Below are 54,057 nucleotides of genomic sequence, written 5' to 3'. Positions count from 1 at the left end.
GCATATACCTATGTACTGCATGTTCATCCTACTCTTGTAAACGGTCTGACCTGCGGCAATGGCGCAAAGGCACTTTCCGAGCAGCTTCTTGGAAAAGAGGTTCTCTGGATCGACATCTGTAAACCAGGATACACTCTTGCACGTATCTGTTATGAGAAAATGAACGCTTATAAAGAAGAATTTGGAAAAGATGTTCAGGTTCTTCTGCTTCAGAATCACGGTATTTTCGTAGCTGCAAATACCGTAGAAGAGATTGGTGTTTTATTTGATGGCGTGATCTCCACCCTTGAAAAACAGGTAAAACGAACAGCTGACGTCAGCGATGCTGTTACCCCGGAAAAAGAGGCTGCTGCACAGAAGCTTTCCCAGCTGCTCGGACATGCTGTAGAGGTTGTACCGGCTGCTGAAGTAGATAATTTTGTAAAAAATAAAGAAGCTGCCGCACCGCTTCTGAAGCCTTTCACTCCTGATCACATTGTATATTGCGGTCCATATCCGTTATTTATTGAAAACATTGATCAGGCAAAAGAAGCACTGGATGCGTTTATGACTGAAAATGATAAAAAGCCAAGACTGATCCTGGTTCAGGGCGTTGGTGCATTTATTATGGAAGATGACAAGGGGAAAGCTGCCAAGGCCCAGCTTCTGGCTAAGGATGCCATCAAGCTTGCAGTCTATGCAGAAAGCTTCGGCGGTCCGCTTCAGATGACAGATGAGATCACTTATTTCATTACCCATTGGGAAGCAGAAGCTTACCGCAGTAAGAAATAAAGAAAAGAAAAAGATTCTGGTAAAAACAGGATGTTACAATCTTGTTTTTACACAGAATCTTTTTTGCAAATTATATGCCACAATTTGTGTGATTTTCTATAGTGTTCTCAGCCTCTTACTGTGGCATAACCCCATCTGCTGCTTCGATATACGGATTATCGATCTCATCAAAGGCGCCCTCGTCAACCTTGGCTGCATAGGCCGGGTCGATTGGCATTTTGCCAAGAACCGGAACATTCAGGGATGCGGCGATCTCGTCAATGTGACTTTCGCCGAATACTTTCAGCTCTTTGCCGCAGTTTGGACATTTCACATAGCTGTAGTTCTCTACAAGACCCAGAACCGGCATCTTCATCATTCCAGCCATATTGTATGCCTTCTTCACGATCATGCTTACAAGATCCTGTGGAGAGGTTACGATCACGATTCCCTGGATCGGAAGGGACTGGAATACAGTCAGCGGAACGTCGCCTGTTCCTGGTGGCATATCTACGAACAGGTAATCTACATCACCCCAGATAACATCTGTCCAGAACTGTTTTACCATGTTGCCAAGAATCGGTCCCCGCCAGATTACCGGAGTGTCCTCAGTTGGAAGAAGCAGGTTAATGGACATAACCTTGATTCCGTTTTTGGTCTCCATAGGGAAAATACCGCTGTCGTTTGCCTGGGCAGCACCTTTCAGGCCGTACATTTTCGGAATGGATGGTCCGGTAATGTCTGCGTCAAGGATTCCTACTTTATAGCCTTTCTTTGCCATTCTGTTTGCAAGAGATGCTGTCACGAAGGATTTTCCAACGCCGCCTTTACCACTTACAATACCGATTACATGCTTTACATTTGACATTGCATTCATTGCTGCCTGCATGCTCTGCGGATTTTTCTTGCTGGCACAGCCTTCACAGCTTGATTTGTCGCAAGTCTTGCTGTCACATTCTTTTGCCATTTTTATCTATCTCCTTTTTCCTTATTTATTTCATAAACCTGTCAATTGCACGTTCCAGTTCCTTGATGGCGTCCTTGTCTCCATGCTCTACCGCATCCACAATACAGTGTTCAATGTGATCCTGTAAAATAATCTTGCCTGTATTATTAATAGCAGATTTCACTGCGGAAAGCTGGATCAGCACTTCGCTGCAGTCCCGGCCGTCTTCCACCATACGTTTGATGGATTCCAGGTGCCCGATTGCACGGGAAAGCCGGTTCAGTACAGCCTTGGTCTGTGCATGACTGTGGTGATGTCCGTGTTCTCCATGGGAATGCATGACAGTGGTGCCATCTTCCAGAACATGGGTATGCATATGCTCTTCCTCGCCTTCATGCAGGTGGTTCTCTAACTGTTCTTCTATCATGTCATCCTCCTGTTTTTCCAACCATTTCGCATATCCAACAGTGTTCTGTGGATGGTTTCTGACTGGTGTAATTCTTTTGAAGCACGTCCGTTTATTATAACATACTTCCCTTAAATATGCACTATTTCTGATGATTGTATTAAAAAATATGCCTTAGAGCCTGTTTGAAAAATCATTCCCGCAATCTGCACGCCCCACTTTGCGGTATATTTTGTCTGAATTCGGTTGCCGTAGCCCGCTACGGCACCCTCATCCGGACAAAATCTCCCACAAATTGTGACGCACATCTTGCGGAAAGCCTTTTTCAAACATGCTCTAAGGTCGTTGTTGTAAGCAGTAGCTTAAAATCCGCTTCGTGACCTGCAGCTTATATTTCCGTAAAGGAACATCTCTGTTTGATCTGGGAGGTCTGGATGTCAAATATGATGGTGCCATCTTCCAGAACCGTCTTCTCATAGGTTACTTCTTTTCCCTTAAATTTATTCTTCACATATTCCTCAGGATCTTCAATTTCCACCTCGTCCACAAATACATCCCTCATCTGGTTCCTTGGACATTTATTGAAAATTTCCCAGATTACTTCATACTCTTTCATATTCTCACCTGCTCTTTTTTGTAAAACTATCTGCTCCTTTGTCATCTCCCGCATTTGCGTTACTGTTTCCCCGGCTGACTGCAGATGTTTTTCACAATAAAGCTAATCCTTTTTCCATAAATTAATTTCATTATAGATATTTTGTACTTTTTTGTCAAAAATAATTGAACTTCTTCAGAGAATGTCGTATCATAGAAATACTAAAATCGAAACGACATGAAGCGAAAAGGAGATATAGCCATGCAGCTTTTAAAAGAACGTATTCTGAAAGATGGCGTTGTGAAACCAGGCAATATATTAAAGGTAGACAGTTTCCTGAACCACCAGATGGACATTGACCTGATCAATGAGATTGGTAAGGAGTTTAAGGCGCGTTTCTCAGACTGCCCCATCACCAAGATCCTCACTATTGAAGCTTCCGGTATTGGCATTGCCTGTATTGCAGCACAGTATTTTCATGTTCCTGTAGTATTTGCCAAGAAATCCCAGAGTGTAAACCTGGACGGCGAGATGTACTGCACCAAGATTGAATCATTTACCCATAAGAAAGTTTATGATGTTATTATTTCCAAGAAGTTCCTTAGTCCAGAGGATCACGTACTTCTTATTGATGATTTCCTTGCAAATGGCTGTGCTCTTCTCGGACTGATCGATATTGTAAAGAAATCCGGAGCTACTCTTGAAGGTGCCGGAATCGTAATTGAGAAGGGCTTCCAGCACGGCGGACAGCAGATCCGCGATATGGGTGTCCGTCTGGAATCTCTGGCTATCATTGATTCCATGACAGATGATTCCCTGACCTTCCGCGATTAATTTTTAAGAGCAAAAATACCAGTAATCACCAAACGATTACTGGTATTTTCATTTTACTTACGTATTTTCATTTTACTTCCGTTTTATGCTTTTCCACTACTCTGCAGCTTGCTATTGCTCTCCTGGTTTTCTCCATCCTTTACAGCCGGAACTTCTTCTGTGCTCACTTCAGGCTCATCCTTTGGAATTACCTGGCTCTTTTTCTCAGGCTCACCACCTTCCGGTGTAAGACTCGCCTCCGGCGTCACTGTCACTTCCGGTGTCGGACTTACTTCCTCGGGAACAGGCATAGGAGAGGCTTCCGGCGCGATCATTTCTGCCAGATAGAATCCATTATCCACAAGAATCTGATAATTATCCTTATCGATCAGCTTTCCATCACAGGTAACCGTTCCAATGATCTTCACACCATTATCATACTGGGAATAATTATTGATATCAACGTCATCCCCATTCAGGTAGGTTTCCACCAGCTTCGTCAGGGCTTCTGCCAGATCCCGGCGATCCAACATGACTGTAAAACCGATTTTTTCTTCTGCCACACTTTTAACAGCATCTGCATCTGCATTTACACCTGTGATCAGAGGCCAGTTCTCATCACCAGGCTGGAGCTGCTCTTTTTCCAGAAGCTCCAGAGCTGCCAGAGCAAAATCATCAGAAGCAGTGCAGATAATATCCGGAGTTTTCTCCAGAGAATAAAATTCGTCTATCTCGGATTTCAGCTGCTTCTTCGCAGTATCTGTATTCTGATCCATAATGCTGGTTTCATCAAAAGTCACACGGCCGGAACGACAGATCAGGGTACCATCGTCAATATACTCCTGCAGCACCTCCATTATCCCGTTAAACAGGAATAACGAAGCGTCATCATCCGGAGAGCCCATAAGAAACTCTATGGTACGGGCACCTCTGTCTTCCCGGACTTTATCCAGTTCTTCTTTCTCTACAATATTTTTGGCAATCTCTTTTCCAATCGCCCGCATATTAAAAGTGACAAAGTATTTCACGTTTGGCGTATCCATGATCAGATTGTCATAGTCAATCACCGGAATTGAGAGCTCAGAAGCCTCTTCCAGTACATCTGTAAGACCATATGGATCAACAGGTGAAATTACCAGTGCTTTCAGTTTCTCATCCTGAAGAAGCTCCCTGATCTGTTCTGCCTGGGTGTCAGAATCGTCCCCGGCAAAATACATAGCAGCTTCATAACCTGCCTCTTCCAGACGTGATTTCAGTTCTGTACGCTCCAGACTGCTGTTGATATCCTCTCCCTCTTCCGGAAGCAGAACCCCCACCTTATCAAGATTTTCCTCCGGGGCTTCAGTTGTCTCACTTTCTTCTGAATTTTCATCACTTTTATCACTGTCCTGTTTATCGGACTTTCTATTCGTATCCTTTTTGCTGTCAGCGTCCTTCGTGTCTCCAGTGCCCTCATTTTCGTCCTCAGTGCTCTCTTTTACAGCCTCGGTGGCTTCATTTTTACTGCAGCCTGTGAGAAAAGCACTGCACACCAAAAGTCCGGTAAGAAGTCCTGCAATTTGCTTTTTCATAAAAATCCCTTTCTATGTAACTTCATATCATTCTCTATTTCCAAGCTTTTTCAAAAAGCATTCTTACTTATATTCTTTCAGGATTCCCTTCAGGTAATCACGGTAAGCCTGAACTGACTTCTTAGGCTTCATAAGGATTACATCTTTCCCCATGCCTGTAAGCCATCCGTAAAACTCAGAGGTCTCATCCACCTGCACTGCAGCAACGAAAGTATCCTCTTCTTTCTCCTTGTACTGGGCATAATTTCCAAGTGCTGCCATGACTTCTTTCTTTTTCTTATTTCTGCAAAGAAGCTTCACCGGTTTATCCTCCTCAGAATCTGACGGTGGAAGCAGCCAGGAATTTTTCGCTTTTTTTTGAGCCTCATTGGAAAATGCACTGCCTTCATTCTCTGTTCCAGCACTGTTTTTTGCAGAGTCTTCCGGATTTCCACTCTCCTTTTCTGTAGTGGATGTATTTACGCTCTCTGAGTCAGCTTCTCCGGCAACATAATATCCGGTATACTTTCCTCTTTTAAACTTAATGTCCATGCCAAAGCTTCTCAGCACTTCCATATCGTCATAAATACTTTTTCGCTCAGCACTGACTCCGTTTTCCTGAAGTTTTCCAATAATTTCCTGCATAGTGCACGGATGTGTTTCACTGGTCTCTCTCAGTATTTTTTCAAGATAAAGGATTTTCCCTTTTTGATTGATTCCTTTTGCCATATCGTTCCCCTTATTTTTATCTGTACATATCCAGAGCGTGTTTGAAAAAGGCTTTCTGCAAGGCAGGAATAATTTTTCAAACAGGCTATGGAGCTTGTTTGTATCAGTTCTCTTTTACAAAACGATGATATACGTAATCATTTGCTGCCTTCTCTTCTGTATCATCCAGTGGCGCAAGCCGGACTTCTTTTCCATATTTCTGCTCAAGAGCATGTGCGATCAGCCAGTCTGCCAGCTGCGGGTTCTTGGGAAGAAGCGGACCGTGAAGGTAAGTTCCGATCACATTCTTGTAAACCACACCCTCATAGCCTGTTTTTCCATCATTTCCAGATCCATAGAGTACTTTTCCCAGAGGCTTGCAGTTATTAATGCAGGTTCTTCCTCCATGGTTCTCAAATCCAACCACAGGCATATCAAAAAGGTCGCTTTTCAGCACAATATTGCTGATCAGACGTCCCTCTCCCTGTTCGGTGTAAAGATCTACCAGGTCAAGCCCTGTAATGGTTCCCTGATCTGTCTTATAATATTTTCCAAGAAGCTGATAGCCACCGCAGATAGCGATAACTACGCCGCCATCTTCCACATATTTCTTAAAATCCGGCTGAATTTCCTTCAGCTTTTCACAAACCAGCATCTGCTCCCTGTCGGAACCACCACCCAGTAGCACAATATCCAGTCTGGAAAAATCAATCTTGTCCCCCAGTTCAAAGGCAATGGTCTCTGCCTCAATTCCACGCCACTGGCAGCGTCTCATAAGGCACTGGATATTTCCTCTGTCTCCATACAGGTTCAGGAGATCAGGATATAAATGTCCGATTGTCAGTTTCATTCCTTTTCTCCCTCCATTTTCTTAAGAATATTATGAGTGCTGAATAATGCAGTGTAGTTTACCAGAACGTAGAGATTGCCTACGCCGTCTTCAATCCTTTTTCGGATCGCTGTTTCCACATTTTCCTCAAGCATAACCGGAATGTCCACATATTTCATCCGAAGGCGCATATCCTGGCAGCGGATACCGCTGACTGTAATGGAATGAATGCTCGCATCGCCCAGAAGGTCAAAATCCACATCCCAGAGCCAGGAAATATCTGTTCCATCCTGTGCATTGTCGTTGATGGTGATAATAATATCTTTCTGTGTTTTATCCTGCATAACTGCGGAAATATTCTGGTTAAAACCGGCAGGATTCTTTGCAAGGTTCAGCATAACACCAGTGCCTTTAATACGGAACTGTTCCATACGTCCATTTTCCGGATTGAATTTCTGAAGCATATTCTGGAAATGCTCACCGGAAAATCCAGCTGTACGGAGTCCGGCATAGGCAGCCAGAATATTATATACATTATAGAATCCTTTGTAATTGGCTGTAAGGTGCTTATCCTCCACCTGAAAAGACAGCTGGTCACCAACCTTTACATCATGGGCATCATATTTGATTTCCGGTCTTGCAAAGCCACAGGATGGACACTTGTAATCACCCAGCTGACTATAGTGGTAAAAACTGTATTCCAGCCTGGCACCACACTTTTTACAAAAACGACCTTCCCGTATCTCGTTTGCCGCGCTCTTCTGGACAGGTTTACTGATTCCATATGTGATATACGGATTTCCGCTGTCCATAGCAAGATACGCAGAAAGCGCATCGTCGGCATTTACGATTACCTGCATTTTCGGTACTGTGCGGATCATTTCTTCCAGAATGTTCATGGTAATATCAATTTCACCGTAGCGGTCCAACTGGTCACGGAACAAATTAGTCAGAAGCATGTAGTCTGGCTTCAAACCTGGAAATACATGGCGGGTAGAAGCCTCGTCTACTTCAATGCAGGCGTAATCTGCATCCAGCCTGCCTGTAGGTCCTGCAGCCAGCACAAAGGCTGCTACAACACCGTTTAACATGTTAGAACCGGTGTGATTGCAGACTACTTTCTGCCCTTCATTTTCAAGGGCTGCGCAGAGCATATTGTTGGTGGTGGTCTTACCGTTGGTTCCACAGGTTACAAATATTTTCTTCCGCACCTGAGAAGAAAGATCTTCCAGGATGTCAGGATTGATCTTTAATGCGATCTTGCCCGCCCAGGTCACTCCCTGGCGTCCCATTTTCCTGCAGATAAAGCCTGCAGATTTCGCTGCAAAAACAGCAGCCATTGTTCTGATTTTCATGTGTATTTAATCCTTTTTCACTACTATTCACAGAGAAAAGCCCAAAAAGCAATTATGAATGAGCCAATGAATGGCAGTCCTTTTCAAGTATTATTTTCGTATGTTATATAATTAGACAGTGCAACTTAATTCAGGTTATCGGTGATCAGTACATCTGTACAGACACCTTGCGCCCCATTCGCCAGATATCTTCTGGCTTCCTCTTTGTCATTTATGGTATAAATATATACCAAAATGTCCCGTTCGTCAAAAATTTTCTGCACTTCTTCAGACCAGTAGTCACGATAAATGGTTACAGCCATAATTTTATTGGTTTGACAGAATTCTGCAATATCATTCAATTCTTCTGTGGTATATCCCTGCCACAAAGAATAAATATATGCGGGAAATTTATACAAAAGTGCTGTTCCAGGATACATTGCTGAATTATATATTTCCGGGATGATCTGTCTAAGCGTATGCTCGATGCCAGCTTTTATAGAGATTTCCCTATACTGTGCATAATCCTCAAGAGTACGCTGGTAATTGCGGACAGAATATTGTTTGGAATCTATCATTACAAATGCATCCGGATATTCGTCCAGCAGTTTCAGAAGGTCTTCAAAGGTCATAGGGGTGTATTTCCCATATATAGGCGTATTTAAAAATTCTTCTGAGGATAGAACTTTTCGTTCTTCTCCTTTCCATTGTCCAAGAGATTCTTTCCAGTTATGGCGGCACACCCAAACTCCATCACTGGTCTGCGTCAGATCCACCTCAAACAGGCGGCACCCCTTATCATAAAAATTGATAAAGCTTTCTCTGGAATTTAAGTATGTGAGACCGTCAATCCCACCCAGAGCATGCGTTATAATATTGTAATTTTCCCAGTCAAATTCCGGTGTATTCACTGGAATTTCTTTTTTCGCTTCGTACCGGGCGGAACCTGTCAAAAGCCAGGCTAACAAACAAATTTCTATTAATAAAAGTAACTTTCTCACGTTGGTATCCCTAAATTAAGAAAAAAGAGATATCTACGAAACGTAAATATCTCTTTTCTTATGATCAGTAATTCTGTTTCGGATTAAACCAGCTCGATGAGCACTTCCATAGCGCCATCACCTTTACGCTGTCCAATCTTAACGATTCTGGTGTATCCACCGTTACGGTTAGCGTATTTTGGTGCGATTTCCTCGAACATCTTCTTAACCATATCTACATCTTTGGTGTTTTTCTTCTTGCCAGCGCCCTTAGCCGGAACTTCTTTAACCGGGTAGAACACTTTCATCATCTGACGACGAGCGTGAAGTCTGGATGGAGCATCTTTTGTGATCTGCTTCTCAACTTCATCGTAAACAGTTTTCTTCTTACCGTCTACAACTTCTTTCACTCTCTTGCCTTCAGCGTCTTTTCTTGCAACTTTAGCTGTTACAGTAACAGTCTCAAAGTTGTCTTTCTCGCGAACAGCCATAGCTACAAGGCCTTCAGCGATCTTACGGATCTCTTTAGCTTTAGCTTCTGTTGTAACAATTTTTCCGTTGTATAACAGATTTGTAACCTGGTTTCTTAACAGAGCTTTTCTCTGGTCAGCTGTTCTGCTTAATTTTCTATATTTTGCCATTTAATTTTCCTCCATCTGTGGGACAGCAGTCCACGCTTGTTCGGTCTTACTGGGCTGCTGCTTAGCAAATCCCCACTGTAATAATCTTACGCGATACCTTTATGGTTATCTTACTCTTCTGTTGGCTGAAGCTGTAAGCCCAGCTCTTTCAACTTGGCAAGTACTTCCTCTAAAGACTTACGTCCAAGGTTACGTACTTTCATCATGTCGTCAGAAGTCTTATTGCAAAGCTCCTCAACAGTATTGATGCCTGCTCTCTTCAGACAGTTGTAAGAACGAACTGAAAGCTCAAGCTCATCAATGCTCATTTCAAGAACTTTCTCTTTCTCATTGTCTTCTTTCTCGATCATAACCTCAGCGGTCTTTGCATTCTCGGAAAGGTCAATGAAAAGGCTTAAATGCTCGCTTAATACCTTTGCTGCAAGGCTTACTGCCTCATCAGGATCCAGCGTGCCATTTGTGTATACATCAAGTGTCAGTTTATCAAAGTCTGTAACCTGACCCACACGTGTATTCTGCACAACCATATTGACTCTCTCAACCGGGCTGTAGATTGCATCAACTGCAATTACACCGATTGGCATGTCATCTGATTTGCCCTTATCCGCACTCACATATCCGCGGCCTTTTGTAATGGTAAGTTCCATTGCAAGTCTGCAATCCTTACCACCGTTTAAGGTAGCGATTACCTGATCCGGATTCATGATCTCGATATCCTGATCTGCCTGAATATCAGCAGCTGTCACAACACCTTTGCCCTCACACTCAATGTATGCGGTCTTCGGCTCATTGTCAGCACTGTTATTCTTAATTGCAAGACTCTTAAGATTCATGATGATCTCTGTCACGTCTTCTTTTACTCCAGGGATGGAGCTGAATTCATGAAGAACACCATCGATCTTAACCTGACTTACTGCAGCTCCCGGCAGGGAGGACAGCATAATTCTTCTAAGAGAATTGCCAAGTGTAGTACCGTAACCTCTTTCAAGAGGTTCTACAACGAATCTTCCAAATTTTTTATCTTCAGATATCTCGGTAATTTCGATTTTTGGTTTATTAAAATCAAACACTATAAATTTCCCTCCTTCTGGGTTGTATGCAATTGAGGGTATTATCAGGGCTCATTATTTGGAGTACAACTCGACGATAAGCATCTCGTTTACAGGAACGTCAATTTCTTCTCTTGTAGGAAGCTCTTTTACAACGCCCTTAAGATTCTCCTGGTCAGCCTCAAGCCAGTTCGGAACAAGTCTTCCGCCTGTTACCTCAAGGATTCCTTTGTATCTCTCAGAACCTTTGCATTTCTCTTTGATCTCGATGCTGTCGCCAGCTTTTACGAGATAAGAAGGAATGTTAACGCATTTTCCGTTTACAAGAACGTGCTTGTGGTCAACGATCTGACGAGCTTCTTTTCTTGTTCTTGCAAATCCCATACGGAAAAGAACATTGTCAAGTCTTGTCTCAAGCATGATCATCAGGTTCTCACCAGTCTGACCTTTCATTCTGTCGGCTTTCTTGTAGTAGTTACGGAAAGGTTTCTCCAGAACGCCATAAATGAATTTTGCTTTCTGTTTTTCTTTTAACTGAAGACCGTACTCAGATACTTTACGGTTTGCACGTTTTAACTGTCTTGTGGATTTTTTATCAATTCCTAAATAAATTGGATCCATTCCAAGGGATCTACATCTTTTCAGGACCGGTGTTCTATCTACTGCCATCTTGGCTTACCTCCTAATTCAATTAGACTCTTCTACGTTTTGGTGGACGGCATCCGTTGTGCGGAACCGGAGTTACGTCACGGATACTTGTTACTTCAAGACCGCATGCCTGAAGGGCACGGATAGCAGCCTCACGACCTGATCCTGGTCCTTTAACCATTACGTCTACTGTTTTTAATCCATGAATTAAAGCAGCCTTTGTTGCAGTCTCAGCTGCCATCTGTGCTGCATAAGGAGTAGATTTCCTTGAACCTCTAAATCCCAGACCGCCGGCACTTGCCCATGAAAGAGCGTTTCCTTCATTGTCAGTCAGAGTAACAATTGTGTTGTTAAAAGAAGACTGGATATGTGCCTGTCCGTGTTCAACGTTTTTCTTGACACGACGTTTTGTTGTCGTTTTTTTAGTTGTTTTTGCCATTTTAAAACTAACCTACGCTTTCCTTAATCAATCAAAATTTATAGTTAGGATACTGAATTATTTCTTCTTATTTGCTACTGTTCTCTTCGGACCCTTGCGTGTTCTAGCATTGGTCTTGGTCTTCTGACCACGAACCGGAAGTCCTTTACGATGACGGATTCCTCTGTAGCATCCGATTTCCTGCAGTCTCTTAATGTTCAGGGCGATTTCTCTACGAAGATCACCTTCTACCATCATTGTCTCATCAATGACAGCCTGAAGTCTCTTAACTTCATCATCAGTCAGGTCTCTGACACGTGTGTCAGGATTTACATTTGCCTGAGCAAGGATTTTGTCTGCACTTGGTCTTCCGATACCATAAATATAGGTAAGACCGATTTCGATTCTTTTCTCTCTTGGTAAGTCTACACCAGCTATACGAGCCATGTACTGTTTCCTCCATTTTCTTTACTGAAAGTTCTGCGTCTTCGTACATCACTTGTATCAGATACAAGGTGAAATGGGATGCATCCATACGCACTCTTTCTTAATTCTTAGTTCCTAATTGGGGTGCCTCGGTATAACACCCAGCTGCTTTTGGCGATTCGCAGCCTTTCCGAAATTTGCGGCCAACGGGCCAACGTTGCCTCCGGTATTAGGCAATACATGCTTAGTTCATTATATGTCAGATGATACAACCCGTCCGGGTGTTTCACCTGCAGCCGCATTCACAAACAATGGATCAATCAACCCTGACGCTGTTTGTGCTTTGGATTCTCACAGATAATTCTGATAGAACCTTTTCTCTTAATGACCTTGCATTTCTCGCAGATCGGTTTTACAGATGATCTTACTTTCACTGGAAATCCTCCTTCCGTAAAATATAGCATTAAAATCTGCAGTTTAGGGCGCAGTTATACACACGTACAAGCGCGTCCGCATTGTATTGTAGCATTATGGTCTACAAAATGCAAGCAGTTTTTTAAATTTTTTTTACATTTTTCTAATTTTTTTAGTTTCTGAAAGTTTGAAACATTTTTTTCTATGTTCATTTGCTTCTATAATAATAGAAGAAACTCCTGTACCATGGGAGCTTTTCCCCAGGCACAGGAGTTTTATATTCATTAATCCGAATTTGCTATTAACAAATCTGAATTACTTATCTCGCCAGATGATTCTTCCCTTGGAAAGATCATATGGGGAAAGCTCCATTGTTACTTTGTCTCCTGGAAGAATACGGATAAAGTTCATGCGCAGCTTGCCGCTGATATGAGCAAGTACAACATGTTTGTTTTCAAGTTCCACTTTAAACATTGCGTTTGGCAGCTTCTCTAAAACAGTGCCTTCTACTTCAAGTACATCTACTTTTGACATTTTATACCTCCTGTATCGCCTTAATGATAATGATTAATACTCTGTGAGTGTCAGAATCTCCGGTTCGCCATCTGTAATCAGTATGGTGTTCTCATAATGTGCGGAAAGGGAACCATCCATGGTCACCACTGTCCATTCGTCATCCAGCCAGCATACATCTGCTCTGCCCATATTGATCATGGGCTCTATGGCAAGTGTCATGCCTGGAAGTAATTTCACTCCCCTGCGTTTCTGAGGGAAGTTGGGAATCTGCGGATCTTCGTGAAGATGAGTACCAATCCCATGTCCCACCAGATCTCGTACAATACCATAACGGTATTTCGCCGCATACGCTCCGATTGCCTTGGAAATATCATTGAGATGATTTCCTGCTTTCGCGAATTTTATTCCTTCAAAGAAGCACTGCCTGGTTACATCCATAAGCTGCTTGGCTTCTTTGGAAACTTCTCCGACTGCATAAGTACGGGCCGCATCAGAATGATATCCTTTATAGATCAGTCCTGCATCAATCTTTACCAGATCACCATCCTGGATAATTTTGTCCTCCGAAGGAATTCCGTGGACCACTTCATCATTCAGGCTGATGCAGAAGGAGCCAGGAAAGCCTCCATAATTCAGAAAATTGGGAATGCATCCCATGGAACGGATCATATCTTCGCCAATACGGTCGATTTCCTTGGTACTCATTCCTGGTTTGATATAAGGGATCAGCCCGTCATGGACTTTTTCCAGAAGATGTCCGGATTCCCTCATAAGTTCAATTTCTTGTGCTGTTTTTATTGAAACTGACATTACTTCTTATCCTCTATTCTATTCGCCAAGGATCTTCACAATATCACCAAATACCTCATCCAGGTTCTTGGTGCCATCTACAGTTTTCAGTACGCCCTGACCAGTATAGTAGTCGATAAGCGGCTGAGTCTGCTCATGATATACATTCAGACGCTTCTGTACAGTCTCCGGCTTGTCATCGTCACGAAGCACAAGATCCTCACCACATGTATCGCAAACCCCCTCTGTCTTCGGAGCTGCAAATACAACGTGGTAGGTTGCACCACATTTTACGCATGCACGTCTTCCACCCATACGGTTCACGATATTCTCATCCGGAACATCAACATCAATAGCATAATCAATCTTGCTTCCCAGCTTGCTTAAAGCATCGGTAAGGCATTCAGCCTGTGGGATTGTTCTTGGAAAACCATCCAGAACATAGCCGTTCTTGGCATCCGGCTGCTGGATTCTGTCCACAACAAGGTCGCAGGTAAGTTCATCCGGTACAAGCAGACCCTGGTCCATATAAGTTTTTGCTTTTTTCCCAAGTTCTGTGCCATTTTTGATATTGGCACGGAAAATATCGCCTGTAGAGATATGGGGAATACCATATTTCTCAGCAATTTTCTTAGCCTGGGTTCCTTTTCCTGCACCTGGTGCACCTAACATGATAATTCTCATAAAAAGCCCTCCATTTTCTCATACTACGAATTAAGGCTGTGACGCATATAAGCACCACAACCTTTATTCTTTTAGTTGTTCAGGAAGCCTTTGTAATTGCGGACAAGCATCTGTGATTCAATCTGTTTCACAGTCTCCAGGATAACTCCAACAATAATGATGATGGAAGTACCACCGAAGGATACGTTTGCACCGAATACTCCATTGAAGAAGAACGGAATAACCGCAACGATAATCAGGCCTACTGCACCTATAAATATAATATAATTTAAGATTTTAGTCAAATAGTCTGACGTTGGTTTTCCTGGACGAATACCAGGAATGAAACCACCCTGCTTTTTGATATTGTCTGCAACTTCCAGCGGGTTGAATGTGATGGAAGTGTAGAAATATGCAAAGAATACGCAAAGTACAATATACAGAAGCAGTCCCCAGCTATACTGTGGCTGACTTGGATTACACCAGTTATTGGATGATAATCCTCGAATAATCTCACTGCCGATGCCGGTTCCATTAGCTTTTCCTGCAAGCTGTGCGATTACGCCTGGGAAAGACATAATTGAGGAAGCAAAGATAACCGGAATAACACCAGCGGTGTTAACTTTCAGCGGTATATTGGTAGTCTGACCACCCATCAGTTTTCTGCCGACCATTTTTCTGGAATACTGAACAGGAATTCTTCTCTCTGCACCGTTAAGGATCAGTACGAATACCACCATGACAACGATGATTGCAACAATGATAACCCCTGCAAGCAGTCCTTTTGCAATTGTTTTTCCTTTGATGAAGTTCTCATAAAGAAGAGATAAGTCACTTGGAACACGGGAAACGATGTTAATGGTCAGGACGATGGAAATACCATTTCCAACACCCTTCTCAGTAATACGCTCACCGATCCACATCAGCATGGCAGAACCAGCTGTGAGACAAGCAACTACAGTTAAGCCCTTAAAGAAGTTCATGTTCGGGATCAGACCCTGGCGACCAAAACCGATTGCCATTGCCACAGACTCAAACAACGCAAGACCAACAGTTACATAACGGGTAATGGCAGTAATTTTCTTTCTGCCCTCTTCTCCATCTCTCTGCATCTCCTCCAGAGCCGGAATGGCAATTGTGAGAAGCTGCATGATAATGGATGATGTAATGTATGGCGTGATGTTCAATGCAAAGATTGACATCTGGGTAAATGAGCCACCGGTGAACGCATCAAAGAAATTGAATGCGTCACCAGTGTTTTTAGCAAACCACTCTTTAAAGAAATCGCTGTCTACTCCTGGAACAGGAAGCTGTGATCCAATACGGATGACAAGAATCATCCATAATACATAGAGGAGTTTACGTCTCATCTCTTTTACTCTGAAAACGTTTTTGAGAGTTTCAAACATTTGATCACCTCTATTAGATCAGCTCTACTGTACCACCTGCAGCTTCGATTTTAGACTTTGCAGTCTCACTTACAGCGTTTACTTTAACTGTAAGCTTCTTGGTAAGCTCGCCGTTTCCAAGGATTTTAACGCCGTCACCAGCTTTGGAAATTGCACTGCTTGCAAGTAAGCTCTCAACTGTAACCTCTGCACCATCCTCAAAACGGTTCAGAACATCAACGTTGATTGCAATGATCTCTTTAGAGTTTCTGTTTGTGAATCCTCTCTTAGGCAGACGTCTGTATAAAGGCATCTGTCCACCTTCAAATCCCGGTTTCTTGTGTCCGGAACGTGCTAACTGTCCTTTATGGCCTTTACCAGCTGTTTTGCCGTTTCCTGAACCATGTCCACGGCCTCTTCTGAAGTTATCGCTGTGCTTAGAACCCTCAGCTGGTCTTAAGTTTGATAATTCCATTATGGCACCTCCTTTTTGTAATTATGCTTCTTCTACTTTTACCAGGTGCTGTACCTGCTGAATCATTCCTCTTGTTGCCGCATTGTCTGGCATCTCAACTGTTTTGTGCATTTTGGTAAGACCCATTGCTTTAACAGTAAGTTTGTGCTTCGGAACTGCGCCAATCGGAGATTTTACTAAAGTAACTTTTAATGTATTTGCCATTTTAATATTCCTCCTTAAGCCAGAATCTCATCAACAGATTTTCCACGAAGTTTTGCAACTTCTTCCGGAGTTTTTAACTGTCTTAAGCCTTCGATGGTTGCAAGAACAACATTCTGCTTATTTCTGGATCCCATACATTTTGTACGGATGTTTTTGATACCAGCTAACTCGATAACGGCACGAGCCGGGCCGCCGGCGATAACTCCAGTACCTTCCGGAGCTCTCTTAAGAAGCATGGAAGCGCTTCCGTAAGAACCTACGAAGTCATGTGTAATGGAACCATTCTCATCTCTTGCTACGGTTACTAATTTCTTAATAGCATCCTCTTTTCCTTTGCGGATTGCTTCCGGAATCTCGGCTGCCTTTCCAAGTCCTGCACCAACGTGTCCATTGCCGTCACCTACAACAACTAAAGCTGTGAAACGGAAGTTACGACCACCTTTAACAACCTTGGTAACACGCTTGATTGATACTACTTTATCTTCTAACTCTAACTGACTAGCATCAATAAGATTACGTTTCATGTGTTTCGCTCCTCCTTATTAGAATTTCAGTCCAGCTTCTCTTGCTGCGTCTGCCAGTGCTTTTACTTTACCATGGTAAATGTATCCACCTCTGTCAAAAACAACTTCCTCGATGCCGGCTTCCACTGCCTTCTTACCGATTACAGTGCCAAGATATGCTGCTGCTGCAACATCGTCGGTGTTCTCAAGCTGTGCTTTTACGTCTTTCTGAAGAGTAGAAGCAGATACTAAAGTCTTTCCAACGGTGTCATCGATAATCTGTGCATACATGTGTTTATTGGAACGAAATACTGCAAGACGCGGAGTTGTTGCAGTGCCATTTAAATGATGACGTAATCTTCTATGCTTTTTCTCGCGAATTTCCGCTCTAGATGCTTTATTAACCATTTTCTCACTCTCCTTAATTATTTCTTACCAGTCTTACCAACTTTGCGTCTGATAACCTCAGTATCATACTTAATACCTTTACCCTTGTATGGCTCAGGTCTTCTCTTATCTCTGATCTCAGCTGCAAACTGTCCAACTTTTTCCTTGCTGATACCGGAAACGATAATCTTGTTACCGTCTACTTTGGTCTCAATACCTTCCGGATCTTCCATTTCTACCGGGTGAGAATATCCAAGGTTTAAAGTAAGCTTCTTGCCCTGCTTAGCGGCTCTGTAACCAACACCGTTAACTTCAAGAGTCTTGGTGTATCCTTCGCTTACACCAACAACCATGTTGTGGATAAGGCTTCTTGTTAAGCCGTGAAGGGATTTCATTTTCTTTAAGTCGTTTGGTCTTGCAACAACTACATGACCATCTTCAACTTTGATTTCCATCTCTGTTGGAAGCGCTCTCTCAAGTGTTCCTTTTGGTCCTTTTACGGTTACTACGTTTCCTTCTGCAACAGATACTTCAACTCCTGCCGGAATAGCAACCGGAAGTCTACCGATACGTGACATACTATGTGTCCTCCTTACTTAGATTATCGGAGAGGTTTTCGCAACCTCTCTGTTTTCAGTGTTTCGTCTACTTCTTGAATGTACGGAGCCGAAGCTTACCATACAAATGCAAGAACCTCGCCGCCTACCTGAAGTTTACGAGCTTCTTTATCGGTGATAACACCTTTATTAGTGGAAAGGATTGCGATTCCAAGTCCTCCAAGAACCTTCGGAAGCTCTTCCTTACCAGCATAAACACGAAGACCCGGTTTAGAGATTCTCTTTAAACCTGTGATGATCTTCTCGTTTTTGTCTTCGCCATATTTCAGTGTGATATGGATGTTTTTAACAACACCATCTTCAACTAAATCGTATTTTGCAATGTATCCCTCATCAACAAGGATGTTTGCAATTGCAATTTTCATCTTGGATGCTGGTACATCTACTGTGTCGTGTTTTGCAGTGTTTGCATTACGAATTCTTGTAAGCATGTCTGCGATTGGATCGCTCATTGTCATGTTAGTTTCCTCCTCATATTCAGACTTTACATGTCATAGTATATTTATATAAATTTACGTGTTACCTGTGTAACATCATCCCGTGACTAAACCGGTACTGCACCTTGCGGCTTGTACTCGTTAAGGTTCGGGATGGACTTTGCACGAAATTCATGTTCGCCTTACGGCTTACATTCATTAAGCGACTTTCAGCTTCGGCTTACCAGGAAGCTTTCTTAACTCCCGGGATCTGTCCTTTGTAAGCTAACTCACGGAAGCAGATTCTGCAGATTCCGTATTTTCTTAAATATGCATGTGGACGTCCACAAATTCTGCAACGGCTATATTCTCTTGTGGAAAATTTAGCTGGACGCTGCTGTTTGATTTTCATTGCTGTCTTAGCCATGAATCGTTCCTCCTATATCAGATCTGCTGACCCCGGCAAGGAGCCGGCGGTCAACTTTGGAATGTTCCTCTACTTATTTCGCAAAAGGCATGTTGAACAGCTTCAGTAACTCACGAGCTTCCTCATCAGTATTTGCTGTTGTAACGAAGATAATGTCCATACCTCTTACTTTGTCAACTTTATCGTACTCAACTTCTGGGAAGATAAGCTGCTCTTTGATACCAAGAGCGTAGTTTCCTCTTCCATCGAATGCGTTAGGATTAACGCCACGGAAGTCACGTACACGTGGAAGTGCCAGGTTGATCAGACGATCAGCGAACTCATACATCTTCTCGCCTCTTAATGTTACTTTACATCCGATCGGCATTCCCTCTCTGATTTTGAAGTTAGCAACAGATTTTTTAGCTTTTGTTGCGATAGCTTTCTGTCCTGTGATCAGCTCCATATCAGCAATAGCTGCGTCAAGAAGCTTAGCGTTCTCTTTTGCTTCACCAACACCCATGTTAATTACGATCTTGTCGAGTTTTGGCACTTGCATAACGTTTTTATATCCGAATTTTTTGGTCATGGCATCCATGATCTCATTAGTATAAAGTTCTTTTAATCTACTCACTTATGTCTGCCTCCTCTCTCAATTAATCGATAACCTTACCTGTTGCTTTGGCAACGCGGACTTTTTTGTCACCATCCATCTTAAAGCCAACTCTTGTTGCTTTTCCATCTGCCATAAGCATTACGTTGGAGATGTGAAGCGGAGCTTCTTTTGTGATGATTCCACCATTCTGGTTTGCAGCTGATGGTTTGGTGTGTTTTGTAACCATATTAACGTTCTCTACTAATACGGTATTGTCTTTTACGTTAACGGCAAGGACTTTGCCTTCTTTGCCTTTATCTTTACCAGCGATTACTGTAACAGTATCACCTTTTTTAATCTTCATAGCTGACATTAGGCACCCTCCTATAATACTTCCGGAGCTAAGGAAACGATCTTCATGAATTTTTTCTCACGAAGCTCTCTGGCAACTGGTCCAAAGATACGTGTTCCTCTCGGAGTTAAGTCGTCTTTAATGATTACGGCAGCATTTTCATCGAAACGGATATAGGATCCGTCTTTACGACGAGCGCCTTTTTTGGATCTAACTACAACAGCCTTTACTACGTCACCTTTTTTAACAACGCCGCCTGGTGTTGCATCTTTAACAGTAGCAACGATTGTATCGCCGATGTTTGCATATCTTCTTGTAGAGCCACCCATAACACGGATACAAAGGATTTCTTTTGCACCAGTGTTGTCGGCAACTTTCAGTCTTGTTTCCTGCTGAATCATACTGGTTATCCTCCTTATTTAACTCTCTCTACTACTTCAACCAGTCTCCATCTCTTGTCTTTGGACAGCGGTCTGGTCTCCATAACTTTTACGGTATCACCGATGTTGCACTCATTGTTTTCGTCATGAGCTTTTAATTTATATGTTCTCTTCACGATTTTCTTGTAAAGAGGATGTTTTACATGGTCTTCAATTGCAACTACGATGGTCTTATCCATCTTATTGCTGACAACCTTACCCACGCGGGTTTTTCTCAGATTTCTTTCCACGATTATGTCCTCCTAAATTCACTATTTGGAAGCGTTAGCTTTCGCAGTGATCACTGTCTGGATTCTGGCAATATTTCTGCGAACCTCTTTGATTCGTCCTGTATTGTCTAATTGATTGGTTGCATTCTGAAATCTCAGATTGAAAAGTTCTTTCTTAGCAGCTACTAATTCTTCGTTTAATTCTGCAGCTGATTTTGCCTGTAAATCTTCTACGAATTTATTAATTTTCACTGTTATCACCGCCTTCTAACTCTGCACGAGAAACTATTTTGCATTTACATGGTAACTTGTGCATTGCAAGACGTAATGCCTCACGAGCGATTTCTTCAGAAACGCCTGCGATCTCAAACATAACACGTCCTGGTTTAACAACTGCTACCCAGTATTCCAGGGCACCTTTTCCGGAACCCATACGAGTTTCTGCTGGTTTTGCTGTTACTGGTTTATCTGGGAAAATCTTGATCCAAACCTTACCACCACGTTTGATATAACGGGTCATAGCAACACGGGCTGCCTCGATCTGATTAGATCTGATCCAGCAAGGCTCGGTAGCAACAAGACCGAATTCACCATAATTGATCTGATTACCTCTAAGGGCTTTTCCTCTCATGGAGCCACGGAATTGTTTACGACGTTTAACTCTTTTTGGCATTAACATTATTTATCGCTCCCTTCCTTAGTTCCTTTAGTTGGAAGAATCTCACCATTGTAGATCCATGCCTTTACACCAACTTTGCCATATGTGGTGTCTGCTTCTGCGAAACCATAATCGATGTCTGCACGAAGTGTCTGAAGCGGAATAGTTCCATCGCTGTAGAACTCTGTACGAGCCATATCAGCTCCACCAAGACGTCCGGATACGGATGTTTTGATTCCCTTTGCTCCAGATTTCATTGTACGCTGCATTGTAGATTTCATAGCACGTCTGAAGGAGATACGGTTCTCCAGCTGAAGAGCGATGTTCTCTGCAACAAGCTGAGCGTCTCTGTCTGGTCTCTTAACTTCTTTGATATCAACGATAAGCTTCTTGTCTGTGTATTTAGCAAGTTCAGCTTTAACTTTCTCGATCTCAGCGCCGCCTTTACCGATTACGATACCAGGTTTAGCTGTGTAAATGATAACTTTGACTCTGTCAGATGCTCTCTCGATCTCGATCTTGGAAACACCTGCGCTGTATAATTTCTTTTTGAGGAATGTTCTGATGTTGTAGTCCTCTACCAGATAGTCTGCGAAATCGCTCTCTGCATACCATCTTGAATCCCAATCCTTGATAACACCGACTCTAAGGCCATGTGGGTTAACTTTCTGTCCCATGTTTATCCTCCTTATTTCTCATCCAGCACGATGGTAATATGGCTTGTTCTCTTCTCGATTCTGTAAGCTCTACCCTGTGCTCTTGGCTGGATTCTCTTCATTGTAGGTCCTTTATTTGCATAGCAGGCTGCAACGACGAGATTGTCTGCGTTCATTCCGTTATTGTTCTCAGCGTTAGCAATAGCTGATTCCAGTAACTTTTTGATTACGCTGGAAGCGTATCTTGGGTTGTATGTCAGGATACCAAGTGCTGTCTGCACATCTTTGCCACGGATTGCATCTAAAACGTAGCAGGCTTTCTGAACAGAAATTCTTGCATAAGATAATTTTGCAGACGGTCTTGTCTCTCTATTATTCTCATTTCTGGCTCTCTTAATCTGGCTTCTATGTCCTTTTGCCATTTTAAAGTGCCTCCTTTCGTCATATTCAATATTCAGGTAAACACCTGGGTTGCCCGGACCGCTTCTTGCGATCAGGCAGCCTGGTGAAAAGTACTAACTAACGAACACCGGATTTCTTTTCGTCTTTTCCGTGTCCTCTGTAGGTTCTGGTAGCAACAAACTCACCAAGTTTGTGACCAACCATATCCTCAGTAATATATACCGGCACATGTTTTCTTCCGTCATGGACAGCGATTGTATGTCCAACAAAAGACGGGAAGATTGTGGAACGGCGTGACCAAGTTTTGATTACGGATTTATCATTTGCAGCGTTTAATGCATCTACTTTTTTAAGTAAGCTCTGATCTGCAAAAGGTCCTTTTTTCAGTGAACGAGACATTCTTAATCCTCCTTATTATTTGCTTAAAGCTTTTCCATCGCGTCTTCTTACGATGAGCTTGTTGGACGCTTTGTTTTTCTTTCTTGTCTTCAGACCAAGAGCAGGTTTGCCCCAAGGTGTACACGGACCTGGACGTCCAACCGGAGCGCGGCCCTCTCCACCACCATGTGGATGGTCATTCGGGTTCATAACAGAACCGCGAACTGTAGGTCTGATTCCCATGTGACGCTTACGGCCAGCTTTACCGATGTTGATCAGGTTGTGATCACCATTTCCGATGATACCAACTGTAGCACGGCAGATGATCGGAACCATTCTCATCTCACCAGATGGGAGACGAAGTGTAGCGTATTTGCCTTCTTTAGCCATAAGCTGAGCACCATTACCAGCGGAACGAACCATCTGTCCGCCCTTTCCTGGGTGAAGCTCAATGTTATGAACCATAGTACCAACCGGGATAAGCTCTAACGGTAAGCAGTTACCTACACGGATTTCAGCTTCCGGTCCGTTCATAACTTTCTGTCCAACTTTAAGTCCTTCCGGAGCAAGAATGTATGCTTTCTCGCCATCTGCATAGCAGATAAGTGCGATGTTTGCTGTTCTGTTCGGATCATACTCAACAGATTTAACTACTGCCGGGATTCCATCTTTTCTTCTCTTGAAGTCAATGATTCTATATTTTCTACGGCTTCCGCCTCCCTGATGTCTTACAGTGATCTTACCCTGGTTGTTACGTCCAGCGTTTTTCTTTAAAGACACGGTAAGGGATTTCTCTGGTGTTGCTTTAGTGATCTCAGAGAAGTCGGAACCAGTCATATGTCTTCTAGACGGGGTATATGGGTTATAACTTTTGATTCCCATTTCTTTTCTCCTTTCAAATTTGTTCTCACGCTTTTGAATGCGTATAAACTGCTATCTGTTAATTAAAGACCCTCGAAGATCTCGATGTCTTTGCTGTCCTCTGTAAGGGCTACGATAGCTTTTTTGGATTTAGCAGTTTTTCCAACCACCATTCCGCGGCGTTTTTTCTTACCATCAAGATTCATGGTATTTACGCTTTTAACTTTTGTTCCATCGAACATTTTCTCAACTGCTTCTTTGATCTGAGCTTTGTTTGCTTCCGGATGAACAAGGAAAGTATATTTCTTCTCACCCATAGCAGCCATGGATTTTTCAGTGATCACTGGTCTTTTGATCACGTCGTAATATTTAATATCTGCCATTATGCGTATACCTCCTCGATGGATGCTACAGCGTCTTTAGTTACTACTACAGTACCGTGGCTCATAACATCATATACGTTGATGCCGTTAGCAGCTACAGTCTGTACGTTCTCGATATTTCTTGCAGAAAGGATTACGTTCTTGTCTTCCTGTGCTGTTACAATAAGAGCTTTCTCTGCTTTCAGGTTTGTAAGAACCTTCTGCATTTCTTTTGTCTTTGCATCAGCAAGTGCAAGGCTATCAACAACTACGAATTTATTGTCCTGAACTTTGGAAGTCAGAGCGGATTTAAGAGCTGCTCTTCTTTCTTTTTTGTTCATTTTTACTTCATAATCTCTTGGAGTTGGTGCGAAAATAATTCCGCCGCCTGTCCACTGTGCAGCACGGATGGATCCCTGTCTAGCATGACCGGTTCCTTTCTGTCTCCAAGGTTTTCTTCCGCCACCGCTTACTTCAGAACGAGTTTTCGCTTTCTGAGTACCCTGGCGTTTATTTGCAAGCTGACGAACAACAGCAAGGTGAACAAGATGCTCATTGACTTCAACGCCGAATACTGCATCGTTCAGCTCCATTGTTCCAACTTCATTGCCTTCCATATTATAAACAGTTACGTTTGCCATTTGTGTGCTCCTCCTTTCTTATTATAAGGACTTTACTGTCTCTTTGATTGTAACCAAGGATTTCTTAGGTCCTGGAACAGCACCTTTAACTAACAGTAAGTTATTCTCTGTATCTACGCGTACGATCTCAAGATTCTGAACAGTTACCTGCTCGCTTCCCATATGACCTGGCATGTGTTTTCCTTTGAATACCTTGCTCGGATCAGAACAAGCACCATTGGAACCTGCATGACGATGATATTTGGAACCGTGAGCCATAGGTCCTCTGGACTGTCCATGTCTCTTGATTGCGCCCTGGAAGCCTTTACCTTTTGAAACTGCTGTTGCATCGATGTGATCTCCAGCTGCAAAGATATCAGCTTTAATTTCCTGTCCTACCTCATATTCAGCAGCGTTCTCAAAACGGAATTCTTTAACGAATCTCTTAACTGCAACGCCTGCTTTTGCAAAGTGGCCTGTTTCCGGTTTGTTCACCAGTTTCTCTCTGATGTCGCCGAAGCCAACCTGAACTGCTGTGTATCCGTCGTTCTCATCTGTTTTAACCTGAGTTACGACACATGGACCAGCCTGTAAAACGGTTACCGGAATTAACATTCCATCTTCGTTGAAGATCTGAGTCATTCCGACTTTGGTAGCTAAAATAGCTTTCTTCATCTTTCTTCCTCCTATAGCGGATTGCCCTTTCGGGTAATCATATAATAAATAGCTAAATGCTTATGCATTTACAAGATTAATTATTTTGCCTTCATCTTGATGTCGATATGAACACCAGCAGGCATTTCCAGTCTGGACAGTGCATCAACTGTCTTCTGGGTCGGAGCAATGATATCAATCAGTCTCTTATGTGTTCTCTGCTCAAACTGTTCTCTGGAATCTTTATATTTGTGAACAGCTCTTAAGATTGTAACAACTTCCTTCTTAGTTGGAAGCGGAACCGGTCCGCTAACTGTTGCACCATTCTTCTTAACAGTGTCGATGATCTTTGCAGCAGATGCATCTACTAACTGATGATCGTAAGCTTTTAATGTGATTCTCATTACCTGATTTGCCATAAAAAAAGTCTCCTCCTATTCGTACTCACTATCAGTACGACAAGCGGCGACTGTACACATCTCCGTGTGTGTCCTAAAACATCTTCCTGCTACGGACATTCTTTCACACGTCCCATCCCAAGATGGCTATTGAACTTGTACAGTGACTTGTCGTCAGTTTCCTAACTTGACATTCGCTCCACGGAAAACCCGCCTTAGTCGGCGGCAACCTCGCGCTTCATTGCTATCATGTCACAGCAGATATTAGTATACACAAAGGTTTTAAAAATTGCAAGTGTTTTTTTCAAAAAATCCAGATGTTTTTTTGTATTATTTTAAATACAATCCAGAGTGTGTCTGAAAATGGTTTTATGCAAGATGTGAGTGTGTATATTCCAGTTTTTTCTTTCTTCCTATTATATAGTGCTTCTAATAGCTGTCGGTTACACTCCTGCTGCCGGCAACTATCAATCAGCTTTCATTATTTAACACAGTGGCTCTAAAACCTTACGAAATCATTGTCTTTTCCTTAATATAAAAACGAGAAGAGGCATCATCGAATGCCTCTTCTTTCCTATTATAATAATGAATTAATCTTCATCATCATAGTATTCGTCTTCATCCTCATCTTCGTCAGCAAAGATATCAGAATAATCAAACAAAGTTACCTTGGTTATCTCATCCTTTACAATGTCAGGAGCATCTCCTTCTTTCTTTGCTTTCGCAGCAAGCTGCGCCGGTGAATATCTTGGGATTGCCAGTTTCTTGATCTCAACTGGTTTATCCTCTTCTTCCTCATGAATCTCCGGAGCTGCTTTCTTCTTCAGTGCTGCCTTCTTAGTCTGTGTTGCAGGCTTAGCAGACTTCCTGACTGGTTTGGAGTCTTTTGCAGTAGCTGCTGCTACTTCTTTCTTCAGAAGTTCATGTGCTTCACTTGTAGCACTCTGTACAGCTCTTTGTGGCGCTTCCTCTTCCTCTACATCAAAATCATCTTCATCGATTTCATCCACAAAGCCACCGGTACGGATCTTACGCTTCTCTTTCTTGCTGCGCTTGCCCTGAGCTTTGATTTCACGCTCTTCATCACGGTACTCACGCTCTTTACGCTTTTCTTCTTTCTTCAGCTCTTTACGGCTCTTCACGTATCCTGGTTCTGTATCCTCCGGATAGTCGTCATAATCATCCAGATCTTTTTTCCAGAGTTCTGCGATTACATAAAGAATAATCAGAAACAAAACGGTAAGCCCAAGAACAATCAGACCCTCAATACTCTTGGTAGCTGCCATCAGATATCCGATAAACGGAATTGTTACAACAATTTTCGGAAGGTAGCTTCCAATTGCCACATTAATCGGCTGTCCCTGAGAAACAGTTGGATCCATAGCAGTACCTGTACCATTTGTGACTTCAGCGCTGGCCAGTGTATAACGATACACTGCATTCTCATCATTTACAAGGATCGGTGTACCCAGAGCTGCTTCTTCGGTTTTAACCGGAATTGCATATGTAACAGATCCCATTGCCAGATTTGACTTGACTGTGGAGTCGTCTCTGATTTCAGTCGTCACTCCAAAGAATGGAGGAACCGCTAATGCAACCACACAAAGTATGGTACATATTACAACAAAATGTACTATAAATTTCAAAAACTTAGACATTGGTAACCATCCTCACTTTTTACGGCAGCCTTTACTGGTTGCTCAGATACTGTTCAATACTGCTCATCGCAGCTTCTTCATCTTCACCATTAGCAGAAAGTGTAATCTCCTCACCGGCGTCAAGTCCCAGTGTCATCATACCCATAATACTCTTGGCATTTACTTTCTTCTTGCCTACTTCTACATAAATTTCACTGTTGAACTGACTTGCCACCTGTACCAGCTGTGCAACGGGTCTGGCTTCAAGCCCTGTGGACAGGTGAATGGTGATTGGTTTTTTAATCATAATAACTCCTCCTTGTTTTCCCTCAGGTCATCTGCAAGCAGGCTTAATTTACGAAGCCGGTGATTTACTCCAGACTTTCCAACCTGTGGATTCAACATCAATCCTAGTTCTTTAAGTGTTGCTTCCGGATACTGCAACCGCAATCTGGCGATCTCCTCAAGTCCTTCATTCAGACTCTCCAGGCCCACCTTTTCCTCAAGAAGTCTGATATCCTCGATCTGCTTCACTGCTGCATTAACCGTCTTATTTATGTTAGCAGTCTCACAGTTTACCTTCCGATTCACAGAATTGCGCATCTCTTTCAGGATACGGATATTCTCCAGATCCATAAGAGCAACATTTGCTTCCATAATAGCAAGCATGTCTACGATCTGTGCGCCTTCCTTCACATAGAGTACATAAGACTTCTTACGCAGAACAATCTTGGCATCTATATGAAAGCTGTGAATAATTTCCTGTAGCTGCCCGCTGATCTCCCGGCTGGGACATACAATTTCGAAATGATATCCCTTCTGCGGATCACTGATCGAACCTGCCGAGAGAAAAGCACCGCGTACAAACGCCCTTTTGCAGCAATCCCTCTGATATACAATAGAATTGGATACAAGTGGCATTCCTCCGCTCACTCCCGAAAATTCCAGCTTGGCAGAATCCAGTATTTCCTTTACCAAAACCTGATCAATAATGGAAATACAATAAAGATTTCCCTTTCTGAAACAGTCAATCCGGGAATTTGATACATCTGTCTCTATATTAAATGTTTTTTGCAATAATGTAAAGCCTTTTCTTGAAAGTGCCTCATTTTCTGTCTGGATACGCAGGGATTTTTTCCCATCAGTTCCAGCCTCCAGGCTGCCGCAGAAAGTAAAGATTGCAGCCAGTTCCGCAATCCTGCAGTGTCTTCCGGAGCCGATATGCCTGGAAAGTTCTTCTTTCACCATCCCTGAAAAAGACATTCATCGATCTCCTCTTTCTATTTTTTCAATAGGCGATCTTTATCCACATCTCTGTGCTCCAATCGAAAACCGTATTCACCATTTCTGGCGATCCGGCTATACAACTCTCTTGCAATGGTAACGGAACGGTGCTTGCCCCCTGTGCAGCCAACTGCAATTACAAGGCTTGTTTTACCCTCCTGTGCATACTTAGGAATCAGGAACTCCACCATATCTTCCAGTTTATTTGCAAAAATCCTTGCGGTCTCATTATCCATCACATAATTAAACACGCTCTCATCCATACCGGTAAGGGGACGTAATTCATCCTCATAATATGGATTCGGAAGAAAACGCACATCGAATACCAGGTCTGCATCTGCCGGAATTCCATACTTAAATCCAAAAGACAGAACCGTGACCATCATATTACAGAATTTTTCATTATTTACAAAAATCTTCTCAATTTCCTGGCGCAGCTCCCTTGTAAGAAGGTGACTGGTATCAATAATATAATCAGCTCTCTTACGAAGAAAATCCATTTTCTGGCGTTCCAGACGGATTCCGTCATCTACCCTGCCGTTACTGGCAAGCGGATGGCTGCGTCTGGTTTCCTTATAACGCTTTACCAGCACGGAATCTTCTGCATCCATAAAAAGAATCTCAAAATCATATCCAGCTTCTTTCATATGATCCAGAACCTGTGCCAGTTCTTCCAGAGAGTGACCGCTTCTGGCATCAATACCAAGAGCCGCATTCTGGACTCCTTCTTCATGTACTTCCAGCATCAGGGAAGCAAATTTCTCCACCAATGGAATAGGAAGATTGTCCACACAAAAATAGTGGGCATCCTCCAGCATTTTCAGCACTGTGGATTTTCCAGCACCGGAAACGCCTGTAACAATTACAAATCGCATAATTTATCTCCTGCCGGGCAGAATGTTTAATGTTCATAACCTAACCTGTAACGCAAATTGAACTCATCTGCCTCTTATGTGTCTTAAGTCCATTCCAAAGGACTCTTTATGGATCTAGAATTCTCCCAGAAACTTCACCTCAGGTTCAAGCTTCACACCAAATTTCTCCAGAACAATTCTTTGAACGTCAGACATCAATGTAGTAACATCTTTCGCTGTGGCATTTCCTGTATTGATCACGAAACCGCAATGTTTCTCGGAAACCTGGGCACCGCCTACCTGATAGCCTCGCAATCCGCTGTCCATGATCAGTTTACCTGCAAAATAGCCCTCTGGCCGTTTGAAAGTGCTTCCTGCACTTGGATAAGAAAGCGGCTGCTTGCTGGTTCGCATCCCTGCCAGCTCCTGCATACGGCTGCGAATCTCCTCCTGATCACCTTTTTCAAGAGAAATGACAGCTTCCAGAACAATATAGCCAGCTTCTTTTATCACACTGGTTCGATAACCCATGTGAAGTTCATCTGCCTGCAAGGTCAGGACTCCGCCCTCTGGAGTAAGAACCGTGACTTCTTTCAGAACATCCTTCATTTCTCCGCCATACGCTCCTGCATTCATCACCACAGCGCCGCCTAAGGTTCCCGGAATTCCCCCTGCAAACTCAAAGCCAGTCAGCGATGCCTCTCTTGCAGCTGCAGCAATTCCAGATAAAAGAGCTCCTGCCTGGGCATGGATCCGGCTGTCTTCAACTCTGATCTGTCCAAAGTTTCTATACAGCTGCACTACCACTCCCTGATAGCCCTTGTCGCTTACAAGAAGATTGCTTCCATTTCCAAGAATAAAATATGGAACATTTTTTTCCTTACAAACTGCTATGATTCTCCTAATCTCGTCAGCATTCTCCGGTACCAGAAAGAAATCTGCCGGACCGCCAATTCGGAATGTAGTATGCCTGCTCATAAGCTCCGCTTCCAGTATCCGGTTATCTTCCAGAATTTCCTGGAACCTCTGTTTTAAATTCACATTCACAGATTTACATCCTCTATCTTTCTATACTCAACTTTTCTATCAAATAATATCTGCGCCAATCCTATTCTTTCCATTGCCGCATCGTTTTATTATACTATTTAACTTCACAAATGTACAGAAAAAACGCATATTTTCTAAGATTCTTTCCATACTAAATGTTGTTATGATAGTTGCAAAACAACAAACTTTTCTCAGCGACAGGTCCGTTTCGTGAAAGGAGAATTCACCCATGCTCCAGCAAGTTTTTCTATCCATAGTTGGCTTCTGCTCTGGAATCATCATCGCAGGCGGTGTAGTTGGCCTGCTTATCGGTCTTTCCATCGTTCCCCGCTATGCCGGTATCACTCATACAGGAAAACATATATTGTTATATGAAGATATTACGCTTCTTGGCATTGTATGTGGCAACCTTTTTTTCCTCTATGGCTGGCACATTCCAGGCGGAACCTTTGCTCTGCTCCTTTATGGACTTTTTTCCGGTATCTTTCTGGGCGGATGGATCATGGCACTTGCTGAGATGGCAGATGTTTTCCCCATCTTTTCCAGAAGGATCAAACTGACCAATGGAATCCGATGGGTCGTGATCGCGGTGGCCTTCGGAAAAGCTTTGGGATCTTTGTATTATTTTTATAAACGGTGTTTTCCCTGAATTGCGTAAAAAAATCGACGCAGCTAATTTTCTATAATAAATAAGAAGGAACGTTTTTACCAGACTTTCCTTTTTTATCCTTCTTTGACACCTTGGCGCTTTCTTCTTTATTTTCTCCGGTGATTATCGGACATTCATCTGACAGGCCACGGTACCATTTCCGATAATCTGCAGGAGAACAGCCCATCTCTTTTCGGAAAGTCTCTGAAAAATAGCTTGCTCCTGCAAAACCATTTTCCACTGCAATATCTCCCATGGAAGCAGTCTTCTCCAGAACTGCATCCATACTGTTCCAGATTCTGCATTTCTGCAAATATTCGAATGGAGTCATCTCCATATGTTTCTTAAAGAAACGGCAAAAATCACCAGTGCTTACCTGGCATGCTTCTGCCATAGCAGAAAGAGTCAGTTTCTCGTTACAATGCTCCGTGAGATATCCTGTCATACGATTTAGTTTCAACCGTTCCCTGATCACTGCATTCTTACATTCTGGACGCGGCTGGGCAAATTTCTTATAAAGGCTTCCCCATGCAGTGAACAGCCAGCTCTTCATATCCAGTTCATAGGCCATATCCCTGCCTTCTGCTGTCTGCGCAGCGGCAAGAAGTGCCTGAAGAAGAATGTCTTCATCTGTATCTTCCTCAGCTGATGGCATAAACCTGCAATAAGCGAATGATTCTGCTTCTGCAACCGGTGAAATATATTTATTCTGAAGGCTCTCATCTCCAGCTGCCAGATACTCTCCAGCCACCTCAATTATATAAAAACTGCTGCTTTCCTTCTCACTTCTGACCAGACGATAGGACTGTCCTGCATTGATAAATAAAGCCTCTCCAGCTTCCAGATCTACTTTCTCCTGATTTATCTGACACTGTATTTCTCCTTCTTCTGCCAATAAAAAAGTAAATGCATTCCCACTGATGCATGGCATATGTCCAAATTCCGGCTGAAGCAGTCCCAGCTTATAGATTCTGATCTTATTCTCAGTTTCCTCTGTAAGGAGCTTTACTCCCTTCCCCATAAAATATTTTCCCATAAGTTACCTCTCTTCTTTGGTTTATAATATAAAGCTACTGCTATTCTGTTTACAAGCAATAGCAGCATCTTCCGTAATAACTATAACAATACTATCATAATAGTATAAATTCAGCTAAAAAGAAAGTATATTTTACATATTTTTTCACATAATAATAAAACCCAAAAGGTTACTGTACTCTAAACAAGCAGTTCCATTCATCATGGCTACAGGAGGCATTTATGAACAATTCCATACCAAAAGAAAAGCAGAAACAATACGCCGATTATGTAAAACAGATCACCCCCACCCACAGTCTTCCCATGAACATGGCAAAGGCTTTTCTCACAGGCGGTGCAATCTGTGTCGTTGGGCAGATTATAACAAATTTCGCAAAATCCAGAGGATTAGACCAGGATATGGCCGGTACCTGGTGTTCTGTCACCCTGGTTTTCATCAGTGTTATTCTTACCGGATTTAATATTTATCCAAAGATTGGAAAATTTGGCGGAGCGGGAAGTCTGGTTCCAATCACTGGTTTTGCTAATTCCGTAGCTGCCCCTGCCATTGAATATAAAACGGAGGGTCAGGTCTTTGGAATCGGCTGCAAGATTTTCACCATTGCAGGTCCTGTGATTCTTTACGGAATCATGAGTTCCTGGGTTGCCGGAGTGATCTACTATCTTCTGAAAATAATGGAGGTGATTTCATGAATTCACAGACACCAGCCAGACTTACCGGTTCTGCCAGTATGAGCTTTCAGAATCCGGTTTACGTTGTAAGCTGTGCTTCTGTAGTTGGAAAAAAGGAAGGGGAAGGACCTCTTGGAAGCAAATTCGATCTGGTCTGCGAAGAGCCTATGTTTGGAGAGGATACCTGGGAAGCTGCGGAAAGCACCATGCAAAAAGAAGCAGCCGCATTGGCTCTTGGAAAAGCCGGGCTTACTCCCGGGGATATCCGCATGACCTTCGCAGGTGATCTTCTGGCTCAGACTACCGCCTCTTCCTTTGGAATTGCCGGAATGGGAATCCCATTTTATGGACTTTTCGGTGCATGCTCCACCATAGGGGAATCCCTCTCTCTTGGCGCCATGTCTGCCGCAGCCGGATACGGAGAACATATTCTCTGTGCCACTTCCAGCCATTTTGCCAGTGCAGAAAAAGAATTCCGCTTTCCTCTGGCTTACGGAAACCAGCGTCCTCTCTCAGCCACATGGACTGTTACCGGGAGCGGTGCCTGTGTTCTCTCCGGAACTTTGCCTGTTCCGGAAATCCCGGAAAAGACTGAGTCGCTTATTTCAGAAGAAGGATGTGTCCAAATAACAGGACTTACCACTGGAAGGCTGATTGACTTTGGACTTAAGGATTCTCTGAACATGGGTGGATGCATGGCACCTGCCGCCTGCGATACCATTTACCGGAATTTTTGTGACTTTGGCCGAGCACCTGATGATTACGATGCAATCTTCACCGGAGACCTGGGAGCTGTTGGAAAACGGATCCTACTGGATCTGTTAAATGAAAAAGGATATGATATAGAGTCCATTTATCAGGACTGTGGGCTTTTAATCTTTGATGGTGAAACACAGGATACTCATTCTGGTGGAAGTGGTTGTGGGTGCAGTGCATCTGTGCTGGCTGCCTATATTCTGCCGGAACTGGCAAAAGGAACCTGGAAAAGGGTGCTCTTTGTTCCTACAGGAGCATTGCTTTCCAAAACAAGTTTTAATGAGGGAGATTCCATTCCGGGGATTGCACATGCGGTAGTGTTAGAGCATGTTTCAAAAAAAGATCAAAAGCAGTAAACTAAATAATTGTGCGTACTTCCTGTATAATTGCAATCCTATAAACCGTACTGTATTAATTATAATCTGTCTCTACCAACTATCTTTGTCTGTATCTATGAGGAGATGATTCCATGGACTATTTTAATGCATTCTGGGTAGGTGGCCTGATCTGCGCCCTTGTCCAGATTTTACTTGATAAAACCAAACTTATGCCCGGACGTGTCATGGTTCTTCTGGTATGCACCGGCTCTATTCTTGGCGCCATAGGCATTTATCAGCCTCTGATTGATTTCGCCGGTGCCGGTGCTGCTGTGCCACTACTTGGTTTCGGGAATACACTATGGAAAGGTCTGAAAGAAGCCATCGACACAGATGGTGTCATCGGGCTTTTCACAGGAGGCTTCACCGCCTGCGCAGCTGGTGTCTCTGCAGCCCTGATTTTTTCTTATCTGGCAAGCTGGTTTTTTAAACCGAAAATGAAAGAATAACAACGTACTTTATCCTTGCCTGTAACCAACATTTTTTGCAATGGGAGTGAATTTCATGAGTGACACACTATACATCCAAACCAAAGAAAACGTGGAGGTTCATCACCCCCATGTCTATCTCCAGGACATTGCTAAGCTATCCTGCACCAATTCCAAAATTTTAAATCACCTGCGGGTTCTCCCGGTAGCAAACCTGGATCCGGACAAGACAGGCAGGTATGTGATTTCTGTTATGGATCTTATAAATGATATCCAGCTCAAAGAGCCTGATCTTGCTATTACGCATATTGGCGAACCAAACTTCATCATCACCTATCAGAAGGAAGGAACTGTCAATATTGTTATAAGATGGTGCAAAGTCATATTTGTCTGCCTCGCCACCTTTTTCGGTGCAGGCTTTTCCATTATGACCTTTAACAATGACGTAGACATCCCCGCTCTATTTGAGCAGATCTACACCCAGGTCACCGGACAGCCCACAACCGGCAATACTGTCTTGGAAATCTCCTACTCTCTCGGTATCGGTCTTGGTGTCCTGTTCTTCTTCAACCACTTCGGTAGAATAAAGCTCACCGACGATCCCACACCTATGCAGGTGCAGATGCGTCTGTATGAAGATGACATAAATACCACGATCATTGAAGATATTTCACGAAATAAAGAATGACCGCTCACAGTAAGTTACTGTTCACTCCGTGACCAGTAACACGCTTCGCGATGCACAGAAATCATGCATTCGCATGATTTCGCGCCGCAATTTGCACCAAGCCGTTGCTATTTTTATAAAAAAATGATACTATATCTTTATGTGAATGCTCTCTGTGAACACTTTTCCACAGGGAGCTTATTTTACCAGAAGAGGAGACACATCATGAACAATTACAGAATGGGAACAAAATGTGTTCAGGCCGGATATAAACCGGGAAATGGTGAACCAAGACAGATCCCGATCATTCAGTCAACAACATTCAAATACGACACCAGCGAGGATATGGGAAAACTTTTCGACCTTGAAGCTGAGGGTTATTTCTACTCCCGCCTTCAGAATCCTACCTGCGACCATGTTGCAGCCAAGATTGCTGCAATGGAGGGTGGAACTGCAGCTATGCTCACTTCTTCCGGACAGGCAGCCAATTTCATGGCTCTGTTCAATATCTGTGAGTGCGGAGACCACATTGTGGCTTCTTCTTCCATTTATGGCGGAACCTTCAACTTAATCTCTGTTACCATGGCCAAAATGGGTATCACCGCAACCTTTGTTTCCCCAGATGCTACTGAAGAAGAATTAAACGCAGCTTTCAAGCCAAATACCAAAGTTATGTTCGGCGAAACCATTGCGAATCCGGCACTTACCGTCCTGGATATTGAACTTTTTGCAAAAGTTGCTCACGAACATGGGGTTCCCCTTGTAGTCGATAACACCTTCCCTACACCAGTAAACTGCCGCCCCATCGAATGGGGTGCTGACATTGTTACTCACTCCACCACCAAATACATGGACGGACATGGTGCAGCATTAGGCGGTGCTATAATTGATGGCGGTCACTTTGACTGGATGGCGCACAAAGACCGATATCCAGGACTTTGCACGCCAGATGAGAGCTATCACGGAATTACATATGCTGAGAAATTTGGAAAAGAAGGCGCATTCATCACGAAATGTACCGCTCAGCTTATGCGTGATTTCGGTTCCATGCAGTCCCCGAACAGTGCTTTCATCCTGAATCTCGGACTGGAGTCCTTGCATGTACGCATGCCGAAGCATGTGGAGAATGGACAGGCTGTAGCAGAATTTCTGGAAAGCCATCCGAAGGTAGCTTACGTAAATTACCCTGGACTTCCATCTAATAAATACTATGACAGAGCGAAGAAATATCTGCCAAACGGCGGCTGCGGTGTTGTCTCCTTCGGTCTGAAGGGCGGCCGTGAAGCAGCTTCCACCTTTATGCAGAACTTAAAGCTTGGCGCAATTGAGACTCACGTAGCAGATGCAAGAACCTGCTGCCTGAACCCTGCCACCTCCACCCACAGACAGATGACAGACGAGCAGCTCATTGAAGCTGGCGTACCGGCAGAGCTGATCCGTATCAGTCTTGGTCTTGAGGATAAAGAGGATCTGATCGCGGATATTTCCAATGCGCTGGATGCAATTAAATAATTGCATGCTTTCCACAATAACGGATTGAAATTATAGAGTTTTACACTTTTTATAACTATTCCTACACATAAATCCCCATAACAGACCTTAAATTTGATCTGTTACGGGGATTTTTCTTTTCCTCACTAAAGCATATACCACGTCAATTATTTTCGATGGAGAACTGCCATGTTTTTTTTCCATATTATTGAACTTCGAATAAGCAATAACTTCTCCATCTCCATTTTTACATTTTTACATTTTTACAAATGCTATACCAGAATTTTTTATTGTAATTCCAGGACAGGTATGATACAATTTATCCGGTTAACGGAATGCAGTGCCAGGGGGAGCGCCCTTGTGCTGCGGTCAGAATTTGTGATGACGAAAACCAGATTGCGAGGGAGCCCGTAGGTCCGGGTTGAGAGGATCCCGTCAGGATCGACCGAAACCTGTTCACCTGTTTTTTTGCAGGTGGATTGTCAGCATCTGCTCGAAAGTCATTTTCGATACATGCTGGGAGGCATGTATTTTTATTTACATGAATAATGAGCCCTTCTCACCATGGCATATTTGAGAGTCCATTGCTGTAATCTCTATTCCCAGCTTTGCAGAAAAATTTTTTCAAACATTCTATAGTAAGAAATTGGGCAATTTTCTCGTTATAACCGACTTCCAGCAGAAATAAAGTTACTGCCCATTTTATTCGCAGCGATTCGCTTTGCGTCATATTTCAAATGCGCAGTAACACATTATATGATCAAACAAAAGCATGGAGGTATTTCACTATGAAGAAACACATTGTATCCGCACTTTCCCTGGCATTATGCCTGGGACTTACCGTTGGGAGCACTGTCACTGTTTTTGCAGAGGACACCAAAACCATTGATTCTCTGAAGATTGCATTTTCCCCATATGCAGATTCCGACACCATCACCACTGCTACAGAGCCGCTGGAAGATTTACTGAAGGAAACATTGCTCACCAAGGGGTATGACGTGGAGAACGTGGACATGACAGTAGGTACAAGCTACACCGCTGTTGGCCAGGCTTTAAGTGCAGGAAGCGCAGATATCGGATTTATTTCCGGCGGAAATTACGTACTTTTCTCTGATGACTGTGACGTTCTTCTTACCGCCCTTCGCTATGGAATCAACAAAGATTCTGATGATCCGAAAGATTGGAATGATGGTACAATCGAAGAAAACACCGATGAGATGTCTACCTATTACCGTTCTATTATTCTGGCAGGTCCAAGCGAAAAGGGACAGGCTTTACTGGAAAAGGTAAATAACGGCGAAGAGCTTACCTGGGATGATCTGAACGATGCTACCTGGGCTGTTATGGGACCAACTTCAGCTTCCGGTTATATTTATCCAAGCTTATGGCTGAACGAAAAATATGGAAAGGGAATCAGTGATCTGGCAAATGCGGTAGAATCTGATTCTTATACAACCTCTCTTGCACGTCTGGCTTCCGGACAGGCTGATGTGATGGTTTCTTATGGCCACATCCGTACCAAATACGCACCGGAATGGAAAGAGACCTTCGGAGGTACAGATGATATGGTAAATCAGACTGGTGTGATCGGAGTTACAGATAAGATTTACAATGATATGATTGCCTACAGCAAAACTTCTGAAGTTATGCAGGATGAAGATTTCCGCCAGGCGCTGGGAGATTCCTTTATTGAGATTGCGAATACGGACGAGGGAAAAGATATTATCAGCGTGTTCAGCCAGGTTGGATATGAATGGGGCGATGACTCCAATTACGATGGCGAACGAGAGGCGCAGGAGCTGCTGAAGTCTATGGAATAGACTTCAACTTTTCTGAATAGTTACAAAATATTTTAAACTGCCGGGGCAGATTATTTGCCTCGGCAGTAGTTTTAAACGAGGTCAATTTTATCTATGAATTTACAGATTCAGCATATCGCAAAAAAATTTCATAATGGCACAAAAGCCCTGGCAGATGTGGATTTCTCCGTCTCACAGGGGGAATTTGTCTCGGTGATCGGGCCTTCGGGGGCGGGGAAGACAACGCTCTTTCGCATTCTCAATGGAATGATGGAGTGCACTGGCGGACAGGTGCTTCTGGATGATAAGCGCTTTGATTCTCTAAAAGGAAGGAAAAAACGTGAACTGCAAAAATCCATCGCAACTATTTATCAGGACTTTTGTCTGGTGGAGAATTCTACCTGTCTGAAGAATGTGCTGACTGCCGGACTTCCGGATATGGGATTTTTCCAGGGCGTGTTTGGACTTTATGGAAAAACACGTAAAGAAGAAGCTCTGAAACTGCTGGATCGGGTTGGACTTCTGGAAAAGGCAGAGGAACCGATTAAGAATCTGTCTGGCGGACAAAAGCAAAGGGTGGCAATTGCAAGAGCACTTATGCGGCACCCGGCGATCCTGCTGGCAGATGAACCGGTGGCGTCTCTTGATCCAGTTACCGGGAGACAGATTCTAGAGTTGCTGAAGAGTATTCATGAGACTGATGGTGTCACCATTTTAATGAACAGCCATAATCTGGAATTCTCCCAGGAGTTCTCCGACCGACTTATTGGTCTGAAAGATGGCAAGGTTGTATTTGACGGTAAGACTGCTGATCTGACTGATTCTATCACTACACAAATTTATAACAAAAATGATACTCAGATAGAGAATAAGCGAGGTGTCGCTTATGAATGATAACAAAACAAGCAAAAATTCCATTGTGGCAAAATTTGCTGTTCCAATTTCTTTTCTGATTTTGTTTTTCCTTGCAGCAAATTTCACAGACTGTGACCTTGTAACTTTCTGGAAACGAAGGAACCACCTCACCGACCTGGTCGTGGATATGATCCCGCCAGATTTTTCTTATATTCAGAAGATCCTGCTACCGCTTTTTTACACCATTCAGATGTCTGTTACCGGAACGGTACTTGGCACCTTTTTTGCCCTTGTACTCTCGCCTTTTGGCGCTGCAAACTTAGGATTTCCAGCTGTAATACGACGGATACTTAGAATTGTAATCCAGATTCTCCGTTCTTTTCCAGCCTTGATTCTGGCGCTTACTGCTACCTTTCTTTTCGGGCTTGGAACCTTTGCAGGTACTTTTGCCATTACCTTGTACACCTTTGCCATTATGACAAAACTTACCTACGAGGATGCAAGTGCCGCCGATGTAAAAGCTTACCAGGCACTTCGGGCTATGGGTGTTTCAAAGTATGTAGCTTATATCCATGGAATTCTACCAGAGATCATTCCTGGATTTCTCACCAATGCACTTTACCTGTTGGAAACCAATGTACGGCACAGCTCCATTTTAGGATATGTGGGAGCTGGCGGTATCGGACTGCTTCTCAATGAGAAGATTTCCTGGTTGGAGTATGACAAAGTGGGGACCATTCTGCTGATGCTGTTTCTAACAGTGTGTGTGATTGAATATTTCAGTCGGTATCTGGCCGCCTTGATACGAAAAGAGCGCACAATAAAAAAAGAGCAGGCCAGACTGCTGCTTCTGTTTCTGGCTGCCCTGTTTCTGATCTGCACGTTTACCCTTTCCCTGCCGGATTTTTCCAGAACCAGTCCACAGACTTTGCGAAATATGTTTGCTGGCTTTCTGCAGCCAGACTGGAGCTTCTTTTTCTCGGCTGAAAAAGATGGGCTTGGGTATCTTTTACTGGAAACAGTGTGCATTGCTTTTATTGGAACGGTAATCGGAGCCATTGTATCTGCACCGCTGGCTTTTCTAAATACCAAACGTTTCGTACCTGCTCCTGTGTCCTTTCTTTTTAACCTGGTGATCATGGTAATCCGTTCGGTGCCTTTTCTGGTGTATGGACTGATTTTCATCCGGGTATCCGGGCCAGGAGCTTTCACAGGAGTGCTGACATTGGCCGTATGCAGTATCGGACTTCTCACCAAAAGATTTACAGAAGCACTAGATGCCCTGGACCCTCGTCCCTATCATGCGCTGCTGGCCATGGGGGTCCGTCCTCTTCCCGCCATCTGCCACAGTGTCCTGCCGCAGCTGAAGCCTGTTTTCACCTCTATCATCCTCTACCGGTTTGATGTAAACATCCGTGAAGCTTCCGTTCTCGGTCTGGTAGGCGCAGGCGGAATCGGAGCGCCCCTTATTTTTTCCATGAATCAATATGCCTGGGAAAAAGCTGGTGCAATCATGCTGGGATTGATTCTGTTTGTGTGGTTTATCGATATGGTATCTGAAAAAATCGGAGCTGGCAATTGATGGCCAGCTCCGATTTTCTGTCTTCTGGATCCTGTTTAAAAAATCTTTTAAACCTCGTCGTGAAATTTCCAAAGACTTTCAAGGGATCTTTTCATTCTGTTATTTTTCTAATTTTCTATAATTCTCAGCCTTATCGTACTCCTTATGCACGCCATCATCCTCGTACAAAGTATAACTGCTGCCTTCATATCCCAGCATAGTGAGTTTGGAAGTATCAATATCCTTCACACACTCCGCAGCCTCTGCAACCGGAATACACTTACCACTACGGATAAACAGAGGCACTTCATTTAAGGCAACCTCCACATAATGAACGCCCTTTTCCAGAATCTCCTCAGAAATGCTTCCGTCTGTCAGAAATTTCACAAACTTCATTTCTTCCGGAAGGTAAACATAACGCCCTCTTGCGTTCTGCTCGTAAACCGGTGCGATCATAATCTCATTTCCAAGGATCAGCTGGTCTTCCACCCGGATTGCCATCTTATCATCCGGATAAACAAAGCCAAGTGGTTTGAAATACATATCATCGTTTAAAGCGGCCTTCATGTATTCGCTGTACAGATACGGAACAAGGCGGTATCTCGTATTTACCACATTTCGGAAATCCTCAACATTCTCAAACTGATAGCACTCTTGCTCTCTTGTTCCGATTGCGGAATGGTTACGCATAAGCGGAGTAAATACCCCAAGTGCCATATGGCGAAGCACCAGGTCTCTTGTTGCATCCGCACCAAATCCACCAAGATCTGCTCCTGTGTAAAGGAATCCGCACATATTCAAAGACGGCAGCATTTTCAGGTTCAGAAGAATGTGTGACCACCAGGATTTATTGTCTCCCATCCAGATTCCGCCGTAACGGTGCATTCCAATATAGGAGGAACGGGAAAACATCAGGAAACGCTTCTCCGGATCAATGCGGTCGAATGCTTCGCCTGCTGCTCTTGTCATATTGTAGCCAAACAGGTTATGTACCTTGTCGTGACGGATCTTTTTGCCATCCACATTATGATAAAATCTGCGGTAATCTTCTGGGTTGTTTGCGAGTCCGTTTGGCTCGCCCTGCATTTTCCAAATGTGGATCTTACCTTCTTTATCCTGGTAAAACTCTCCGGCAAGTTTCTTCGCCTCTTCCATTCCCTCTGAGGAATAGAAAATAGCAGGCTCATTCATATCGTTCCAGAAGCCTTCAATCCCCTGTCTAATAAGGAAGCTGTATTTGTCTCCAAACCACTTTCTGGCATCCTTGTTCAGAAAATCCGGGAAATGAGTATCCCCCGGCCATACGGCTGCCACAAAATCACTTCCGTCCTCCCGCTGGCAGAAGTATCTTTTTTCCACACCTTCCTCGTAAACCTCATAGCCGCTTTCCACTTTTACACCAGCATCAATAATAGGGATCAGGCGTAGCTCCTGGTCTTTCATCTCTTTTACAAAATCCGGGAAATCAGGGAAATTCTCCGGATTCAACGTAAAGTCCTTGTAGGAATCCATATAATCAATATCCATGTAGATCATGTCCAGGGGAATGTGATTCTCACGGTATCCTGCTGCCACCTTGCGAAAATCCTCCTTGGTGGTATATCCCCATCTGCTCTGTCCGAAACCAAATGCAAATTTCGGGGGAATATAGCTGCGTCCGATCACATGGCGAAACTGCTTTACAATATCATAAGCAGACTCACCCCCGATCACATACACATCCAGATCTGCATCTGCACATGTCACCTTCAGGGTATCCATTCTGGTGTACCCAATGTCAAAGGTCAGTTCAGACGGATAATCGAAAAATAGACCGAAGGTTGTCTTTCCACTTACGATAATAAGGTTGTGGGCACCATACAGGGAGCGTTTGTCCTCCGTGTGGTTTGGATCATCGGTACAATTGCTGATGTAGCAGTAACCTCTTTTGTTGATTCCACGGTTGGCCTCTCCAAGCCCGTAGACAATATCCTCCTCATCCATCACATAGGTAAAATCAAAGCCACTCTCCAGGCTGATCTTCCCATATGGAAAAGCACCATCCGCTGTCTCAATCTCCTCTGTCAGCGCCTCCGTATTAAAAGGAGCGCCGTATCTGAACTTTCTGATCATAACATTCTTCCTCGTCTTTCATAAAAAGGGGCAAGAAATTTTGCCCCTTTCAGTCTGTTTTTGCTGCTGTCTGCTTCGCGTCCAGTAACCTGTTTATTTATATAACACAAATGCCTCATAAGGTTTCAGCACGACCTTGCCCGCAAATACTTTTCGGTCAAGGTTTGTAATCAGGCACCGGGAACCTTCAAATTCTGCAGGAACTTCAAATTCTGCAGACTGCTCACTGAAATTGCAGACTGTAAGAAGTCTTTCCTCATCCAGCTTTCTTGTATATGCGAAAATCTGATCATCCTCACGGCAAAGAGGTTCAAACTCACCGTACACAATAATATCTTTCTCCTTGCGAAGAGCGATCAGTTTCTGATAATAATGGAAAATGGAATCCAGATCATCCAACTGACTGGCTGCATTGATTTCTTTACAGTTTGGATTTATTTTAATCCACGGCTCCCCATCTGTAAAACCTGCTTTTTCTGAACCGTCCCACTGCATAGGTGTTCTTGCATTATCACGGCTTCTGAGCATCAGACATTTCATCATGTAATCCGGCTCCATCAGCCCTGCATCTGTCAGCTCTGTATAATACTGAATGCTCTCAATATCCTTATAATCTTCCAGCTTATGGAAATATGCGTTTGTCATGCCAAGCTCTTCTCCCTGGTATACATAAGGGGTTCCCTGCATCATATGAAGACAGGTTGCCAGCATTTTTGCAGAAGTCTCTCGGTATGCCGGATTGTCATTTCCAAATCTGGAAACGCTTCTTGGCTGATCATGATTTCCCAGGAAAAGACTGTTCCATGCTTTTCCCTGAAGTTCCTCCTGCCATTTGATCATCGTCTTTTTGAAAGCCTTAAAGTCATATCTGTCAGTGGTCCATTTGCCAAACTCCGCATGCGGGGAAGCATCTTCTACATGTTCAAACTGGAACACCATATTCAGCTCGCCACTGTCTTCCCCGGCATATTTCTGTGCCTCTTCAATGGTAACACCAGAAGTTTCCCCAACTGTCATGATATCATATTTAGACAATACCTCACGGTTCATTTCCTGTAAAAATTCATGGACCCGCGGACCGTGAACGCTGTATGGACCGAAATCTCCATACAGGCCGCTTTTCACTTCTCCATCCGGGAAAGCCTGATCCTTTGAAATCATACTGATCACATCCATACGGAAGCCGTCGATTCCCTTGTCACACCAGAATTTCATCATATCGTAAACTTCCTGGCGCACTTTCTCATTTTCCCAGTTCAGATCCGGCTGTTTTTTGGAAAACAGGTGCAGGTAATACATCTGTGTCTCATTGTCGTATTCCCATGCAGAACCGCCGAATGCACCGCCCCAGTTATTTGGCTCTTTTCCGTTTACCGGATTTTTCCAGATGTAATAGTCACGGTACGGATTATCCTTGGACTTTTTGCTCTCCAGGAACCACTGATGTTCGTCTGAAGTATGATTTACAACCAGGTCCATCAGCACCTTGATTCCACGCTCATGCGCCTGAAAAAGTAACTCCTCGTAATCCTGCATGGTTCCGTAATCTTTGTAAATTCTGCGATAATCTGAAATATCATAGCCATTGTCATCCTGTGGGGACTCCAGCATAGGTGAGATCCACAGAACATTTACCCCAAGTTCCTTCAGATAATCAAGTTTCTCTATAATTCCTCTGATATCACCAATTCCATCCCCATTGCTGTCATTGAAGCTTTTTGGATAGATTTGGTATACAATACTTTCTTTCCACCAGTTCTTCTTCATTTCCTGGCTGTCCTCCTGATATTCTATATTTATTTTCCCACAGAATATTCTTGCCCGGTACATGACCGCAGTGAAATATTCCCATGGCGCGTATTTGTTTTCTCTATTTTACTGCACCGGCTACTACACCATTCATGATCCATTTCTGACAGAAAATATACACAATCAGCACTGGAAGCAGAACAAGCAGATAAGAAGCAAATGCCAGATTATAATCAACAGAAAACTGTTTTTTAAATACATACTGGGCAAGCTGCAGTGTCTGTTGGCTTTCATCACTTAACAGTACCAATGGCATGGTAAAGTCATTCCAGGTCCACATGAAGGAAAGGATCGCTACTGTAGCTGTGGTAGGCTTCAGAACCGGGAAAATAATCCTGGAAAAAATCTGAATCGGATTTGCCCCGTCAATCATGGCTGCTTCGTCAAGTGCCTCCGGGATTGCCTTTACTGCCCCTGTATAAAGGAACGTATTCATAGGAAGACCGAAAATAATGTACAGGAATGTAATTCCGAAAATATTATCCAGGTGAAAAGCATTTGCCTGCACAACCAGCGGAAGCATGATTACCTGGAACGGTATAAACATGGCACTGATAAAGTAATAATACATGAGGGAAAAGAATTTGCTCTTTTTACGGTTTCTTGTGATGGCATAAGCGGCAAAAGAGTTTGTGATCAGTGTAAAAATCAGATTCACCACTGTGATAAATGCTGTATTAAGAAACTTTCTTGGAAAATTTGTCATTACCCAGGCATCTGCAAAGTTCTGAAGTCTGATTTTTCTTGGCAGTGCCAGAATGTTGTTCATATCTGTTGGATCCTTGATGGCAATCATCAGTGCCATATAAAGAGGCAGCAGGATGACAAGTACGATTCCAATGATCAGAAGGATCGTAACAGGCCAGTTGTAACGCTCTTTTACTTTCACTGTATTCTGTTTCATCCTAATTTTTCCTCCCTCTTCTCAAGTACACGCAGCTGGAATACGGAAATCAGTACCACTACCACAAAAAGCATAACCGCATTGGCTGACTGATAAGCGAACTGTCCGCCTCCGAAGCCCTTTTTGTAGATCAATACTGCAATAGATGTTGTGCTGGTTCCAGGACCGCCATCTGTCATAGCCATGATCTGATCGTAAACCATCAGATAACCCTTTGCGGAAAGTACCATATTGATGGTAAAAGATGGTGCCAGCAGAGGGAACGTGATTTTGCTGAATCTTTTTAAGCCGGTCGCTCCATCCAGGTCAGCAGCCTCATATACATCTGTGTCAATGGACTGAAGTCCTGCAATGTAGATCAAGGTGTTAAAAGCGCATCCGATCCATAAGGATACCGCAACAATTCCCCAGATAGCATAATTGGTTCCAAGAATATTTACACTTAAAGCTTTGATTCCAAGGCCTTTTCCCAGCTGTGGAATCAGGTTCGCAAAAATATAGTTGAAAATAAATCCTACGATCAGACTTCCCAGCATATATGGAAGGAAATAAAAAGCTTTGATTGTGTTTTTAAACTTGATCTTTGCATTTAATGCACAGGCCAGGATCAGACTGATCACGTTTACCAGAATAGTAGTGATCACCGCAAATTTGAATGTAAACAAATATGCATTTCCTGTATCCACATCAGAAAACATATGGATATAATTTCGAAGTCCTACAAAATTCCACTCTCCATATCCTCTCCAGTCTGTAAAACTGTACATAACACCTTTTAAGAATGGAATGGTGTGGAAAGTGAAAAACAGAACTGCAAGAATTCCTACATAAATGTAGTAAACCCGGTTAACAGCAGGTTTTTTCCGTGGGGCTTTATTCTTCATGGAATCCTCCCTTATTTTCTTACAAGGCTGCTGTTCACTTAGTGGCCAGCAGCCTTACAATTCATACGGATCAAAAGGTGACAGTTCACGTTCTTCACCTTTCGCCTGTATTTTCCATCAGTCACATAGATCAGTCTACATTTGCAATGTCATATTTCTCATCGCACTGTGCAAGGAACTGATTTATGTTCTCCTCGTTGTCCATTCCGTTTGTGTAGTTCAGGCACATTTCGGTCAGAAGTGCGGACATATCAAATCCGGATGGATAGTAATGATCTGGGAAGTTTGCAACCTTTCCAGCTGCAATATCTTCTTTCACACCTGCCACTGTCTCATTCTCCTGCTCTACACCTTTTACAGCTGAGAAAGCAAACTGATCATCAATGTACATTTTTGCATTTTCTGGCTCAAGCATAAAGGATACAAATTCTTTTGCCACTTCTTCATTTGCACTGTCTTTGCATACGCCAAGAAGTATATCTACACCAGAGGTTACATAGTTCTGGGATTCCTCATTGGAAGCCGGGAATGCAAACATATCCACATTGATATCTTTATTTGCATTTTTGTACTGGTTGACTGCCCAGTTTCCATTGATGATCATGGCAGCTTCTCCATTTGCAAAAGCTTTGTTTCCATCGTCGTAGGTTAGTCCCATAAAATCGTCCTGAGCATAGTCAAGAAGCTTCATATATTTTTCTGCAATTTCCTCGTGGGTTCCAACAAATGTGGTCTTGCCGGCTTTACGTTCATCATTAAAGCTCTCCGGAGCAAGGTCAGATGCAATACTGTTCCATGGGCAGTTACTTGTCCATGCATCTTTGTATGTCATAAGAAGTGGCTGTTCACCTGCATCCTGAAGTTTCTCGAGTACATCAATGAATTCGTCCCATGTTTTTGGAATCTCAATGCCATATTCTTTGAATTTGTCAACGTTATAAATGACACCGGAAGCGTTTGTTGCATACGGAACGCCATATGCTTTCTCTTCTTTATCCTTATTTACATCATATACCATCTGAAGGTAGGATTCCTGAATATTGGAAATGTAATCCTCGCTGCTTAAGTCCACCAGCATTCCGGCACTTTCTACCTCTGTGTAGTTGTTGTCACCGCCCATTGCAACGATATCCGGCATATCATTCTTCGCCATTCTGGTCTTTAATACAGTTCCTGCATCTGCCGGAGCTGTGATCTTGATTGTCACGTCCTCATGTGTCTCATTAAATTTGTCTACCAGCTTCTGAAGAATATCCTTGTTCTCTGCCTTGCTGGAAAAAAGTTCCAGTTCTGTTCCTTTTGCAGAAGAATCTCCCTCAGAGGAACTGCCGCAGCCGGTAACTGTACCAACCAGCAATGTACCTGCCATTAATGTGCAAATAAGTTTCTTGTTCATCTTTCTTTCCTCCATTATTTTACTCAATGAAGGCTGCGCAGCACTTGTTTATTTGAAAGCTTTTCCGGACACGTCTGTCCTGCTTTCCTTTCGGTGGCTTCATAATATCGTAACTTTTCAGCAAAATCAACAGGTTTCTCGAGAAACTTAAATTGTAGACAAACTTTTATTTTGTATTTTGTGCATATTGTATAGTTTTTTATCATGAAGATTCATGAGTTCTCAGATTGTCCCCCCTGTCTTATAATTTCCCCGGATAGCAGGGATTTCATGCAAATTGTTTTCTTTATGTAACAGGAATCCAAACGTAAGCTTCTGTTACGAAAAAAACAGTCAAGCTCCAGAGCGTGTTTGAAAAAGGCTTTCTGCAAGATGTGCGTCACAATTTGTGGGAGATTTCGCCCGGATGAGGGCGCCGTAGCGGGCTACGGCAACCGAATTCGGGTGAAATATACCGCAAAGTGGGGCGTGCAGATTGCGGGAATGATTTTTCAAACAGGCTCTATAGCCTGACTGTCTTCTCTTCAAATTCTTTTGAACGATCTGTTCATATTTTCACAGAATCTCTTTTTACAAGGTACACCGGACTTTTTATATTAAACTCTTTTAACTGCTCCCCGGCAACCATCCGAAGCAGGCGGCTGAACGCCAAATGTGCCTTCTGACCTACATCCTGATGAACTGTTGTAAGTCTTGGACGGACCATTCTGGCATAGATACTGTCGTCGAAGCCGGTAACAGATACCTGTTCCGGAACCTTAATTCCATGATCTGACAAAAAGTTCATGGCCTCAATTGCTGCATAATCTGAGGAAAATGCCACTGCTTTTACCTGCAGAAAACGCGGAAGAAGTTCTTTATATTTCTGGATACGGCGGTTTCTTTCCCCCGGGATCACGATCAGACGAGTGCGGCTACAGAATTTTCCTTCTTTTTCCATAGCCTGCTTAAAGCCCATCCAACGGCTGTAATCACTGTCAATATCTGTTTCTGCAAGAAACAAAGCTTTGTCAAAACCGCAGGAACAGAGGTAACTTCCAATCTGATAGCCGCCTGAATAATCATCCACTCCCACATTCTGGAAAAAATATTCTCCTGCGGGATAGGCATCTATGAGAACCATTTTCTTATTCAGCTTTCTGGACAATTTCCGATATTTTTCATCATTATATCCCAGAATGATCAGTCCTTCTACATTCCATCTGGAAGCAATATCCACCACGTTCTGGATATTCTCCCCTCCGATCAGCATGATATAGTATCCTTTCATTTCAGCTTCCATCTGAATGGTTCCTACCAGTTCTCCTACAAAGGAGTCCTGCAGGGAGTACATTCCATGAGCCTGGGCAAAACCAAGTACCACGCCTATGATCCTGGAACCATGTCCGGACAGCATAACGGAACCCATATGCGGAACATAATTCTGTTCTTTCAGGATTGCCGTTATTTTATCAATGGTTTTCTGGGAAACTCTTTTCGTATTGCCATTTATTACATTTGATACGGTAGTCCTGCTCACTCCCGCCATATCCGCAATATCCTGAAGCCGGATCATCTGATTTTCCTGCTCATATCATGCCATTCTTCCCCGCCCCAAGCGGAACCGGAAATTCCGTTGTCGGTGTAGTCCATTTTTTTGTACATCTCTACTTTGTTATCCAGACAGGTCAGGTACAGGCATTCGCGTCCTCTTTTTTGTTCTCTTTTCACATATTGTGTCATGATTTCACGTGCAAGCCCCTGGTGGCGATACTCTGGAAGAACGTCAAGACCAAGGAGCATAACGTTCTTTCCTTCCGGATTGTGAAGAGTACTATCCGTAAAAAATTCATCACGAAAGACTGCTTCGTCTGTTGCCACCCCATTGAGAAAGCCGGCAACTTTACCTGTTTCTTTATCCACTGCAACCATAAATGTCTCGGGTGCATTTGCCACTCGTTCTCTCATACTCTTGGCAGAGCAGGCCTCATTTGGCGGAAAACAGATCTGCTCAATCTGAATCACCTGGTCTAACTCCTCTGGAAGAATGTCTCTAAATTCGTATTTGGTTGTCATTTTTTCCTCATCCTTTTATATTTCATGCGCTCTCTCCACTTTAATAGCGAAAAAACCGTAAACTCCTTTTTATTATACCTCTGCGTCTTTTTTCCGTCAATGTAAGAACAGCAAACGGCATACCTTGAAATATCCCTTGAAGTGTCCCGGAGGACTTCATCGCCGTACTTATCAATCATCCGTACCAGAAAATCAATGCACCGCTCAAATTCAATATTCTGTTGCATAAGCTCCTCCCGTTATTGTTTTGATCTGAGCTTATTTTACAGAACCTGCTTGAAAACCACATTGAATAGAAATTGATTGTAAATTGACACAATCACTTTAAAAATATCCGCATTTTCTTGAATCGAATATATGTTCGTATTATGATAGATATACTCAATCTTAACTACGAAAGGGGAATTTCTATTGAATCAATGCGATTTTTCTTCTATTAGCACTTGTTTAAAAAACCATATCAGCGAAAGTAATCAAATGAGTCAGCCTGATTTTTTATACGAATTATTTGAAGATTTTATGGATGATCCGGCAAATCAGGATTTTTCAATGGACAACGGTCTGGTTTGCCGCTGGATGACTGGTCAGACTAAAATCAGTCCTAAAATATCCGCTTACTATTCCAAGCCATCCAACCAGAGAAAATTAGCCCATATGTTTAATGCATGGAATGGAAGTAGATTGTTACAAAAAGCTATTTCAAACAATAGGAAATATCTTAGATCTGATTGAAAAAGATGTGCGATACCCAAAGTGGCTTGCAACGGTTAGAAGATTTGCCGGAGCACCGCCGGGATTCTGTTCGAACAATTTTCTCCCATCCTGACTGTGTCCTGCTTCCGTAAAATCAATCAGCAATTCTCCCAATGCCACGATATCAACTTTTTCTTCCATTTTTCAGTTCTTCCACAATCTCGTTATAACGTTTTTTATTTAACCGGTAGAAAAATAATACAACCGCAGTCACAATCCACAGTGCACCTGGAATCGTCGTAAATGCATGTTTCATAATTGAAAGTACAATTGCATTTTGTGTCTGATTTGCAATATAACCATATTTTCCAAGTAATCCTGCTAAAAGTGCTGTTCCAACTGCCATTCCGACTTTATTTCCAAGTGAAATAAATGCATACTGAAAACCATCATTTCTAAGTCCGGTTTTCCACTCCCCATATTCCACACAGTCTGGAATAATTGCATAGATTGCGGTATTAAATCCAGAGAAAAAAAACTGTGTGAGACCAGATAATGCATAAAAAATAGCCGGTGATTCTTTGGCATTGAAGAAAAACATAGTCAACATGAAAATTCCTGTAAATAAAGCAAAGAGAGATGCTGTTCTTCCTTTGTTATTTAACTTGCGGAATAATGGTTGAAAACAGGCTGCCCCGATGATAGAAGGAATAATGATGCACATCGAATAAGTTGTGTAGTAGGAGGCATTCCCTTCCACATATGTAAAGTAATACAGAATATCTGCGTTTCTACCATACAGTGTAAATCCAAATAATATCTGTCCTGCCAATGCAAGAAGATATGGTCTGTTCTGCATGACTGCTTTCAATTGTATCTTTACAGAAATTTTTTCTTTTTCCGGAGTAAGCACTGCCTCTTTCGTCTTCGCAAAGCAGAAGAAATGACAGGCTGTAAAAATACATCCATATATGACCGCAACCGTCAGATATCCTGTCTTTGCACTATGACTGCCGAATTTGCTGAGCAGTGGAACTGTGATAATATTTATCACACCAATTGCAATCATCGCTGCAACCGAACGGGATGTATTTATTTTTGCACGTTCATCAATATCCTGTGTCATAGCACCACACAAGGTTCCATATGGAATATTCACACAGGTATACCCCAAAACCAGCAGACAATATGTAATTACCATATAAATGATCTTTCCATTCTGCGGCCAGTCGGGTCTTGCCCAGAATGTCATAACAAGAAGAATCGCTGTGATTGGTGCCGCTACTAACAGCCATGGACGGTACCGTCCCCATCTCGATTTTGTTTTATCTGTAAGTCCCCCGACGATTGGATCATTGATTGCATCCCAGAATCTTGAAAAAAGCATAAGTGCTGACACCGCCGCCATACTGATTCCGAACACGTCTGTATAAAATATCATCAGAAAATTACTGACGAACATCCAGCTGAAATTACATCCGACATCACCAAACCCATATGCAATCTTACTGATCAGCGGTATTTTTCCATTTTTGTTTTTGCTTCCCATATGTCCCTCCTGTTTTTATCAGAGTTTCTGACAGAACTCTATTCTTTCCTCATTTGGTCCTTTAATCATAAAAAACCTCACACCATTTTCCCAAAATGGCAGTTCTTCGATTCCGTCTGTAATAACCGTGTATTTTTCATTGCAGATTTTCTGATACATACTTTCAATGTCTTCCACATCAAGTGCAACATGCTGGTATGCACCGTCTGACATTGCCGCCTGTCTATTTTCAAAAGTCTCTATACAGTAATTTTTTATCTGTAAAAATGCCACTTTTTCCCCTGCTTTTTCATTATATGTCTGCATAATTTCTTTAAATCCAAGACTCTTATAAAACTCAACTGTTTTCTGTAAATCGTTTGTCGGAAGCCCGACATGGGCAACTCCGACAATTCCATATTTATTTTCCATATAAGCTCCTTACTTTTCACTGACATTGATAATTACTTTCATCGTTGTCTCACGATTATCATCAATATACTGATATGCCTTCAGATAATCTTTAAAAGCAAATGTCTTTGAGATGAGCGGTTTCAAATGAACTTTGCCCTCATTTACCAGTCTGATTCCATCTATATAATCATCATGGCGGTACATCATCGTGCTCTTAATGTCAAGTTCGTGGTCATTTGCCACTGCAAGATCTACTTCTGCCATTCCTGCAAAAACAGCCACCAGTACGATCGTGCTTCCTTTTCTTGCGTATTTAATTGCCTGTCCCATTGTGATATTGTTTCCGGCACAGTCGTAGATCACATCCGCCTTATCCGGTCCAAATGCTTCGATCATTGCCTCACCGAAGTCTTTATTTTTAGTATTCACACACGCATCAATTCCACATTCTTTTGCCTTAGCCAGTCTAAGATCACTGATATCTGTGATCATCACTTTCGCTGCCCCCATTCCTTTTGCTGCCTGCGCCACGAGATTTCCGATCGGTCCTGCACCAAGGACTGCAATATTCATGCCAGCCACATCGCCCATCTGTTTTACACCATGAACTGCCACAGCAAGAGGTTCGATCATAGCTCCTTCTTCATAGGACATATCTTCTGGAATAGGTGTTACTTTCGATGCATCCACTGCAAAATACTCAGATGCTGTTCCTGTCGTCTGAAATCCCATTACTTTTAATTCCTCACAGAGATTATACTTTCCATGACGGCATGGATAGCAATGTCCACAATATACCTGCGGCTCTATCGTCACCTTCTGTCCCACATGAAACTCTGTGACATTTTTTCCAAATTCTGTAATCTCACCGGAAACCTCATGTCCTTGTGTTACCGGATATTTTGTAAACGGATGTTTTCCATGATAAACATGAATATCTGATCCACAAACACCAATATTCATAATCTTTACCAAAACCTGATTTTCCTTTACCTCCGGAACCGGAACCTCTCTGAAAATAATTTCTCCTGGATTTGTCATTACCTGTTGTAACATAATTGTTTCCTCCTTTTTCATGTCGTTTTATTTTATGTTTTATAAAATGTTTTATTAAAGTAATTACATTATTACAATGTAAACACAATTTGTCAATATGTTTTTTCATATTTTTATACATTTCATAATTTTAAAATACATTTTTTGTATATTTTTCACAATTAAATCGAGTAGGAGGCGGTGACTAACCGCCGTCCTCTCACACCACCGTGCGTACCGTTCGGTACACGGCGGTTTCAATAGTTGACGTGCACAGACTGATAGGCTGTGGCTAAATCATAGAAGCCACTGTTTATCAGTCTTTCTTTTGTCATGGCTTTCTTAACTGTCGTCAGATTGGCACAATACCAGTGTCCCCTTCGACAGTTTGCCGCCATGTTCGCATAATATTCATGGATTCCCATTTTTATCAGATTTCTCTTCTTTGTTCTGGGCAATTTCCATTGTTTCCATATACACATACGTATTCTGTGATAGAGCCATCCGTTGACGTCATCTATGTTGTTCTTCATACTTGCAATTCCGTAATAGTTAAGCCATCCCCTCGCATATACCTTAATCTTCTCAAGGCTTGGCTTGATTGACTGACATCGCTTACGGGAAGATAACTCCTTCAGTCTAGACTTAAACTTCTTCCA

General features: G+C 42.9%; 72 protein-coding genes and 2 pseudogenes (1 of these 74 only partly in view). 14 read left to right on the top strand and 60 right to left on the bottom strand.

Annotation, left to right across the window (positions count from 1 at the left end):
* Nucleotides 1-771 carry the 3' portion of a class II aldolase/adducin family protein gene (locus AB5Z12_RS03730; protein ID WP_148461632.1) on the top strand. Its footprint begins 318 nt before the window's first position, so the window shows 771 of its 1,089 coding nt (coding positions 319-1,089); its start codon lies off the left edge, out of view; the stop codon is at nucleotides 769-771.
* 115 nt (nucleotides 772-886) lie between these two features.
* On the opposite strand, the gene AB5Z12_RS03725 is transcribed toward AB5Z12_RS03730, so the two are convergent.
* The 3 genes from AB5Z12_RS03725 to AB5Z12_RS03715 form a co-directional block, all read right to left on the bottom strand.
* On the bottom strand, nucleotides 887-1,717 hold the full coding sequence (locus AB5Z12_RS03725) for an Mrp/NBP35 family ATP-binding protein (RefSeq protein ID WP_148461633.1): 831 nt from the start codon (nucleotides 1,715-1,717) through the stop codon (nucleotides 887-889).
* 25 nt (nucleotides 1,718-1,742) lie between these two features.
* Nucleotides 1,743-2,072 carry a metal-sensing transcriptional repressor gene (locus tag AB5Z12_RS03720; protein WP_118581323.1) on the bottom strand — a complete coding sequence of 110 codons (330 nt, stop codon included), beginning with the start codon at nucleotides 2,070-2,072 and terminating at the stop codon, nucleotides 1,743-1,745.
* A 161-nt stretch (nucleotides 2,073-2,233) separates the two neighbouring features.
* Nucleotides 2,234-2,398: a DUF6783 domain-containing protein gene (locus AB5Z12_RS03715; protein ID WP_308768419.1), complete on the bottom strand. Its 165-nt coding sequence runs from the start codon at nucleotides 2,396-2,398 to the stop codon at nucleotides 2,234-2,236.
* Here AB5Z12_RS03715 and AB5Z12_RS03710 point away from each other — a divergent pair.
* Nucleotides 2,330-2,482 (top strand): DUF6783 domain-containing protein, encoded by a 153-nt coding sequence (locus AB5Z12_RS03710; protein ID WP_368368562.1) that lies wholly within the window; start codon nucleotides 2,330-2,332, stop codon nucleotides 2,480-2,482. The two genes, AB5Z12_RS03715 and AB5Z12_RS03710, sit on opposite strands and share 69 nt — an antisense overlap.
* An 8-nt stretch (nucleotides 2,483-2,490) precedes the next feature.
* Here AB5Z12_RS03710 and AB5Z12_RS03705 read toward each other — a convergent pair whose 3' ends face one another.
* The gene (locus AB5Z12_RS03705; RefSeq protein WP_118581326.1) at nucleotides 2,491-2,718 is read right to left on the bottom strand and encodes a hypothetical protein; all 228 of its coding nucleotides are present in this window, start codon (nucleotides 2,716-2,718) and stop codon (nucleotides 2,491-2,493) included.
* A 240-nt stretch (nucleotides 2,719-2,958) separates the two neighbouring features.
* Between AB5Z12_RS03705 and AB5Z12_RS03700 the strand changes: the two genes are divergently transcribed.
* Nucleotides 2,959-3,531, top strand: coding sequence for a xanthine phosphoribosyltransferase (locus AB5Z12_RS03700; protein ID WP_118581157.1), 573 nt, complete (start codon nucleotides 2,959-2,961; stop codon nucleotides 3,529-3,531).
* Between the two features lie 83 nt (nucleotides 3,532-3,614).
* Here AB5Z12_RS03700 and AB5Z12_RS03695 read toward each other — a convergent pair whose 3' ends face one another.
* The 41 genes from AB5Z12_RS03695 to murB all read right to left on the bottom strand — a co-directional run bounded on the left by AB5Z12_RS03695 (nucleotide 3,615) and on the right by murB (nucleotide 30,278).
* Complete coding sequence (locus AB5Z12_RS03695) at nucleotides 3,615-5,081, bottom strand: substrate-binding domain-containing protein (RefSeq protein WP_195477638.1); 1,467 nt, start codon at nucleotides 5,079-5,081, stop codon at nucleotides 3,615-3,617.
* 63 nt (nucleotides 5,082-5,144) lie between these two features.
* On the bottom strand, nucleotides 5,145-5,789 hold the full coding sequence (locus AB5Z12_RS03690; RefSeq protein ID WP_195477639.1) for a WYL domain-containing protein: 645 nt from the start codon (nucleotides 5,787-5,789) through the stop codon (nucleotides 5,145-5,147).
* A 103-nt stretch (nucleotides 5,790-5,892) separates the two neighbouring features.
* Entirely contained in the window at nucleotides 5,893-6,618 is a 726-nt protein-coding gene (locus AB5Z12_RS03685) for a type 1 glutamine amidotransferase (protein ID WP_173718240.1), read from the bottom strand.
* Nucleotides 6,615-7,952 (bottom strand): Mur ligase family protein, encoded by a 1,338-nt coding sequence (locus AB5Z12_RS03680; RefSeq protein ID WP_118581169.1) that lies wholly within the window; start codon nucleotides 7,950-7,952, stop codon nucleotides 6,615-6,617. The genes AB5Z12_RS03685 and AB5Z12_RS03680 overlap by 4 nt, the downstream gene beginning before the upstream one ends.
* A gap of 125 nt (nucleotides 7,953-8,077) precedes the next feature.
* On the bottom strand, nucleotides 8,078-8,899 hold the full coding sequence (locus AB5Z12_RS03675; protein WP_202031450.1) for a phosphatidylinositol-specific phospholipase C/glycerophosphodiester phosphodiesterase family protein: 822 nt from the start codon (nucleotides 8,897-8,899) through the stop codon (nucleotides 8,078-8,080).
* A 116-nt stretch (nucleotides 8,900-9,015) separates the two neighbouring features.
* Entirely contained in the window at nucleotides 9,016-9,552 is a 537-nt protein-coding gene (locus tag AB5Z12_RS03670; RefSeq protein ID WP_118581175.1) for a bL17 family ribosomal protein, read from the bottom strand.
* 110 nt (nucleotides 9,553-9,662) lie between these two features.
* Entirely contained in the window at nucleotides 9,663-10,622 is a 960-nt protein-coding gene (locus AB5Z12_RS03665) for a DNA-directed RNA polymerase subunit alpha (protein WP_118581178.1), read from the bottom strand.
* A 54-nt stretch (nucleotides 10,623-10,676) separates the two neighbouring features.
* The gene (rpsD, locus tag AB5Z12_RS03660; RefSeq protein WP_118581181.1) at nucleotides 10,677-11,270 is read right to left on the bottom strand and encodes a 30S ribosomal protein S4; all 594 of its coding nucleotides are present in this window, start codon (nucleotides 11,268-11,270) and stop codon (nucleotides 10,677-10,679) included.
* Nucleotides 11,271-11,292: 22 nt separating this feature from the next.
* Entirely contained in the window at nucleotides 11,293-11,688 is a 396-nt protein-coding gene (gene rpsK, locus AB5Z12_RS03655) for a 30S ribosomal protein S11 (protein ID WP_148461639.1), read from the bottom strand.
* A 57-nt stretch (nucleotides 11,689-11,745) separates the two neighbouring features.
* Complete coding sequence (rpsM, locus tag AB5Z12_RS03650; protein WP_117852568.1) at nucleotides 11,746-12,114, bottom strand: 30S ribosomal protein S13; 369 nt, start codon at nucleotides 12,112-12,114, stop codon at nucleotides 11,746-11,748.
* A 299-nt stretch (nucleotides 12,115-12,413) separates the two neighbouring features.
* A complete protein-coding gene (gene rpmJ / locus AB5Z12_RS03645; RefSeq protein WP_003022746.1) occupies nucleotides 12,414-12,527 on the bottom strand; it encodes a 50S ribosomal protein L36 in 114 nt (37 codons plus the stop codon).
* Between the two features lie 295 nt (nucleotides 12,528-12,822).
* Nucleotides 12,823-13,041 (bottom strand): translation initiation factor IF-1, encoded by a 219-nt coding sequence (gene infA, locus AB5Z12_RS03640; RefSeq protein ID WP_117852566.1) that lies wholly within the window; start codon nucleotides 13,039-13,041, stop codon nucleotides 12,823-12,825.
* Nucleotides 13,042-13,074: 33 nt separating this feature from the next.
* Nucleotides 13,075-13,833, bottom strand: coding sequence for a type I methionyl aminopeptidase (gene map / locus AB5Z12_RS03635; RefSeq protein WP_118581184.1), 759 nt, complete (start codon nucleotides 13,831-13,833; stop codon nucleotides 13,075-13,077).
* Nucleotides 13,834-13,851: 18 nt separating this feature from the next.
* Nucleotides 13,852-14,496, bottom strand: coding sequence for an adenylate kinase (locus AB5Z12_RS03630; protein ID WP_118581187.1), 645 nt, complete (start codon nucleotides 14,494-14,496; stop codon nucleotides 13,852-13,854).
* Between the two features lie 71 nt (nucleotides 14,497-14,567).
* The gene (gene secY, locus AB5Z12_RS03625; RefSeq protein WP_148461640.1) at nucleotides 14,568-15,884 is read right to left on the bottom strand and encodes a preprotein translocase subunit SecY; all 1,317 of its coding nucleotides are present in this window, start codon (nucleotides 15,882-15,884) and stop codon (nucleotides 14,568-14,570) included.
* Nucleotides 15,885-15,897: 13 nt separating this feature from the next.
* On the bottom strand, nucleotides 15,898-16,338 hold the full coding sequence (gene rplO / locus AB5Z12_RS03620; RefSeq protein ID WP_118581190.1) for a 50S ribosomal protein L15: 441 nt from the start codon (nucleotides 16,336-16,338) through the stop codon (nucleotides 15,898-15,900).
* 21 nt (nucleotides 16,339-16,359) lie between these two features.
* Nucleotides 16,360-16,542, bottom strand: a complete 183-nt coding sequence (gene rpmD / locus AB5Z12_RS03615; RefSeq protein ID WP_117852555.1) for a 50S ribosomal protein L30 — start codon at nucleotides 16,540-16,542, stop codon at nucleotides 16,360-16,362.
* Between the two features lie 14 nt (nucleotides 16,543-16,556).
* Nucleotides 16,557-17,066: a 30S ribosomal protein S5 gene (rpsE, locus tag AB5Z12_RS03610; protein ID WP_117852552.1), complete on the bottom strand. Its 510-nt coding sequence runs from the start codon at nucleotides 17,064-17,066 to the stop codon at nucleotides 16,557-16,559.
* A gap of 18 nt (nucleotides 17,067-17,084) precedes the next feature.
* On the bottom strand, nucleotides 17,085-17,453 hold the full coding sequence (gene rplR / locus AB5Z12_RS03605) for a 50S ribosomal protein L18 (protein ID WP_118581193.1): 369 nt from the start codon (nucleotides 17,451-17,453) through the stop codon (nucleotides 17,085-17,087).
* Between the two features lie 17 nt (nucleotides 17,454-17,470).
* Nucleotides 17,471-18,010 (bottom strand): 50S ribosomal protein L6, encoded by a 540-nt coding sequence (rplF, locus tag AB5Z12_RS03600; RefSeq protein WP_118581196.1) that lies wholly within the window; start codon nucleotides 18,008-18,010, stop codon nucleotides 17,471-17,473.
* Nucleotides 18,011-18,105: 95 nt separating this feature from the next.
* Nucleotides 18,106-18,507 carry a 30S ribosomal protein S8 gene (gene rpsH, locus AB5Z12_RS03595; protein WP_148461641.1) on the bottom strand — a complete coding sequence of 134 codons (402 nt, stop codon included), beginning with the start codon at nucleotides 18,505-18,507 and terminating at the stop codon, nucleotides 18,106-18,108.
* 199 nt (nucleotides 18,508-18,706) lie between these two features.
* On the bottom strand, nucleotides 18,707-18,892 hold the full coding sequence (locus tag AB5Z12_RS03590; RefSeq protein WP_117852543.1) for a type Z 30S ribosomal protein S14: 186 nt from the start codon (nucleotides 18,890-18,892) through the stop codon (nucleotides 18,707-18,709).
* Nucleotides 18,893-18,965: 73 nt separating this feature from the next.
* Nucleotides 18,966-19,505: a 50S ribosomal protein L5 gene (rplE, locus tag AB5Z12_RS03585; RefSeq protein ID WP_118581202.1), complete on the bottom strand. Its 540-nt coding sequence runs from the start codon at nucleotides 19,503-19,505 to the stop codon at nucleotides 18,966-18,968.
* A gap of 22 nt (nucleotides 19,506-19,527) precedes the next feature.
* A complete protein-coding gene (gene rplX, locus AB5Z12_RS03580; RefSeq protein ID WP_118581205.1) occupies nucleotides 19,528-19,839 on the bottom strand; it encodes a 50S ribosomal protein L24 in 312 nt (103 codons plus the stop codon).
* Nucleotides 19,840-19,850: 11 nt separating this feature from the next.
* Nucleotides 19,851-20,219 (bottom strand): 50S ribosomal protein L14, encoded by a 369-nt coding sequence (gene rplN / locus AB5Z12_RS03575; protein WP_022067326.1) that lies wholly within the window; start codon nucleotides 20,217-20,219, stop codon nucleotides 19,851-19,853.
* 14 nt (nucleotides 20,220-20,233) lie between these two features.
* On the bottom strand, nucleotides 20,234-20,491 hold the full coding sequence (rpsQ, locus tag AB5Z12_RS03570; protein WP_117852536.1) for a 30S ribosomal protein S17: 258 nt from the start codon (nucleotides 20,489-20,491) through the stop codon (nucleotides 20,234-20,236).
* Between the two features lie 18 nt (nucleotides 20,492-20,509).
* A complete protein-coding gene (gene rpmC / locus AB5Z12_RS03565; protein WP_118581208.1) occupies nucleotides 20,510-20,719 on the bottom strand; it encodes a 50S ribosomal protein L29 in 210 nt (69 codons plus the stop codon).
* Nucleotides 20,709-21,146 carry a 50S ribosomal protein L16 gene (gene rplP / locus AB5Z12_RS03560; protein ID WP_117852531.1) on the bottom strand — a complete coding sequence of 146 codons (438 nt, stop codon included), beginning with the start codon at nucleotides 21,144-21,146 and terminating at the stop codon, nucleotides 20,709-20,711. The genes rpmC and rplP overlap by 11 nt, the downstream gene beginning before the upstream one ends.
* Nucleotides 21,146-21,802 (bottom strand): 30S ribosomal protein S3, encoded by a 657-nt coding sequence (gene rpsC, locus AB5Z12_RS03555; RefSeq protein ID WP_117852529.1) that lies wholly within the window; start codon nucleotides 21,800-21,802, stop codon nucleotides 21,146-21,148. Before rpsC ends, rplP begins: the two co-directional genes overlap by 1 nt.
* An 11-nt stretch (nucleotides 21,803-21,813) precedes the next feature.
* Nucleotides 21,814-22,203: a 50S ribosomal protein L22 gene (gene rplV, locus AB5Z12_RS03550; protein WP_117852663.1), complete on the bottom strand. Its 390-nt coding sequence runs from the start codon at nucleotides 22,201-22,203 to the stop codon at nucleotides 21,814-21,816.
* Nucleotides 22,204-22,300: 97 nt separating this feature from the next.
* Nucleotides 22,301-22,582 carry a 30S ribosomal protein S19 gene (rpsS, locus tag AB5Z12_RS03545; RefSeq protein WP_015526921.1) on the bottom strand — a complete coding sequence of 94 codons (282 nt, stop codon included), beginning with the start codon at nucleotides 22,580-22,582 and terminating at the stop codon, nucleotides 22,301-22,303.
* Between the two features lie 15 nt (nucleotides 22,583-22,597).
* Complete coding sequence (gene rplB / locus AB5Z12_RS03540) at nucleotides 22,598-23,443, bottom strand: 50S ribosomal protein L2 (protein ID WP_118581211.1); 846 nt, start codon at nucleotides 23,441-23,443, stop codon at nucleotides 22,598-22,600.
* A 62-nt stretch (nucleotides 23,444-23,505) separates the two neighbouring features.
* Nucleotides 23,506-23,805: a 50S ribosomal protein L23 gene (rplW, locus tag AB5Z12_RS03535; RefSeq protein ID WP_117852524.1), complete on the bottom strand. Its 300-nt coding sequence runs from the start codon at nucleotides 23,803-23,805 to the stop codon at nucleotides 23,506-23,508.
* A complete protein-coding gene (gene rplD, locus AB5Z12_RS03530; protein WP_118581214.1) occupies nucleotides 23,805-24,425 on the bottom strand; it encodes a 50S ribosomal protein L4 in 621 nt (206 codons plus the stop codon). The genes rplW and rplD overlap by 1 nt, the downstream gene beginning before the upstream one ends.
* A 21-nt stretch (nucleotides 24,426-24,446) precedes the next feature.
* Nucleotides 24,447-25,079 (bottom strand): 50S ribosomal protein L3, encoded by a 633-nt coding sequence (rplC, locus tag AB5Z12_RS03525; RefSeq protein ID WP_117852520.1) that lies wholly within the window; start codon nucleotides 25,077-25,079, stop codon nucleotides 24,447-24,449.
* An 80-nt stretch (nucleotides 25,080-25,159) separates the two neighbouring features.
* Entirely contained in the window at nucleotides 25,160-25,477 is a 318-nt protein-coding gene (rpsJ, locus tag AB5Z12_RS03520) for a 30S ribosomal protein S10 (protein WP_117852518.1), read from the bottom strand.
* A 569-nt stretch (nucleotides 25,478-26,046) separates the two neighbouring features.
* Nucleotides 26,047-27,114 carry a hypothetical protein gene (locus AB5Z12_RS03515; protein ID WP_148461642.1) on the bottom strand — a complete coding sequence of 356 codons (1,068 nt, stop codon included), beginning with the start codon at nucleotides 27,112-27,114 and terminating at the stop codon, nucleotides 26,047-26,049.
* Between the two features lie 31 nt (nucleotides 27,115-27,145).
* On the bottom strand, nucleotides 27,146-27,400 hold the full coding sequence (locus AB5Z12_RS03510) for an HPr family phosphocarrier protein (protein WP_118581220.1): 255 nt from the start codon (nucleotides 27,398-27,400) through the stop codon (nucleotides 27,146-27,148).
* Nucleotides 27,397-28,356, bottom strand: coding sequence for a DNA-binding protein WhiA (whiA, locus tag AB5Z12_RS03505; protein ID WP_148461643.1), 960 nt, complete (start codon nucleotides 28,354-28,356; stop codon nucleotides 27,397-27,399). Before whiA ends, AB5Z12_RS03510 begins: the two co-directional genes overlap by 4 nt.
* 17 nt (nucleotides 28,357-28,373) lie before the next feature.
* Complete coding sequence (gene rapZ, locus AB5Z12_RS03500; protein ID WP_118581226.1) at nucleotides 28,374-29,252, bottom strand: RNase adapter RapZ; 879 nt, start codon at nucleotides 29,250-29,252, stop codon at nucleotides 28,374-28,376.
* Nucleotides 29,253-29,366: 114 nt separating this feature from the next.
* A complete protein-coding gene (murB, locus tag AB5Z12_RS03495) occupies nucleotides 29,367-30,278 on the bottom strand; it encodes a UDP-N-acetylmuramate dehydrogenase (RefSeq protein WP_148461644.1) in 912 nt (303 codons plus the stop codon).
* 229 nt (nucleotides 30,279-30,507) lie between these two features.
* On the opposite strand from murB, the gene AB5Z12_RS03490 reads away from it, so the two are divergent.
* Nucleotides 30,508-30,927: a stage V sporulation protein AB gene (locus AB5Z12_RS03490; RefSeq protein WP_148461645.1), complete on the top strand. Its 420-nt coding sequence runs from the start codon at nucleotides 30,508-30,510 to the stop codon at nucleotides 30,925-30,927.
* A gap of 31 nt (nucleotides 30,928-30,958) precedes the next feature.
* Here AB5Z12_RS03490 and AB5Z12_RS03485 read toward each other — a convergent pair whose 3' ends face one another.
* Nucleotides 30,959-31,963, bottom strand: coding sequence for an AraC family transcriptional regulator (locus tag AB5Z12_RS03485; protein ID WP_148461646.1), 1,005 nt, complete (start codon nucleotides 31,961-31,963; stop codon nucleotides 30,959-30,961).
* Nucleotides 31,964-32,184: 221 nt separating this feature from the next.
* On the opposite strand from AB5Z12_RS03485, the gene AB5Z12_RS03480 reads away from it, so the two are divergent.
* From AB5Z12_RS03480 to phnE, 8 genes are all read left to right on the top strand, one after another.
* Nucleotides 32,185-32,655, top strand: a complete 471-nt coding sequence (locus tag AB5Z12_RS03480; protein WP_148461647.1) for a SpoVA/SpoVAEb family sporulation membrane protein — start codon at nucleotides 32,185-32,187, stop codon at nucleotides 32,653-32,655.
* Entirely contained in the window at nucleotides 32,652-33,746 is a 1,095-nt protein-coding gene (locus AB5Z12_RS03475) for a stage V sporulation protein AD (protein WP_148461648.1), read from the top strand. Before AB5Z12_RS03480 ends, AB5Z12_RS03475 begins: the two co-directional genes overlap by 4 nt.
* A 113-nt stretch (nucleotides 33,747-33,859) precedes the next feature.
* The gene (locus tag AB5Z12_RS03470) at nucleotides 33,860-34,216 is read left to right on the top strand and encodes a SpoVA/SpoVAEb family sporulation membrane protein (protein WP_118581240.1); all 357 of its coding nucleotides are present in this window, start codon (nucleotides 33,860-33,862) and stop codon (nucleotides 34,214-34,216) included.
* 55 nt (nucleotides 34,217-34,271) lie between these two features.
* On the top strand, nucleotides 34,272-34,883 hold the full coding sequence (locus AB5Z12_RS03465) for a stage V sporulation protein AA (RefSeq protein ID WP_148461649.1): 612 nt from the start codon (nucleotides 34,272-34,274) through the stop codon (nucleotides 34,881-34,883).
* Nucleotides 34,884-35,087: 204 nt separating this feature from the next.
* On the top strand, nucleotides 35,088-36,374 hold the full coding sequence (locus AB5Z12_RS03460) for an O-acetylhomoserine aminocarboxypropyltransferase/cysteine synthase family protein (protein ID WP_148461650.1): 1,287 nt from the start codon (nucleotides 35,088-35,090) through the stop codon (nucleotides 36,372-36,374).
* A 767-nt stretch (nucleotides 36,375-37,141) separates the two neighbouring features.
* Nucleotides 37,142-38,173 (top strand): phosphate/phosphite/phosphonate ABC transporter substrate-binding protein, encoded by a 1,032-nt coding sequence (locus AB5Z12_RS03455; RefSeq protein WP_148461651.1) that lies wholly within the window; start codon nucleotides 37,142-37,144, stop codon nucleotides 38,171-38,173.
* A gap of 93 nt (nucleotides 38,174-38,266) precedes the next feature.
* A complete protein-coding gene (gene phnC / locus AB5Z12_RS03450; RefSeq protein ID WP_148461652.1) occupies nucleotides 38,267-39,046 on the top strand; it encodes a phosphonate ABC transporter ATP-binding protein in 780 nt (259 codons plus the stop codon).
* Nucleotides 39,039-40,589: a phosphonate ABC transporter, permease protein PhnE gene (gene phnE, locus AB5Z12_RS03445; protein WP_148461653.1), complete on the top strand. Its 1,551-nt coding sequence runs from the start codon at nucleotides 39,039-39,041 to the stop codon at nucleotides 40,587-40,589. Before phnC ends, phnE begins: the two co-directional genes overlap by 8 nt.
* A gap of 99 nt (nucleotides 40,590-40,688) precedes the next feature.
* On the opposite strand, the gene AB5Z12_RS03440 is transcribed toward phnE, so the two are convergent.
* The 6 genes from AB5Z12_RS03440 to AB5Z12_RS03415 all read right to left on the bottom strand — a co-directional run bounded on the left by AB5Z12_RS03440 (nucleotide 40,689) and on the right by AB5Z12_RS03415 (nucleotide 48,126).
* A complete protein-coding gene (locus AB5Z12_RS03440; protein ID WP_368356917.1) occupies nucleotides 40,689-42,680 on the bottom strand; it encodes a TIM-barrel domain-containing protein in 1,992 nt (663 codons plus the stop codon).
* A gap of 93 nt (nucleotides 42,681-42,773) precedes the next feature.
* Nucleotides 42,774-44,447, bottom strand: coding sequence for an alpha-glucosidase (locus tag AB5Z12_RS03435; protein ID WP_368356918.1), 1,674 nt, complete (start codon nucleotides 44,445-44,447; stop codon nucleotides 42,774-42,776).
* Between the two features lie 103 nt (nucleotides 44,448-44,550).
* Nucleotides 44,551-45,393 carry a carbohydrate ABC transporter permease gene (locus AB5Z12_RS03430; protein WP_173769318.1) on the bottom strand — a complete coding sequence of 281 codons (843 nt, stop codon included), beginning with the start codon at nucleotides 45,391-45,393 and terminating at the stop codon, nucleotides 44,551-44,553.
* A complete protein-coding gene (locus tag AB5Z12_RS03425; protein ID WP_195379430.1) occupies nucleotides 45,390-46,277 on the bottom strand; it encodes a carbohydrate ABC transporter permease in 888 nt (295 codons plus the stop codon). The genes AB5Z12_RS03430 and AB5Z12_RS03425 overlap by 4 nt, the downstream gene beginning before the upstream one ends.
* Nucleotides 46,278-46,407: 130 nt before the next feature.
* Complete coding sequence (locus AB5Z12_RS03420) at nucleotides 46,408-47,673, bottom strand: ABC transporter substrate-binding protein (protein ID WP_173735079.1); 1,266 nt, start codon at nucleotides 47,671-47,673, stop codon at nucleotides 46,408-46,410.
* A 333-nt stretch (nucleotides 47,674-48,006) separates the two neighbouring features.
* A complete protein-coding gene (locus AB5Z12_RS03415) occupies nucleotides 48,007-48,126 on the bottom strand; it encodes a DUF6783 domain-containing protein (protein WP_313721529.1) in 120 nt (39 codons plus the stop codon).
* On the opposite strand from AB5Z12_RS03415, the pseudogene AB5Z12_RS03410 reads away from it, so the two are divergent.
* A pseudogene (locus tag AB5Z12_RS03410) lies at nucleotides 48,085-48,186 on the top strand (DUF6783 domain-containing protein); the annotation flags it as partial. The gene AB5Z12_RS03415 and the pseudogene AB5Z12_RS03410 sit on opposite strands and share 42 nt — an antisense overlap.
* 34 nt (nucleotides 48,187-48,220) lie before the next feature.
* Here the strand turns inward: AB5Z12_RS03410 and AB5Z12_RS03405 are convergent.
* From AB5Z12_RS03405 to AB5Z12_RS03395, 3 genes are read right to left on the bottom strand one after another with little or no spacing between them, the layout of a single operon-like run.
* On the bottom strand, nucleotides 48,221-49,228 hold the full coding sequence (locus AB5Z12_RS03405; RefSeq protein WP_173735080.1) for a LacI family DNA-binding transcriptional regulator: 1,008 nt from the start codon (nucleotides 49,226-49,228) through the stop codon (nucleotides 48,221-48,223).
* Nucleotides 49,225-49,728, bottom strand: coding sequence for a GNAT family N-acetyltransferase (locus AB5Z12_RS03400; protein WP_173735081.1), 504 nt, complete (start codon nucleotides 49,726-49,728; stop codon nucleotides 49,225-49,227). The genes AB5Z12_RS03405 and AB5Z12_RS03400 overlap by 4 nt, the downstream gene beginning before the upstream one ends.
* Nucleotides 49,725-49,955 (bottom strand): hypothetical protein, encoded by a 231-nt coding sequence (locus AB5Z12_RS03395; RefSeq protein WP_173735064.1) that lies wholly within the window; start codon nucleotides 49,953-49,955, stop codon nucleotides 49,725-49,727. Before AB5Z12_RS03395 ends, AB5Z12_RS03400 begins: the two co-directional genes overlap by 4 nt.
* A gap of 184 nt (nucleotides 49,956-50,139) precedes the next feature.
* On the opposite strand from AB5Z12_RS03395, the gene AB5Z12_RS03390 reads away from it, so the two are divergent.
* Nucleotides 50,140-50,460 (top strand): hypothetical protein, encoded by a 321-nt coding sequence (locus AB5Z12_RS03390; RefSeq protein WP_173735065.1) that lies wholly within the window; start codon nucleotides 50,140-50,142, stop codon nucleotides 50,458-50,460.
* Here AB5Z12_RS03390 and AB5Z12_RS03385 read toward each other — a convergent pair.
* The 5 genes and pseudogenes from AB5Z12_RS03385 to AB5Z12_RS03365 all read right to left on the bottom strand — a co-directional run.
* A pseudogene (locus tag AB5Z12_RS03385) lies at nucleotides 50,461-50,622 on the bottom strand (carbohydrate kinase); the annotation flags it as partial.
* Complete coding sequence (locus AB5Z12_RS03380) at nucleotides 50,606-51,970, bottom strand: MFS transporter (protein WP_368356919.1); 1,365 nt, start codon at nucleotides 51,968-51,970, stop codon at nucleotides 50,606-50,608. The pseudogene AB5Z12_RS03385 and the gene AB5Z12_RS03380, both read right to left, overlap by 17 nt.
* An 18-nt stretch (nucleotides 51,971-51,988) precedes the next feature.
* Entirely contained in the window at nucleotides 51,989-52,381 is a 393-nt protein-coding gene (locus AB5Z12_RS03375; RefSeq protein WP_005611436.1) for a VOC family protein, read from the bottom strand.
* A 9-nt stretch (nucleotides 52,382-52,390) separates the two neighbouring features.
* Complete coding sequence (locus tag AB5Z12_RS03370; protein WP_368356920.1) at nucleotides 52,391-53,419, bottom strand: zinc-binding dehydrogenase; 1,029 nt, start codon at nucleotides 53,417-53,419, stop codon at nucleotides 52,391-52,393.
* Between the two features lie 236 nt (nucleotides 53,420-53,655).
* On the bottom strand, nucleotides 53,656-54,057 hold a 402-nt coding region (locus AB5Z12_RS03365; protein ID WP_368368557.1), incomplete at its 5' end, for a group II intron maturase-specific domain-containing protein.

Origin of the sequence: Ruminococcus sp. RTP21358st1_G6_RTP21358_211008 (genome assembly GCF_040908885.1) — a bacterium.
Lineage (GTDB): Bacteria > Bacillota > Clostridia > Lachnospirales > Lachnospiraceae > Blautia_A > Blautia_A faecis.
Note: the sequence above shows the minus strand (reverse complement) of the source record. Positions and strands in the feature narration are given on the sequence as shown.

Coding starts and splice junctions, on each gene's coding strand:
- AB5Z12_RS03725 (WP_148461633.1), bottom strand. CDS start 1,717: ATGGCAAAAGAATGTGACAGCAAGACTTGCGACAAATCAAGCTGTGAA.
- AB5Z12_RS03720 (WP_118581323.1), bottom strand. CDS start 2,072: ATGCATACCCATGTTCTGGAAGATGGCACCACTGTCATGCATTCCCAT.
- AB5Z12_RS03705 (WP_118581326.1), bottom strand. CDS start 2,718: ATGAAAGAGTATGAAGTAATCTGGGAAATTTTCAATAAATGTCCAAGG.
- AB5Z12_RS03700 (WP_118581157.1), top strand. CDS start 2,959: ATGCAGCTTTTAAAAGAACGTATTCTGAAAGATGGCGTTGTGAAACCA.
- AB5Z12_RS03695 (WP_195477638.1), bottom strand. CDS start 5,081: ATGAAAAAGCAAATTGCAGGACTTCTTACCGGACTTTTGGTGTGCAGT.
- AB5Z12_RS03690 (WP_195477639.1), bottom strand. CDS start 5,789: ATGGCAAAAGGAATCAATCAAAAAGGGAAAATCCTTTATCTTGAAAAA.
- AB5Z12_RS03685 (WP_173718240.1), bottom strand. CDS start 6,618: ATGAAACTGACAATCGGACATTTATATCCTGATCTCCTGAACCTGTAT.
- AB5Z12_RS03680 (WP_118581169.1), bottom strand. CDS start 7,952: ATGAAAATCAGAACAATGGCTGCTGTTTTTGCAGCGAAATCTGCAGGC.
- AB5Z12_RS03670 (WP_118581175.1), bottom strand. CDS start 9,552: ATGGCAAAATATAGAAAATTAAGCAGAACAGCTGACCAGAGAAAAGCT.
- rpsD (WP_118581181.1), bottom strand. CDS start 11,270: ATGGCAGTAGATAGAACACCGGTCCTGAAAAGATGTAGATCCCTTGGA.
- rpsK (WP_148461639.1), bottom strand. CDS start 11,688: ATGGCAAAAACAACTAAAAAAACGACAACAAAACGTCGTGTCAAGAAA.
- rpsM (WP_117852568.1), bottom strand. CDS start 12,114: ATGGCTCGTATAGCTGGTGTAGACTTACCAAGAGAGAAAAGAATCGAA.
- infA (WP_117852566.1), bottom strand. CDS start 13,041: ATGTCAAAAGTAGATGTACTTGAAGTAGAAGGCACTGTTTTAGAGAAG.
- map (WP_118581184.1), bottom strand. CDS start 13,833: ATGTCAGTTTCAATAAAAACAGCACAAGAAATTGAACTTATGAGGGAA.
- AB5Z12_RS03630 (WP_118581187.1), bottom strand. CDS start 14,496: ATGAGAATTATCATGTTAGGTGCACCAGGTGCAGGAAAAGGAACCCAG.
- secY (WP_148461640.1), bottom strand. CDS start 15,884: ATGTTTGAAACTCTCAAAAACGTTTTCAGAGTAAAAGAGATGAGACGT.
- rplO (WP_118581190.1), bottom strand. CDS start 16,338: ATGGAATTATCAAACTTAAGACCAGCTGAGGGTTCTAAGCACAGCGAT.
- rpmD (WP_117852555.1), bottom strand. CDS start 16,542: ATGGCAAATACATTAAAAGTTACTTTAGTAAAATCTCCGATTGGCGCA.
- rpsE (WP_117852552.1), bottom strand. CDS start 17,066: ATGAAACGTAATCTTATTGATGCTAGTCAGTTAGAGTTAGAAGATAAA.
- rplR (WP_118581193.1), bottom strand. CDS start 17,453: ATGGTTAATAAAGCATCTAGAGCGGAAATTCGCGAGAAAAAGCATAGA.
- rplF (WP_118581196.1), bottom strand. CDS start 18,010: ATGTCACGTATCGGTAGACTTCCGGTTGCTATTCCGGCAGGAGTTGAA.
- rpsH (WP_148461641.1), bottom strand. CDS start 18,507: ATGACAATGAGCGATCCAATCGCAGACATGCTTACAAGAATTCGTAAT.
- AB5Z12_RS03590 (WP_117852543.1), bottom strand. CDS start 18,892: ATGGCTAAGACAGCAATGAAAATCAAACAGCAGCGTCCAGCTAAATTT.
- rplX (WP_118581205.1), bottom strand. CDS start 19,839: ATGTCAGCTATGAAGATTAAAAAAGGTGATACTGTTACAGTAATCGCT.
- rplN (WP_022067326.1), bottom strand. CDS start 20,219: ATGATTCAGCAGGAAACAAGACTGAAAGTTGCCGACAACACTGGTGCA.
- rplP (WP_117852531.1), bottom strand. CDS start 21,146: ATGTTAATGCCAAAAAGAGTTAAACGTCGTAAACAATTCCGTGGCTCC.
- rpsC (WP_117852529.1), bottom strand. CDS start 21,802: ATGGGACAGAAAGTTAACCCACATGGCCTTAGAGTCGGTGTTATCAAG.
- rplV (WP_117852663.1), bottom strand. CDS start 22,203: ATGGCAAAAGGACATAGAAGCCAGATTAAGAGAGCCAGAAATGAGAAT.
- rpsS (WP_015526921.1), bottom strand. CDS start 22,582: ATGTCTCGTTCACTGAAAAAAGGACCTTTTGCAGATCAGAGCTTACTT.
- rplB (WP_118581211.1), bottom strand. CDS start 23,443: ATGGGAATCAAAAGTTATAACCCATATACCCCGTCTAGAAGACATATG.
- rplW (WP_117852524.1), bottom strand. CDS start 23,805: ATGGCAGATATTAAATATTACGACGTGATCAAAAGACCAGTGATCACT.
- rplD (WP_118581214.1), bottom strand. CDS start 24,425: ATGGCAAACGTAACTGTTTATAATATGGAAGGCAATGAAGTTGGAACA.
- rplC (WP_117852520.1), bottom strand. CDS start 25,079: ATGAAGAAAGCTATTTTAGCTACCAAAGTCGGAATGACTCAGATCTTC.
- rpsJ (WP_117852518.1), bottom strand. CDS start 25,477: ATGGCAAATCAGGTAATGAGAATCACATTAAAAGCTTACGATCATCAG.
- AB5Z12_RS03515 (WP_148461642.1), bottom strand. CDS start 27,114: ATGTCTAAGTTTTTGAAATTTATAGTACATTTTGTTGTAATATGTACC.
- AB5Z12_RS03510 (WP_118581220.1), bottom strand. CDS start 27,400: ATGATTAAAAAACCAATCACCATTCACCTGTCCACAGGGCTTGAAGCC.
- whiA (WP_148461643.1), bottom strand. CDS start 28,356: ATGTCTTTTTCAGGGATGGTGAAAGAAGAACTTTCCAGGCATATCGGC.
- rapZ (WP_118581226.1), bottom strand. CDS start 29,252: ATGCGATTTGTAATTGTTACAGGCGTTTCCGGTGCTGGAAAATCCACA.
- AB5Z12_RS03490 (WP_148461645.1), top strand. CDS start 30,508: ATGCTCCAGCAAGTTTTTCTATCCATAGTTGGCTTCTGCTCTGGAATC.
- AB5Z12_RS03485 (WP_148461646.1), bottom strand. CDS start 31,963: ATGGGAAAATATTTTATGGGGAAGGGAGTAAAGCTCCTTACAGAGGAA.
- AB5Z12_RS03480 (WP_148461647.1), top strand. CDS start 32,185: ATGAACAATTCCATACCAAAAGAAAAGCAGAAACAATACGCCGATTAT.
- AB5Z12_RS03475 (WP_148461648.1), top strand. CDS start 32,652: ATGAATTCACAGACACCAGCCAGACTTACCGGTTCTGCCAGTATGAGC.
- AB5Z12_RS03470 (WP_118581240.1), top strand. CDS start 33,860: ATGGACTATTTTAATGCATTCTGGGTAGGTGGCCTGATCTGCGCCCTT.
- AB5Z12_RS03465 (WP_148461649.1), top strand. CDS start 34,272: ATGAGTGACACACTATACATCCAAACCAAAGAAAACGTGGAGGTTCAT.
- AB5Z12_RS03460 (WP_148461650.1), top strand. CDS start 35,088: ATGAACAATTACAGAATGGGAACAAAATGTGTTCAGGCCGGATATAAA.
- AB5Z12_RS03455 (WP_148461651.1), top strand. CDS start 37,142: ATGAAGAAACACATTGTATCCGCACTTTCCCTGGCATTATGCCTGGGA.
- phnC (WP_148461652.1), top strand. CDS start 38,267: ATGAATTTACAGATTCAGCATATCGCAAAAAAATTTCATAATGGCACA.
- phnE (WP_148461653.1), top strand. CDS start 39,039: ATGAATGATAACAAAACAAGCAAAAATTCCATTGTGGCAAAATTTGCT.
- AB5Z12_RS03440 (WP_368356917.1), bottom strand. CDS start 42,680: ATGATCAGAAAGTTCAGATACGGCGCTCCTTTTAATACGGAGGCGCTG.
- AB5Z12_RS03435 (WP_368356918.1), bottom strand. CDS start 44,447: ATGAAGAAGAACTGGTGGAAAGAAAGTATTGTATACCAAATCTATCCA.
- AB5Z12_RS03430 (WP_173769318.1), bottom strand. CDS start 45,393: ATGAAACAGAATACAGTGAAAGTAAAAGAGCGTTACAACTGGCCTGTT.
- AB5Z12_RS03425 (WP_195379430.1), bottom strand. CDS start 46,277: ATGAAGAATAAAGCCCCACGGAAAAAACCTGCTGTTAACCGGGTTTAC.
- AB5Z12_RS03420 (WP_173735079.1), bottom strand. CDS start 47,673: ATGAACAAGAAACTTATTTGCACATTAATGGCAGGTACATTGCTGGTT.
- AB5Z12_RS03405 (WP_173735080.1), bottom strand. CDS start 49,228: ATGATCCGGCTTCAGGATATTGCGGATATGGCGGGAGTGAGCAGGACT.
- AB5Z12_RS03400 (WP_173735081.1), bottom strand. CDS start 49,728: ATGACAACCAAATACGAATTTAGAGACATTCTTCCAGAGGAGTTAGAC.
- AB5Z12_RS03395 (WP_173735064.1), bottom strand. CDS start 49,955: ATGCAACAGAATATTGAATTTGAGCGGTGCATTGATTTTCTGGTACGG.
- AB5Z12_RS03380 (WP_368356919.1), bottom strand. CDS start 51,970: ATGGGAAGCAAAAACAAAAATGGAAAAATACCGCTGATCAGTAAGATT.
- AB5Z12_RS03375 (WP_005611436.1), bottom strand. CDS start 52,381: ATGGAAAATAAATATGGAATTGTCGGAGTTGCCCATGTCGGGCTTCCG.
- AB5Z12_RS03370 (WP_368356920.1), bottom strand. CDS start 53,419: ATGTTACAACAGGTAATGACAAATCCAGGAGAAATTATTTTCAGAGAG.